This window comes from Streptomyces sp. NPDC055239, assembly GCF_053606205.1.
This window is the reverse complement of sequence record NZ_JBSGRD010000024.1, coordinates 1-54,363: the sequence shown is the minus strand read 5'-3', so window position 1 is coordinate 54,363 and position 54,363 is coordinate 1. Positions and strand designations below refer to the sequence as shown.

The 54,363-nt window shown below is 68.9% G+C and carries 59 protein-coding genes (1 of these 59 only partly in view); 40 read left to right on the top strand and 19 right to left on the bottom strand.

Features of this window, described 5'->3' with window-relative positions:
* On the top strand, positions 1–266 hold the 3' portion of the coding sequence (locus ACWFRJ_RS43035; RefSeq protein ID WP_389915838.1) for a DsrE family protein. It extends 97 nt beyond the left edge of the window; only the last 266 of its 363 coding nucleotides appear in the window; its start codon lies beyond the left edge, outside the window; its stop codon occupies positions 264–266.
* A 49-nt stretch (positions 267–315) separates the two neighbouring features.
* Positions 316–573 (top strand): DUF3099 domain-containing protein, encoded by a 258-nt coding sequence (locus tag ACWFRJ_RS43030; protein WP_453544272.1) that lies wholly within the window; start codon positions 316–318, stop codon positions 571–573.
* Between the two features lie 108 nt (positions 574–681).
* Here ACWFRJ_RS43030 and ACWFRJ_RS43025 read toward each other — a convergent pair whose 3' ends face one another.
* The 7 genes from ACWFRJ_RS43025 to ACWFRJ_RS42995 form a co-directional block, all read right to left on the bottom strand.
* Positions 682–969, bottom strand: coding sequence for a DUF1416 domain-containing protein (locus ACWFRJ_RS43025; protein ID WP_160505842.1), 288 nt, complete (start codon positions 967–969; stop codon positions 682–684).
* A gap of 52 nt (positions 970–1,021) precedes the next feature.
* The gene (locus ACWFRJ_RS43020; protein ID WP_453544270.1) at positions 1,022–1,867 is read right to left on the bottom strand and encodes a sulfurtransferase; all 846 of its coding nucleotides are present in this window, start codon (positions 1,865–1,867) and stop codon (positions 1,022–1,024) included.
* 155 nt (positions 1,868–2,022) lie between these two features.
* Positions 2,023–2,103, bottom strand: coding sequence for a putative leader peptide (locus ACWFRJ_RS43015; RefSeq protein ID WP_350893136.1), 81 nt, complete (start codon positions 2,101–2,103; stop codon positions 2,023–2,025).
* Positions 2,104–2,318: 215 nt separating this feature from the next.
* Complete coding sequence (locus tag ACWFRJ_RS43010) at positions 2,319–3,065, bottom strand: LmeA family phospholipid-binding protein (protein WP_453544362.1); 747 nt, start codon at positions 3,063–3,065, stop codon at positions 2,319–2,321.
* A gap of 130 nt (positions 3,066–3,195) precedes the next feature.
* A complete protein-coding gene (locus tag ACWFRJ_RS43005) occupies positions 3,196–4,356 on the bottom strand; it encodes a hypothetical protein (protein WP_453544269.1) in 1,161 nt (386 codons plus the stop codon).
* 8 nt (positions 4,357–4,364) lie between these two features.
* Positions 4,365–4,619 (bottom strand): MoaD/ThiS family protein, encoded by a 255-nt coding sequence (locus tag ACWFRJ_RS43000; RefSeq protein ID WP_160505846.1) that lies wholly within the window; start codon positions 4,617–4,619, stop codon positions 4,365–4,367.
* Positions 4,613–5,524 (bottom strand): alpha/beta hydrolase, encoded by a 912-nt coding sequence (locus tag ACWFRJ_RS42995; RefSeq protein WP_453544266.1) that lies wholly within the window; start codon positions 5,522–5,524, stop codon positions 4,613–4,615. The genes ACWFRJ_RS43000 and ACWFRJ_RS42995 overlap by 7 nt, the downstream gene beginning before the upstream one ends.
* A 242-nt stretch (positions 5,525–5,766) precedes the next feature.
* On the opposite strand from ACWFRJ_RS42995, the gene ACWFRJ_RS42990 reads away from it, so the two are divergent.
* The 6 genes from ACWFRJ_RS42990 (at position 5,767) to ACWFRJ_RS42965 (ending at position 11,273) form a co-directional block, all read left to right on the top strand.
* Positions 5,767–6,591, top strand: coding sequence for a response regulator transcription factor (locus ACWFRJ_RS42990; protein WP_453544264.1), 825 nt, complete (start codon positions 5,767–5,769; stop codon positions 6,589–6,591).
* A 23-nt stretch (positions 6,592–6,614) separates the two neighbouring features.
* Positions 6,615–7,637: a LacI family DNA-binding transcriptional regulator gene (locus tag ACWFRJ_RS42985; RefSeq protein ID WP_453544262.1), complete on the top strand. Its 1,023-nt coding sequence runs from the start codon at positions 6,615–6,617 to the stop codon at positions 7,635–7,637.
* A gap of 122 nt (positions 7,638–7,759) precedes the next feature.
* Positions 7,760–8,815 (top strand): S1C family serine protease, encoded by a 1,056-nt coding sequence (locus tag ACWFRJ_RS42980; protein ID WP_453544260.1) that lies wholly within the window; start codon positions 7,760–7,762, stop codon positions 8,813–8,815.
* Between the two features lie 26 nt (positions 8,816–8,841).
* Positions 8,842–9,066 carry a hypothetical protein gene (locus ACWFRJ_RS42975; RefSeq protein ID WP_453544258.1) on the top strand — a complete coding sequence of 75 codons (225 nt, stop codon included), beginning with the start codon at positions 8,842–8,844 and terminating at the stop codon, positions 9,064–9,066.
* Between the two features lie 66 nt (positions 9,067–9,132).
* On the top strand, positions 9,133–9,870 hold the full coding sequence (locus ACWFRJ_RS42970; RefSeq protein ID WP_453544256.1) for a response regulator transcription factor: 738 nt from the start codon (positions 9,133–9,135) through the stop codon (positions 9,868–9,870).
* Positions 9,867–11,273: a sensor histidine kinase gene (locus ACWFRJ_RS42965; RefSeq protein WP_453544254.1), complete on the top strand. Its 1,407-nt coding sequence runs from the start codon at positions 9,867–9,869 to the stop codon at positions 11,271–11,273. The genes ACWFRJ_RS42970 and ACWFRJ_RS42965 overlap by 4 nt, the downstream gene beginning before the upstream one ends.
* Positions 11,274–11,294: 21 nt before the next feature.
* Here ACWFRJ_RS42965 and ACWFRJ_RS42960 read toward each other — a convergent pair whose 3' ends face one another.
* The gene (locus tag ACWFRJ_RS42960) at positions 11,295–12,605 is read right to left on the bottom strand and encodes an LmeA family phospholipid-binding protein (RefSeq protein ID WP_453544252.1); all 1,311 of its coding nucleotides are present in this window, start codon (positions 12,603–12,605) and stop codon (positions 11,295–11,297) included.
* Between the two features lie 97 nt (positions 12,606–12,702).
* The gene (locus ACWFRJ_RS42955) at positions 12,703–14,550 is read right to left on the bottom strand and encodes a bifunctional metallophosphatase/5'-nucleotidase (protein WP_453544250.1); all 1,848 of its coding nucleotides are present in this window, start codon (positions 14,548–14,550) and stop codon (positions 12,703–12,705) included.
* A 301-nt stretch (positions 14,551–14,851) separates the two neighbouring features.
* Between ACWFRJ_RS42955 and mshD the strand changes: the two genes are divergently transcribed.
* Positions 14,852–15,775, top strand: a complete 924-nt coding sequence (mshD, locus tag ACWFRJ_RS42950) for a mycothiol synthase (RefSeq protein WP_453544248.1) — start codon at positions 14,852–14,854, stop codon at positions 15,773–15,775.
* 119 nt (positions 15,776–15,894) lie between these two features.
* Here mshD and ACWFRJ_RS42945 read toward each other — a convergent pair whose 3' ends face one another.
* The gene (locus tag ACWFRJ_RS42945) at positions 15,895–16,425 is read right to left on the bottom strand and encodes an LppU/SCO3897 family protein (RefSeq protein WP_453544246.1); all 531 of its coding nucleotides are present in this window, start codon (positions 16,423–16,425) and stop codon (positions 15,895–15,897) included.
* Positions 16,426–16,569: 144 nt separating this feature from the next.
* Here ACWFRJ_RS42945 and ACWFRJ_RS42940 point away from each other — a divergent pair, with 144 nt between their 5' ends.
* The 10 genes from ACWFRJ_RS42940 (at position 16,570) to pstB (ending at position 27,188) form a co-directional block, all read left to right on the top strand.
* Complete coding sequence (locus ACWFRJ_RS42940; protein ID WP_453544244.1) at positions 16,570–16,995, top strand: GntR family transcriptional regulator; 426 nt, start codon at positions 16,570–16,572, stop codon at positions 16,993–16,995.
* A complete protein-coding gene (locus ACWFRJ_RS42935; protein ID WP_453544242.1) occupies positions 16,992–17,891 on the top strand; it encodes an ABC transporter ATP-binding protein in 900 nt (299 codons plus the stop codon). The genes ACWFRJ_RS42940 and ACWFRJ_RS42935 overlap by 4 nt, the downstream gene beginning before the upstream one ends.
* On the top strand, positions 17,888–18,799 hold the full coding sequence (locus ACWFRJ_RS42930) for an ABC transporter permease (protein ID WP_453544240.1): 912 nt from the start codon (positions 17,888–17,890) through the stop codon (positions 18,797–18,799). Before ACWFRJ_RS42935 ends, ACWFRJ_RS42930 begins: the two co-directional genes overlap by 4 nt.
* A gap of 224 nt (positions 18,800–19,023) precedes the next feature.
* Complete coding sequence (locus ACWFRJ_RS42925) at positions 19,024–21,270, top strand: RNA degradosome polyphosphate kinase (RefSeq protein WP_453544238.1); 2,247 nt, start codon at positions 19,024–19,026, stop codon at positions 21,268–21,270.
* Positions 21,251–22,336 carry a CHAD domain-containing protein gene (locus ACWFRJ_RS42920; protein ID WP_453544236.1) on the top strand — a complete coding sequence of 362 codons (1,086 nt, stop codon included), beginning with the start codon at positions 21,251–21,253 and terminating at the stop codon, positions 22,334–22,336. Before ACWFRJ_RS42925 ends, ACWFRJ_RS42920 begins: the two co-directional genes overlap by 20 nt.
* Positions 22,333–22,791 carry an NUDIX hydrolase gene (locus tag ACWFRJ_RS42915; protein WP_453544234.1) on the top strand — a complete coding sequence of 153 codons (459 nt, stop codon included), beginning with the start codon at positions 22,333–22,335 and terminating at the stop codon, positions 22,789–22,791. The genes ACWFRJ_RS42920 and ACWFRJ_RS42915 overlap by 4 nt, the downstream gene beginning before the upstream one ends.
* Before the next feature lie 242 nt (positions 22,792–23,033).
* Entirely contained in the window at positions 23,034–24,164 is a 1,131-nt protein-coding gene (gene pstS, locus ACWFRJ_RS42910; protein ID WP_453544232.1) for a phosphate ABC transporter substrate-binding protein PstS, read from the top strand.
* 116 nt (positions 24,165–24,280) lie between these two features.
* Positions 24,281–25,309, top strand: coding sequence for a phosphate ABC transporter permease subunit PstC (pstC, locus tag ACWFRJ_RS42905; RefSeq protein ID WP_453544230.1), 1,029 nt, complete (start codon positions 24,281–24,283; stop codon positions 25,307–25,309).
* Positions 25,306–26,361: a phosphate ABC transporter permease PstA gene (gene pstA / locus ACWFRJ_RS42900; RefSeq protein WP_453544228.1), complete on the top strand. Its 1,056-nt coding sequence runs from the start codon at positions 25,306–25,308 to the stop codon at positions 26,359–26,361. The genes pstC and pstA overlap by 4 nt, the downstream gene beginning before the upstream one ends.
* A gap of 50 nt (positions 26,362–26,411) precedes the next feature.
* Entirely contained in the window at positions 26,412–27,188 is a 777-nt protein-coding gene (gene pstB / locus ACWFRJ_RS42895; protein ID WP_383282032.1) for a phosphate ABC transporter ATP-binding protein PstB, read from the top strand.
* Between the two features lie 161 nt (positions 27,189–27,349).
* Here pstB and ACWFRJ_RS42890 read toward each other — a convergent pair whose 3' ends face one another.
* Positions 27,350–28,348, bottom strand: coding sequence for an anion permease (locus ACWFRJ_RS42890; RefSeq protein WP_453544226.1), 999 nt, complete (start codon positions 28,346–28,348; stop codon positions 27,350–27,352).
* Positions 28,349–28,357: 9 nt separating this feature from the next.
* Positions 28,358–28,978, bottom strand: coding sequence for a DUF47 domain-containing protein (locus tag ACWFRJ_RS42885; RefSeq protein ID WP_389915768.1), 621 nt, complete (start codon positions 28,976–28,978; stop codon positions 28,358–28,360).
* A gap of 222 nt (positions 28,979–29,200) precedes the next feature.
* On the opposite strand from ACWFRJ_RS42885, the gene ACWFRJ_RS42880 reads away from it, so the two are divergent.
* Entirely contained in the window at positions 29,201–29,572 is a 372-nt protein-coding gene (locus ACWFRJ_RS42880) for a metal-sensitive transcriptional regulator (RefSeq protein WP_453544224.1), read from the top strand.
* A 77-nt stretch (positions 29,573–29,649) separates the two neighbouring features.
* On the opposite strand, the gene ACWFRJ_RS42875 is transcribed toward ACWFRJ_RS42880, so the two are convergent.
* Positions 29,650–29,835, bottom strand: a complete 186-nt coding sequence (locus ACWFRJ_RS42875) for a hypothetical protein (protein ID WP_453544222.1) — start codon at positions 29,833–29,835, stop codon at positions 29,650–29,652.
* A gap of 141 nt (positions 29,836–29,976) precedes the next feature.
* The gene (locus ACWFRJ_RS42870) at positions 29,977–30,795 is read right to left on the bottom strand and encodes a hypothetical protein (RefSeq protein ID WP_453544220.1); all 819 of its coding nucleotides are present in this window, start codon (positions 30,793–30,795) and stop codon (positions 29,977–29,979) included.
* Between the two features lie 119 nt (positions 30,796–30,914).
* On the opposite strand from ACWFRJ_RS42870, the gene ACWFRJ_RS42865 reads away from it, so the two are divergent.
* Both ACWFRJ_RS42865 and ACWFRJ_RS42860 read left to right on the top strand, forming a co-directional pair.
* A complete protein-coding gene (locus ACWFRJ_RS42865) occupies positions 30,915–31,070 on the top strand; it encodes a hypothetical protein (protein WP_453544218.1) in 156 nt (51 codons plus the stop codon).
* A 123-nt stretch (positions 31,071–31,193) separates the two neighbouring features.
* The gene (locus tag ACWFRJ_RS42860; protein ID WP_453544216.1) at positions 31,194–32,798 is read left to right on the top strand and encodes an FAD-binding oxidoreductase; all 1,605 of its coding nucleotides are present in this window, start codon (positions 31,194–31,196) and stop codon (positions 32,796–32,798) included.
* A gap of 444 nt (positions 32,799–33,242) precedes the next feature.
* Here ACWFRJ_RS42860 and ACWFRJ_RS42855 read toward each other — a convergent pair whose 3' ends face one another.
* The 3 genes from ACWFRJ_RS42855 to ACWFRJ_RS42845 form a co-directional block, all read right to left on the bottom strand.
* Positions 33,243–33,947, bottom strand: a complete 705-nt coding sequence (locus tag ACWFRJ_RS42855) for a phosphatase PAP2 family protein (protein WP_453544214.1) — start codon at positions 33,945–33,947, stop codon at positions 33,243–33,245.
* Positions 33,948–34,289: 342 nt separating this feature from the next.
* Positions 34,290–35,300, bottom strand: coding sequence for a bifunctional lytic transglycosylase/C40 family peptidase (locus ACWFRJ_RS42850; protein ID WP_453544212.1), 1,011 nt, complete (start codon positions 35,298–35,300; stop codon positions 34,290–34,292).
* Positions 35,301–35,338: 38 nt separating this feature from the next.
* The gene (locus ACWFRJ_RS42845; protein ID WP_453544210.1) at positions 35,339–35,794 is read right to left on the bottom strand and encodes an ATP-binding protein; all 456 of its coding nucleotides are present in this window, start codon (positions 35,792–35,794) and stop codon (positions 35,339–35,341) included.
* Positions 35,795–35,992: 198 nt separating this feature from the next.
* On the opposite strand from ACWFRJ_RS42845, the gene ACWFRJ_RS42840 reads away from it, so the two are divergent.
* The 6 genes from ACWFRJ_RS42840 to ACWFRJ_RS42815 all read left to right on the top strand — a co-directional run bounded on the left by ACWFRJ_RS42840 (position 35,993) and on the right by ACWFRJ_RS42815 (position 39,040).
* Positions 35,993–36,838, top strand: a complete 846-nt coding sequence (locus ACWFRJ_RS42840) for a helix-turn-helix domain-containing protein (RefSeq protein ID WP_453544208.1) — start codon at positions 35,993–35,995, stop codon at positions 36,836–36,838.
* Between the two features lie 11 nt (positions 36,839–36,849).
* Positions 36,850–37,038, top strand: a complete 189-nt coding sequence (locus tag ACWFRJ_RS42835) for a DUF397 domain-containing protein (protein ID WP_453544206.1) — start codon at positions 36,850–36,852, stop codon at positions 37,036–37,038.
* Positions 37,031–37,219 carry a DUF397 domain-containing protein gene (locus tag ACWFRJ_RS42830; protein ID WP_453544204.1) on the top strand — a complete coding sequence of 63 codons (189 nt, stop codon included), beginning with the start codon at positions 37,031–37,033 and terminating at the stop codon, positions 37,217–37,219. Before ACWFRJ_RS42835 ends, ACWFRJ_RS42830 begins: the two co-directional genes overlap by 8 nt.
* Entirely contained in the window at positions 37,212–37,673 is a 462-nt protein-coding gene (locus tag ACWFRJ_RS42825) for an adenylyltransferase/cytidyltransferase family protein (protein ID WP_453544202.1), read from the top strand. The genes ACWFRJ_RS42830 and ACWFRJ_RS42825 overlap by 8 nt, the downstream gene beginning before the upstream one ends.
* Before the next feature lie 234 nt (positions 37,674–37,907).
* Positions 37,908–38,159 (top strand): DUF397 domain-containing protein, encoded by a 252-nt coding sequence (locus tag ACWFRJ_RS42820; protein WP_453544200.1) that lies wholly within the window; start codon positions 37,908–37,910, stop codon positions 38,157–38,159.
* Between the two features lie 203 nt (positions 38,160–38,362).
* The gene (locus tag ACWFRJ_RS42815; RefSeq protein ID WP_453544198.1) at positions 38,363–39,040 is read left to right on the top strand and encodes a DUF4232 domain-containing protein; all 678 of its coding nucleotides are present in this window, start codon (positions 38,363–38,365) and stop codon (positions 39,038–39,040) included.
* 32 nt (positions 39,041–39,072) lie between these two features.
* Here the strand turns inward: ACWFRJ_RS42815 and ACWFRJ_RS42810 are convergent, their stop codons facing one another.
* Both ACWFRJ_RS42810 and ACWFRJ_RS42805 read right to left on the bottom strand, forming a co-directional pair.
* Complete coding sequence (locus tag ACWFRJ_RS42810; protein WP_453544196.1) at positions 39,073–39,714, bottom strand: NADPH-dependent F420 reductase; 642 nt, start codon at positions 39,712–39,714, stop codon at positions 39,073–39,075.
* A gap of 89 nt (positions 39,715–39,803) precedes the next feature.
* Complete coding sequence (locus ACWFRJ_RS42805) at positions 39,804–40,577, bottom strand: TetR/AcrR family transcriptional regulator (RefSeq protein ID WP_453544194.1); 774 nt, start codon at positions 40,575–40,577, stop codon at positions 39,804–39,806.
* 94 nt (positions 40,578–40,671) lie between these two features.
* Between ACWFRJ_RS42805 and ACWFRJ_RS42800 the strand changes: the two genes are divergently transcribed.
* The 12 genes from ACWFRJ_RS42800 to ACWFRJ_RS42745 all read left to right on the top strand — a co-directional run bounded on the left by ACWFRJ_RS42800 (position 40,672) and on the right by ACWFRJ_RS42745 (position 54,255).
* On the top strand, positions 40,672–40,893 hold the full coding sequence (locus ACWFRJ_RS42800; protein WP_453544192.1) for a hypothetical protein: 222 nt from the start codon (positions 40,672–40,674) through the stop codon (positions 40,891–40,893).
* A gap of 316 nt (positions 40,894–41,209) precedes the next feature.
* Positions 41,210–42,820, top strand: a complete 1,611-nt coding sequence (locus ACWFRJ_RS42795) for a hypothetical protein (protein ID WP_453544190.1) — start codon at positions 41,210–41,212, stop codon at positions 42,818–42,820.
* A gap of 306 nt (positions 42,821–43,126) precedes the next feature.
* Positions 43,127–43,435, top strand: coding sequence for a hypothetical protein (locus ACWFRJ_RS42790; RefSeq protein ID WP_190083671.1), 309 nt, complete (start codon positions 43,127–43,129; stop codon positions 43,433–43,435).
* 219 nt (positions 43,436–43,654) lie between these two features.
* On the top strand, positions 43,655–44,494 hold the full coding sequence (locus tag ACWFRJ_RS42785) for a hypothetical protein (protein WP_453544187.1): 840 nt from the start codon (positions 43,655–43,657) through the stop codon (positions 44,492–44,494).
* A complete protein-coding gene (locus ACWFRJ_RS42780) occupies positions 44,484–45,839 on the top strand; it encodes a hypothetical protein (protein ID WP_453544185.1) in 1,356 nt (451 codons plus the stop codon). The genes ACWFRJ_RS42785 and ACWFRJ_RS42780 overlap by 11 nt, the downstream gene beginning before the upstream one ends.
* Positions 45,836–47,395: an SCO6880 family protein gene (locus ACWFRJ_RS42775; RefSeq protein WP_453544183.1), complete on the top strand. Its 1,560-nt coding sequence runs from the start codon at positions 45,836–45,838 to the stop codon at positions 47,393–47,395. The genes ACWFRJ_RS42780 and ACWFRJ_RS42775 overlap by 4 nt, the downstream gene beginning before the upstream one ends.
* A gap of 18 nt (positions 47,396–47,413) precedes the next feature.
* Positions 47,414–48,847, top strand: coding sequence for an ATP-binding protein (locus tag ACWFRJ_RS42770; protein ID WP_453544181.1), 1,434 nt, complete (start codon positions 47,414–47,416; stop codon positions 48,845–48,847).
* Positions 48,848–48,850: 3 nt separating this feature from the next.
* Positions 48,851–50,425, top strand: coding sequence for a type VI secretion protein (locus tag ACWFRJ_RS42765; RefSeq protein WP_453544179.1), 1,575 nt, complete (start codon positions 48,851–48,853; stop codon positions 50,423–50,425).
* Between the two features lie 120 nt (positions 50,426–50,545).
* Positions 50,546–51,481 carry an ATP-binding cassette domain-containing protein gene (locus ACWFRJ_RS42760; RefSeq protein ID WP_453544177.1) on the top strand — a complete coding sequence of 312 codons (936 nt, stop codon included), beginning with the start codon at positions 50,546–50,548 and terminating at the stop codon, positions 51,479–51,481.
* Positions 51,478–52,272 (top strand): ABC transporter permease, encoded by a 795-nt coding sequence (locus tag ACWFRJ_RS42755; RefSeq protein WP_453544175.1) that lies wholly within the window; start codon positions 51,478–51,480, stop codon positions 52,270–52,272. The genes ACWFRJ_RS42760 and ACWFRJ_RS42755 overlap by 4 nt, the downstream gene beginning before the upstream one ends.
* A gap of 25 nt (positions 52,273–52,297) precedes the next feature.
* Positions 52,298–53,587 (top strand): sensor histidine kinase, encoded by a 1,290-nt coding sequence (locus ACWFRJ_RS42750; protein ID WP_453544173.1) that lies wholly within the window; start codon positions 52,298–52,300, stop codon positions 53,585–53,587.
* Positions 53,584–54,255 carry a response regulator gene (locus tag ACWFRJ_RS42745; protein ID WP_453544171.1) on the top strand — a complete coding sequence of 224 codons (672 nt, stop codon included), beginning with the start codon at positions 53,584–53,586 and terminating at the stop codon, positions 54,253–54,255. Before ACWFRJ_RS42750 ends, ACWFRJ_RS42745 begins: the two co-directional genes overlap by 4 nt.
* The last annotated feature ends 108 nt before the right edge of the window (positions 54,256–54,363 follow it).

Sequence of the window (54,363 nt, the reverse complement as noted above, 5' to 3'; positions counted from 1 at the left end):
GGGTGGAGGTCTCGCTCTGGCTGACGGGCGAGTCGGCGTGGTTCGCGCTGCCGGGGCGCGCGGCGGAGTTCGAGCTGCCGCACGCGGCGCCGCTGCCCGATCTGATCGACTCGATCGTGGCCGCGGGACAGATCACGCTCTGCACACAGTGCGCGGCGCGGCGCGAGATCACCGAGAAGGACGTGATCGACGGGGTACGGATCGCGGGCGCACAGGTGTTCGTACAGGAAGCCATGACGGACGGCACGCAGGCACTCGTCTACTGACGGCACGCAGGCACTCGTGCACTGAGCAACCCGGTCGTACGCTGGACTTATGTTCGCGCGACGACGCCATGCGTACTTCGCCATGATGGGCACGTGCATCGCCCTCTTCGTCCTGGCGTGGGGCGTCGTGCGGCTCTGGTCCATTCCCGTCGCCGTCGGGATGTGCGTGGTGGCGATGGTGATCCCGCCCCTGGCCGCCATCGTGGCCAACCGGCGCGGCCCCGAGGACCGCTGGTGGGACGACCCCTCGGGGGACTCGAAGTCCGACGAGTGGTGGGACGAACTGGACGGCAAGCACCGGCGCTGACGGCAGACAGGCACCGGCCCCGGCGACGAAAGCCGAAGGACCGCACCCCGTACCAGTGGCGTCCAACCCCTGGGGTGCGGCCCTCCAGCCGTCAGTGATCCGTTTTCGTCAGACCGCGATGGCGACCTCGGCGAGGCCGCCCGTCTGTGCCACGACCGTACGGTCGGCCGTGCCGCCCGGGATCAGGGCGCGCAGCGTCCACGTGCCCTCGGCCGCGTAGAAGCGGAACTGGCCGGTCGCCGAGGTCGGGACCTCGGCGGTGAACTCGCCGGTCGAGTCGAGCAGGCGCACGTAGCCGCTGACGGGTTCGCCGTCGCGGGTCACCTGGCCCTGGATGGTGGTCTCGCCGGGCTTGATCGTCGAGGCGTCGGGTCCGCCGGCCTTCGCTCCACACATATGCGTTCTTCCTTAACTGGTCACTGCGGGGGTTCGGGGAGGGTTACGCGGGCTACTTGTTGGCGCCGAGCTCGATCGGCACGCCGACGAGGGAGCCGTACTCGGTCCACGAGCCGTCGTAGTTCTTGACGTTCTCGACGCCGAGGAGCTCGTGGAGCACGAACCAGGTGAGCGCGGAGCGCTCACCGATGCGGCAGTACGCGATGGTGTCCTTGGCCAGGTCGACCTGCTCGTCCTCGTAGAGGGCCTTGAGCTCGTCGTCCGACTTGAAGGTGCCGTCGTCGTTGGCGTTCTTCGACCACGGGATGTTGCGCGCGGACGGGACGTGGCCCGGACGCTGCGACTGCTCCTGCGGAAGGTGCGCCGGGGCGAGCAGCTTGCCGCTGAACTCGTCGGGCGAGCGCACGTCGACCAGGTTCTGGGTGCCGATCGCGGCGACCGCGTCGTCACGGAAGGCACGGATCGAGGTGTCCTGCGGCTTGGCCTTGTACGAGGTGGCCGCGAGCTGCGGGACCTGGTCGCCGTCGACCAGGTCGCGGGAGTCGAGCTCCCACTTCTTGCGGCCGCCGTCGAGGAGCTTCACGTCCTGGTGGCCGTAGAGCTTGAAGTACCAGAAGGCGTAGGACGCGAACCAGTTGTTGTTGCCGCCGTAGAGCACGACGGTGGTGTCGTTCGCGATGCCCTTGGCCGAGAGGAGCTTCTCGAAGCCCTCCTGGTCCACGAAGTCGCGGCGGACCGGGTCCTGGAGGTCGTCGGTCCAGTCGATGCGGACCGCGTTCTTGATGTGGTTCTTGTCGTACGCGGAGGTGTCTTCGTCGACCTCGACGATGACGACCTTCGGGTCGTCGATGTGGGCCTCGACCCAGTCGGCGTCTACCAGGACGTCGCTGCGGCTCATACTTTGTCTCCTCCGGGGCAGTTACGGCGGGGCTTTGGTGCTGTGCGAGGGGGCGCCGGGTACGTGCTGTGATCGCTCGATGGCGCGGCGTACACGGCGCGGGGTGGCCCTGACGAGGTCAACGGGCCGGGGGATGCGGGAGACGGAGCTCCCGCTCAGAAGGTGCGACAGAGCATGGCGGCGACGCGGCACAGGTCCACTGCCCGCCGCTTCGTGAGGTCCGCCTGTCGGTGCATGCGTCCGATCGTAAGGACGCAAGGGCGGCCGTGTCACCGGCATGTCGAATGATGAGACGCGATCATCCACGATGTGGGATGGAACGACGAACAGAGCCGCCCGCGCGGGGGCGGGGGGAGGGCTTCACCCCTGCCGCATCCATGGCGCGGACGGCTCTGTCTCGTACTGCGGAACGCGCTGCGGAAGGTACCGCGGAACGTACTGCGGAAAGCAGTTAGCCCGCGAGCTTCACGTTCGTCCCCTTGACCGTGATGTCCACGCCGTCCTGCGCCGGCTCCACCTCGTCGATCTTGATGCCGCCCGGAAGGCCGCTGACCTTCTCCTCGAAGTCCGTCACATCGCGGACCATGCCCTCGGGAAGGGGAATCGATACGCCCATGACGTCGATCTTCTTGGGGATCTGGTCGGCGTCCACCTTGATCGTGTCGCCGTCGACCCGCACCGAGCTCATGACGTGCACCGGCTTGGGCAGCTTCGCGCCGCCCTTGCTCACCTCGACCTCGACCTTGATCTTGCCGTTGCCGCCGTCCGAGAGCCCGACGACCTTGCCGGTGGCGCCGAGCGGCAGCTCGACCGGCTCGCCCTGCGCCTCCTTGAGCAGCTCGTCGTACGAGATCCGGGCCGTGCCGGTGGCCTTCTCGGCGGTGGCGGAGCTGTAGTCCCCCGAGAACTCGACGCCCTGCATCCGGGCGTCCAGATCGGCGATGCGGATCTTGTCGGAGCCGGAGGTGGCCTCGTAGTTCTGCATGCCGATCTCGACGTCGTCGAGGGTGCCGCCCACGACCTGCGTCAGGAAGGGAAAGCCCTTGATGGAGACGTCGGGCGTCTCGCTGAGGCCCTCGCTCGTCCGCAGCTTCTTCGCCACCTCGTCCTCGGCGAAACCCACCGCCAGGCGGTCGGCGCCCACGAAAAGGCCCCCCAGGATCACGACGACGATCAGAAGTATTCGTACGGCGCGCATGCTCATGTCCGGTGTTCCCCCACCTTGATCCCCCGACTCAACTGACCTGTGCCGCGAGCCTAAAGGACAGGCCCCCGGCGGGAGAGCCCGGCCGGGGACCTGTCGATCAGCTGTGACGATCCTCTGTCGGTCAGCCGATGACCCTGCCCAGGAGATAGACGGCCGGGGCCGCCGCGGCGAGCGGCAGGGCGACGCCCGCCGTCATGTGCACGAAGCGGGACGGATAGTCGTAGCTGGCGACCCGGTGGCCGATCAGCGCGCAGACACCGGCGCCGAGGCCGAGCAGCGCGCCCTTGCTGCCGAAGTCCGTCGTACCGCCGACGGCGATGCCCGCTCCGGCCGCCGCGAGCAGCGCGACGACCACGGATGCGGGCGTCGGCAGGGGCAGCGCGCGGGCGATCACGGCGACCGCGACGGCGATGCCGCCCACCGTCATCGCGTCGTCCGACGCCGCGAGGTGCCCGGTCGCGATGATCGCGAGGGCGGAGGAGGCGACGGTCGCCATCAGACCGGCCATCCGCTCGTCGGCGGACGCGCGGCTGCGCAGCTGAAGGACGAGCACGAGAAGCACCCACACGCCCAGGGTGCCGATGATCGCGGCGGGCGCGTTCTCCTTGCCGGTGGCGAGCAGCACGATGTCGGCGACGACACCGCCCATGAAGGCCAGCGCGATGCCCTGCCGGGCGGGCCACATCCCGTTGAGCCGGAACCATCCGGCGGCGGTGACGGCCTGCAGCAGGATGAGCGGTACGAGGAGCGCGTACTGCCCGATGGCGGCCGTACCGGCGAGCAGCAGCCCGAGGACGGCGGTCAGGGCGGCGGGCTGGATCCCCGGCTCTATGATCGGCGACCGCCCCTCGGCACGGGCGCGCTGGGCGTCGGTGACACGGGGGTTGCCGGTGGTGGTGGCGCGGCCGTACGTGCCGGAGTCGGCCGCGGGCTGCGGCTCGGCAACAGGTGCGGGAGCAGGAGCGGGAGCGGGCTCCGGAGGCATCGGCTGCCCGAACCCCTGCGGGGGCAGATACGCCGTCTCCGTCACGTCCACCACGGGTGAGGGCTGGACCTGCGTGTCCCAGGTCTGCCCCTCCCATTGCTGGGTGTACGAGTCCTGGGCGTAAGGCTGCTGCTGCCCGTACGGCTGCTGAGGCTGAGGCTGCTGCGGATACGCCTGCTGGGCGTACTGCTGCTCAGAGGCATACGGCTGCTGCTGGGGGTACTGCTCCGGGGGATGGTCCTGGCGATACGGGTCGTAGTCCCCGTGCCCCGACCCCTCGTACCGTGGATCGCTCATAGCGCTGCTCACCCTCCTGCGAACGGCGGGAGCACCTCGACCGTGCCGCCCTCGGCCAGCCGTACCGTCTCATGCCCGCGGGTACCCACGGGATCGCCGTCGATGAGGAACGAGCATCGCCGCAGTACACGGACCAGCTCACCGGGGTGTCGCTCGCGTGCCGCGTCCAGCGCCTCGGCGAGCGTCGTCGCAGCGTACGGCTCCTCCGCGACGCCTGCGGCCGCTTTGGCCGCGGCCCAGTAACGAATGGTGCCGTTCACCACGGCAGCTCCTCTCCTTCGGCGGTTGCCGATCCCTCGGTCACTGCCGGTCCTTCGGCGTTTGCCGACGTCCATGATGCCGTGGCCCACTCGGCGATCCGACCGAGCAGCGCGTCGTCCGCCGCGTTCTCCGCGTGCCCCATCCCCGCCTCCATCCACAGCTCCGCCCCGCCCTCCGCGGCGGCGGCCAGCATCCGGGGGTGGTCCACGGGGAAGTACGGGTCCTGGTCCCCGTGCACGATCAGGAGCGGGGTCGGCGCGATCAGCGGGACCGATTCCACCGGGGACAGCGGGACGGGGTCCCACTCGTGCGGGTGGATTCGCGTGCGCAGGCCGACCCGGCCCACGACACGCCCCATGGGCCGCGTCACCAGCCAGTGCAGCCGCCTCATCGGCGCCGTTCCCCGGTAGAACCAACGGGCCGGGGCACTCACCGCGACCACCGCGTCAACCCGCGCTTCCGTGCGCCCCCCATGCGCGGCTCCTGCGAGCGCCGCGTGCCGGAGCACCACGGAACCGCCCATCGAGAAACCCACGGTCACCACCCGCGTATGGCCGAAGGACCGCGCCCACTCCACCGCCGCCGCCAGATCGAGCACCTCTCGGTCGCCGACCGTGGAGAGCCCGCCGGACGCCCCGTGCCCCCGGAAGGAGAACGTGATCACGGCCGCACGCTGGGCGAAAACGCCCGCCGCGCGGCGCACGTGCGGCCGGTCGACGCCGCCCGTGAAGCCGTGCGCGAGCACGATCGCGAGCTCCCCCGCCGGGTCGGGTCCGGGCTCGTACGCGGCCTCGATGGCGACTCCGTCCTGTGTACGGAGCGTTGCGCGCCGTTGAACGCGGGGCACAGTGCGAGTGATCGGCCGCACAGAAGATCCCGCCGCTTGGCCTGCCGAACCGGAAGTCATGTGGGCTATTCTCCTTGGCAGAGGATCCGGGCAGCGAAGCCCCCGGGTCCTTTCGTGCTTTCTGAACGTTCGTATACGAACGCGAAAGAACCGCACGTGGAGAGCCCCGGGCGCGGGCCCTCCGCCGCAGTAATCAGTACGAAGCAGTGCCGTAAACGTCCTCGCAGGGACCGAGGAGGAACCGACGTTATGGGCGAGCGAACCGTGCACAACCGTAGGACGACCCAGGCGGGTGAGCAGCGATGAGTTCTCTGCTGCTCCTTACCAATGCCCTTCAGCCGTCGACGGAGGTGCTTCCCGCTCTCGGCCTGCTGCTGCACAACGTGCGGGTCGCCCCCGCCGAAGGCCCGGCCCTCGTCGACACCCCAGGTGCCGACGTCATTCTGATCGACGGCCGCCGTGACCTCCCGCAGGTCCGCAGCCTCTGCCAGCTTCTCCGCTCCACGGGACCCGGCTGTCCGCTGGTCCTCGTCGTCACGGAGGGCGGCCTCGCGGCCGTCACCGCCGACTGGGGCATCGACGACGTACTCCTCGACACGGCAGGGCCTGCCGAGGTCGAGGCGCGTCTGCGGCTCGCGATGGGCCGCCAGCAGATCACCTCCGACGACTCCCCCATGGAGATCCGCAACGGCGATCTCTCCATCGACGAGGCGACGTACAGCGCGAAGCTCAAGGGCCGGGTCCTCGACCTGACCTTCAAGGAGTTCGAGCTGATCAAGTACCTGGCGCAGCACCCCGGGCGCGTCTTCACGCGGGCCCAGCTGCTCCAGGAGGTCTGGGGCTACGACTACTTCGGCGGCACGCGGACGGTCGACGTCCACGTACGGCGCCTGCGCGCAAAGCTCGGCGTCGAGCACGAGTCGCTCATCGGCACCGTCCGGAATGTCGGCTACCGCTTCGTGACGCCGGAGAAGGTCGAACGTGCGGCCGACCAAGCCAAGGCGAAGGCGGCGACGCCACCGGCCGAGGACGAGCACGGGCAGCAGCCGAAGCAGGAGGCGAAGCACGAGGCGGCACCCGCCGTGATCGTGCCGAAGGAAGCTGTCGTACGCCCTGCCCAGCGGTAGTTCCATCCGCGTAGACTCCGCGCGTGGCCAAGGTGACTCGGGATGACGTTGCACGACTTGCGGGTACTTCCACCGCCGTCGTCAGCTACGTCATCAACAACGGACCTAGGCCGGTTGCCCCGGCCACGCGCGAGCGTGTACTCGCCGCGATCAAAGAGCTGGGGTACCGGCCCGACCGGGTCGCCCAGGCCATGGCGTCGCGGCGGACCGACCTCATAGGCATGATCGTGCCCGACGCGCGCCAGCCGTTCTTCGCGGAGATGACGCACGCGGTGGAACAGGCGGCCTCCGAGCGCGGAAAAATGGTGCTCGTCGGCAACACGGACTACGTGGACGAGCGCGAGGCCCACTATCTGCGGGCCTTCCTCGGCATGCGGGTCTCCGGGCTCATCCTCGTCAGCCACGGTCTGACGGATTCGGCCGCCGCCGAGATCGACGCGTGGGACGCTCGGGTCGTACTCCTTCACGAGCGGCCCGAGGCGATCGACGACGTCGCCGTCGTCACGGACGACCTCGGCGGCGCACAGCTCGCCACCCGGCACCTCCTCGAACACGGCCATGAGTACGTGGCGTGCGTCGGCGGCACCGCGGAGACCCCGACCGTCGGCGACCCCGTCTCCGACCACGTCGAGGGGTGGCGGCGGGCCATGCAGGAGGCCGGACGCTCGGTCGAGGGGCGGCTCTTCGAGGCGCCGTACAACCGCTATGACGCGTATCAGATGGCGCTTGAGCTGCTCGCCAGGCCGGATCGGCCGACGGCGATCTTCTGCTCCACCGACGACCAGGCGATCGGCATCCTGCGTGCCGCGCGGGAGCTCCGGATCGACGTGCCGGAGCAGTTGGCCGTCGCCGGGTTCGACGACGTCAAGGAAGCGGGTCTGACGGACCCGCCGCTGACGACGGTGGCATCGGACAGGCCCGCCATGGCCCGCGCCGCGGTCGATCTCGTCCTGGACGACGGCCTCCGGGTCGCCGGGTCGCGCCGGGAGCGGCTGAAGCTGTTCCCGTCACGTCTTGTCGTCCGGCAGTCGTGCGGGTGCGCCTGAAGCTCAGGGGTTCGGCGCCGACGCCTTTATGCCGACGCCTTTATAACGGGCATACGCACTTCTATTGGCGTTCTCAGGGCGTACTCAGCCGTCTCTCATGAAGGCGGACCAGCCTGGAACCCATGACCGACAACTTCCGCCAGAGCGGCGAGTACCCCCAGCAGCACCAGTCGTCAGCGCCTGTGCACCATGGCGGTACGGAGGGCGCCTACCCGCCCCCGCCCGCTTTCGCACCGGAAGCGCCGACACAGCAACACGGACAGGGACCAGAAGCGCCCCCGAAGCCCCCGCGCAAGCGGGCCCGGGGCCCCCTCGCTCTCCTGGCCGCCGTAGCCATCGCGGCAGCGGCAGTCGGCGGCGGCACCGCCTACGCCTTCCAGGAGCTGACCGGCAACGACACCGCGTCGAGCAGCGCCACCAACACGAACGTCGTGCCCACCAGCCAGAAGGGCACCGTCTCCGGCGTCGCCGAGGCGGTCAGCCCCAGCATCGTGGAGATCAGCGCGAAGTCGAACGCGGGTGAGGCCACCGGATCCGGCGTGATCGTCACGTCCGGCGGCGAGATCATCACCAACAACCACGTGATCTCCGGTGCCTCGTCGGTCAAGGTGAAGACGAACGACGGCAAGTCGTACGACGCCAAGGTCGTCGGCACCGACAGCAAGAAGGACCTGGCGCTGATCAAGGTCCAGGGCGCGTCCGGCCTGAAGCCCGCGAGCCTCGGCAACTCCGACAACGTGAAGATCGGCGACGACGTCGTGGCGATCGGCTCCCCCGAGGGCCTGACCGGCACCGTCACCAGCGGAATCGTCTCCGCCCTCGACCGGGACGTCACCGTCTCGACGGACGAGGACCAGGGCCAGCAGCAGCAACAGCAGGGCGGCGGCAACTGGCCGTTCGAGTACGGCGGCGAGCAGTTCAACGGCGACACCGGGTCGTCGAAGACCACGTACAAGGCCCTGCAGACCGACGCCTCGCTCAACCCGGGCAACTCCGGCGGCGCCCTCATAGACATGAACGGCAACATCATCGGGATCAACTCCGCGATGTACTCGCCCAGTTCTTCGTCGCAGAGCGGCGACCAGTCGGGCTCCGGCAGCGTCGGCCTCGGCTTCGCCATCCCGGTCAACACGGTCAAGGCCGACCTCGACACCTTGCGGGCCGGCTCGACCAACTGACCCCGAACGCTCCTCTGGAGGCCGCCATGCCCACCACCCTGATCACCGTCAACCGCGCCCGGCACGCGCTCGCCACCACCATCGGTTGGGGACACCCCGACACCGACCCGGCGGGCCTCGGCCTCCCCCTCGCCGTGGCCGGGGAACTCCACGGCTCCTCCGCCGCCCGCGCCCCGGAAGTGGCCACGGCAGCCCAGACACCGTCCCGGCCCGCCGCACGCCGCAAGCCCCGCGCACGCGTGCGAGGCTGATACCGGCCCCGTCCGACCCGTACTCCGAACCGCACTCGGACCCGTACTCGAGGAAGTCACAAGCCGATGAGCCCCGCCGAAGGCGAGCAGCAGCAGCGCATCCTGATCGTCGACGACGAGCCCGCCGTACGGGAGGCGCTGCAGCGCAGCCTCGCCTTCGAGGGGTACGGCACGGAGGTCGCCGTCGACGGCGCCGACGCCCTCGAGAAGGCGGCGGCCTACCGCCCCGACCTCGTCGTGCTCGACATCCAGATGCCCCGCATGGACGGCCTCACCGCCGCGCGCCGACTCCGCGCGACCGGCTCCCTGACGCCCATCCTGATGCTCACCGCGCGTGACACGGTCGGCGACCGCGTCACCGGGCTCGACGCGGGCGCCGACGACTACCTGGTCAAGCCGTTCGAACTCGACGAGCTCTTCGCCCGGATCCGCGCACTGCTCCGACGCAGTTCGTACGCCGCCGGGGCGGGGCAGGCCGAGGAGGGCGACACGCTCGCCTTCGCCGACCTGCGGATGGACCTCGCGACCCGTGAGGTCACGCGGGGGGCGCGCACGGTGGAACTGACCCGCACGGAATTCACGTTGCTGGAGATGTTCCTCGCGCACCCGCGTCAGGTCCTCACCCGGGAACAGATCCTGAAGGCGGTCTGGGGCTTCGACTTCGAGCCGTCCTCCAACTCCCTCGACGTGTACGTCATGTACCTGCGCCGCAAGACGGAGGCGGGGGGCGAGCCCCGGCTTGTTCATACGGTGCGGGGTGTGGGGTATGTGTTGCGGCCGGGTTCCGGCGGGGGCGGCGAGTGAGCGGGTTCTTCCATCGGTACCGCACGATGCCGTTGCGCTCGCGGCTCGCGTTGCTGGTGGCGTGTGTGGTGGCCCTGGCCGTGGCTGCCGTCGCGGTGTCGTGCTGGCTCCTCACCCGCTCGCAACTGCGGGACCAGATGGACGACTCGCTGCGCAGCCTCAACGTCGGGGGCCCCTACCTCGCAGACACGGTAGCCCCCTGTCGCGACACGCACAGCTCCCCCAACGACGAGACGGCGCCCGGCACCACGACGGTCTTCGTGCAGGTCGTCCAGCCTGACGGCACGCGCTGCGTGGGACGCGGCTCCACACCCGTCGTGGTGGAAGGGGACGATCTGCAGGTGGCCCAGGGCATTCGGGAGCAGACCCTGCACGACGGCAAAACCGACGACGGCGAGTCAGTGCGCGTCCTGACACAGGTACAGGGCAACCTCACGGTGTCCCTGTCCCGCCCGCTCTCCGAGATCGACACTCCCCTGAACAAGCTCGCCCTGCTGCTCACCGCGGCAGCGGGCATCGGCGTACTAGGCGCAGGCGCAGCCGGCCTCTGGGTGGCCCGCACAGGGCTCCGCCCGGTCGACGAGCTCACGGCTGCCGTAGAGCACGTGGCCCGTACCGAGGACCTGAACCTCCGCATCCCCGCCGAGGGCGACGACGAGATCGCGCGCCTCTCGCGCTCCTTCAACTCCATGACCGCATCGCTCGCCTCCTCGCGCGACCTGCAACAGCAGCTCATCGCCGACGCGGGGCACGAGCTGCGCACCCCCCTCACCTCACTGCGTACGAACATCGAGCTGCTCGCCCGCAGCGAGGACACCGGGCGCGCCATCCCGCCCGACGACCGCAAGGCCCTGCTCGCCTCGGTCACGGCGCAGATGACGGAACTGGCCGCGCTGATCGGCGACTTGCAGGAGCTTTCGCGTACGGACAGCGGGCAGGGCGGGAAGGTGCAGGTGGTGGCCCTGCACGACATCGTGGAGACCGCCCTGGAACGGGCCAGGCTGCGTGGCCCCGAGCTGACGTTCGCCGCGGACCTCGCCCCCTGGTACGTACGCGCGGAGCCCGCGGCCCTGGAGCGGGCCATCGTGAACATCCTGGACAACGCGGTGAAGTTCGGGCCCCCGGGCTCCACCGTCGAGGTGGCCCTGAAGGGCGGCTCGCTGACCGTCCGCGATCACGGCCCCGGCATCCCCGCCGACGAACTCCCGCACGTCTTCGACCGGTTCTGGCGTTCCCCGTCGGCCCGCAGCCTCCCCGGCTCAGGACTCGGCCTGTCCATCGTGGCCCGCACCGTGCACCAGTCCGGCGGTGAGGTGGGGCTGTGGCCCGCCGACGACGAGGGCGGCGGGACGGTGGCGAGGGTCAGCCTGCCCGGCGCACCGACCCCGCCCCCCACGACGTGAGCCGGTCACGCCGACGACCCGCTACTTGCCGATGCTCAGCCCCGTACCCGTGAGCCGCACCCGGATCCCGTCCTTCTGCACGTTCACGTCCTTCAGCCACACGTGCCCGTCCCCGGGCAGCTTCGGCAGCTGGAAGGCGAGCGTCAGACGGTCGGCGAGCACGGGCCGGGTGAGCTGGGCGAGGCCCTTCAGGAGCGCCGGGTCCAGGCCGAGCTTCTTCAGGAGCTCGGGGTGGCCCATCGCCACGTCGATGAGGTTGAGGCCCATCACGTCGTTGATGAAGCGCGGCGATCCGACGAGGTCGTGCAGCTTGGTGTCGCTCTTGAGGGCGCCGCTGACCACCGAGTCCGAGACGCCGAGCCGCTGGACGATCGACGGCACGGAGAGCAGCGCCTTCGCCTTGGCGGTCTCCTCGGCGAGCCGGTCAGCGGTCTTCTTGCTGAGGTGCAGGCCCTCGGAGTCGCGGGTGCCGGGCCGGTAGGTCGCCAGGTCGCCGATCTGCAGGCTCATCCTGCCGATGTCGGTGGAGATGCCGCGGTCGCCGTTGCGCTCGATGCGGGCGTCGGCGCGCAGCTTCAGGTCGTGGCCCGCGACGGGCAGCGTGCCGCGCGCGAGCACCTGGTTACGGCCGTGGCCGCTGAAGGTGACCTGCGACGCTCCCAGTTCGCGGTTCAGGTCATCGAAGGAGAGCATCACCTCGCCGTTCATCTCCTGGATGAGGGCGCCCTTGATGTCGGTGGGGCCGTCGCCGGTGATCTTCACGTCCGTCCCGGTGGCGGAGACCTGGGCGAGCGAGATCCGGTCGGCCGCGACGTCAGGGACGGTGACCTTGACCTTGTCCACGCGCTTGTCGAGGACCTGGGTCAGGAAGGGGAAGCCCTCGATGTCGACCTCGGGCGCCGCGCTCAGGTGCATCGATTCCTTGAGCTTGTCCGCGGCCTCGTGCTCGGCGTAGAGCAGGGCCCAGCGGTCGCCGAGCGCGAGGAAGGCGGAGAGTACGACGAGGGCGACGACGGCCTTCGCGGCGAGCGGTAGCCCGGCGAACCGGGTGCGGCGACGGCCACGTCCGCGGCTGCCGCGGCGGTGGTTCGGAGGCTGCCACGGCGCATCCGACTTGTCGGCTTCATCCTCATCGTCCGCCTCGTGGAGGAACTGCTCCAGCGGGTTCGGGGTCGCGAGGGCGCCGAGCTCGTCGTACGGATTGAGCGGAGCGGTGGTCTCTACCGGCTCGGGGGGTGCGTCTGGGGAAACCGATTCGGCGTGCCAACCATCAGACGAATAAGCCTGGTCGTGATCGGGCGGAAGCGTGGCTATGCGGTGGGGGGAACGCATCAGCTGAGTTCACCATACGTTCACACCCCACCCCAAGCCTCACGCCCAGTAACAACCAATTTCAGCCACTTACTGAGTTCGACTGTTAACGCGTCATTCACTTCACGACGGTGATCCTGTCCGCCTTGGGCGGGGCGATCGGCTTGTCCGCCGAGGAGTTGGCCGTCAGGTAGTCGTTGAACGCCTTCAGGTCATCGCTGCCGACCAGCGGCTTCGTGCCCTTGCCGAGCTCGGCGAAGCCGTCGCCGCCGCCCGCGAGGAAGGAGTTCATCGCCACACGATAGGTGGTGGCTGGATCTATCGCCTTGCCGCCCAGCTTGATCGAGTCCGTCACGACGCGGTCGGCGCCGGACTTCGTCATGTCGAGCGTGTACGTCAGGCCGTCCGAGATCTGCAGAATCTTCGGGGACGCCTCGTTCGACCCGCTCACCTGCTGCTTGAGCCCAGTGATCAGCTGTGCGCCGGTCAGGTCGACGAGATTGACCGTGTTGCTGAACGGCTGCACGGTGAAGCCCTCGCCGTACGTCACGACGCCGTCGCCCTCGTTCCCGCTCGCCTTGTGCACGAGGTCGGAGCGGATGCCGCCCGGGTTCATCAGCGCCAGATCCGTCTCAGGGTCGAGCGACTTGCCGTGCGCGAGCTGCGCGTCCGCGATCAGGTCGCCGAGCGGCGCCTCCTGCGTGGTGGCGCCGCGGCCCGGGATGTCGCCGGAGATGAAGCCGACGGGCTGGTTGGCCACCGGGGCCGCCAGCTTGTCCCAGCGGGAGATGAGCGAGGTCATGTCGGGCGCCTTCGCCTGCTCACGGCTGACGACGTGGTTCGCCGACTTCGCCGACTTCGCGGACTTCACGCTCGTACGGACGATGTCCTTCGTCTTACGGTCGTACGTGAGCGTCGTGTCCGTGTAGAGCTTCCCGAAGGAGGAGGCGGACGTGACCATGCGGGGCTTGCCCGCCGGGTCGGGGATCGAGCAGACGTACGCGTTGTGCGTGTGCCCGGTGACCAGGGCGTCGACCTTGGGCGTGATGCCCTTGGCGATGGTGGTGATCGGGCCCGAGATGCCGTCGCCCGCGCCCGGTGAGTCACAGTTGTAGTTGTAGGTCTGCGACGCGGGGACGCCGCCCTCGTGGATGAGCGTGACGATCGACTTCACGCCCTGCTTGTCGAGGATCTTGGCGTACTTGTTGACCGTCTCGATCTCGTCGTGGAACTTGAGCCCCTTGACGCCGTCGGCGGAGACGATGTCGGGCGTGCCCTCCAGCGTGACGCCGATGAAGCCGACCTTGACGCCCTTGTGCTTCCACACCCAGTACGGCTTGAGGATGGGCTTGCCCGACTTCTCGTCGGTCACGTTCGCCGCGAGGTAGGGGTAGTCGGCCCCCTTGAACTTCTTGCCCTTCTCGAAGCAGCCGTCCTTGGGGTGACAGCCGCCCTTCTGCATGCGGGCCAGCTCCTTGGCCCCCTCGTCGAACTCGTGGTTGCCGACGCTGGTGACGTCGAGGTCGAGCTTGTTCATCGCCTCGACGGTCGGCTCGTCGTGGAAGAGACCCGACAGGAGCGGGCTCGCGCCGATGAGGTCGCCCGCCGCCGCCGTGACGCTGTAGGGGTGGCCCTTGCGGGCCGTACGAAGAGACGTGGCGAGGTACTCGGCACCGCCCGCGTCGATCTTCTTCTCGGTCCCGTCCGCCTGCTTCTCCGTCACCTGGCCCGACGACCCCGCCGGCGGCTGCAGATTGCCGTGGAAGTCGTTGAAGGACAGCAGCTGCACGTCGACGGTGCGCTTCTTGCCCGCCGCGTCCGCCGCGCCTGACCTGCCTGCGTGGTCCTGTCCGGCGCTCGCGGGCAGTGCGGCGGCCAGCGCACCGAGCGTGGCGAGACCGGCCGCGGCGGCGAGCACGCGGGCGGCGCGGCGTCTGGGCCGACGTGGCTGAGGAGTGGCTGGCACGTGTCCCCCTGGGAGGGTATAGAGCGGCTGAGGGTGTGAAACTCCCGCGCAGCCTAGAGTCAACGCGCGTAGCGCGACAGGGGGTTGCGGGTTACGAGGTGGTTGCCATCGCGGGCACTTCGGACACTTGGGGCAAGAGTGTCGACGTACGAAGGGCACGAGTGACGGCGTACGGGGGCGGGGGCGGCCGAGGGTGGCCGGGCGCGGTGGCAGCGGCGCGTACGCCGTCGTGCACTCCCCGCAGGCCGGGAGTACGTCCGCGATCTGCTCCCCGACCGGCCGCCGCCGTACCCTCGACTCCATGACTGACGAGCAGCAGCCTCCCGCCACCCTGCGGCAGATCGACACGGTCGCCGCCCTCACCTCCGACCAGGCCGACGCCGTGCTCGGCCTCATCGCGGAAGCGGCCGCCACGGACGGCCAGCAGGCCGTGTCCGAGCAGGGGCGGCTGCAGCTGCGGGGAGGCGCGCGGGCGGGGGTGCGGCATCTGCTGCTCGGCGTCGGCGACGACCTCGTCGGGTACGCGCAGCTGGAGGACACCGACCCCATCGAGGCCCCGGCCGCCGAGCTCGTCGTGCACCCCTCGCACCGCGGGCGCGGACACGGCCGTGCCCTTGGCACCGCGCTGCTCGCCGAGTCGGGCCGACGGCTGCGGATCTGGGCGCACGGCGGTCACTCGGCGGCGCGGCACCTGGCGCAGGTGCTCGGGCTCACCCTCTTCCGCGAACTGCGGCAGATGCGGCGGCCGCTGGCGGGCCTCGACCTGCCCGATCCTGTGCTTCCCGCGGGCGTCTCCGTACGCGCCTTCGTGCCCGGCCAGGACGACGCGGCCTGGCTCGCGGTGAACGCGGACGCCTTCGCGCACCACCCCGAGCAGGGCTCCCTCACCCAGCGCGACCTGGAGGACCGTGAGGCCGAGCCGTGGTTCGACCCTGCGGGCTTCTTCCTGGCCGAGAAGGACGGCGAACTCGTCGGCTTCCACTGGACCAAGGTCCACGCGGACGAGGGCCTCGGCGAGGTGTACGTCCTCGGGGTGCGGTCCGGCGCGCAGGGCGGCGGCCTCGGCAAGGCGCTGACGACCATCGGCCTGAACCACCTGGCGCAGGCGGGTCTGCCGACGGCGATGCTGTACGTGGACGCGGACAACAAGGCGGCGGTGAGCGTCTACGAACGGCTCGGGTTCGTCACGCACGAGACGGATCTGATGTACCGGACCGAGTCCTGAGGTTCTGAGGTTCTGAGGTTCTGAGGGACGCAAGAGATACGCGAAGGGCGCGGTGTTCCCCGGGGGAACACCGCGCCCTTCGCGCGTCTTCGGCCGCTCGCCTGCTTCGACTACTTCGCCTACTTCGGCTCGACCGGCTTCAGGCACATGCTGTACTGCACCCGGCCGCGCCGGGTCTGCTCATAGCGGGACTCGCCCGGCTCGCACTCGGTTTCGAACTTGCTCGCCACCTTGTACTCCGCCGTCGCGCCGGAGCAGTCGACGACCTCCATGTCCGGGCTGCCGCCTGATCCCTTGTTCTGTACGCAGTCGCCGACCTCGGCGGCCGTGGGCGCCTTGGCGGTCTCGCTGCCGGGGCCCGTGGTGTTGCCCCGGCTCGAATACCACCAGACGCCCGCGATGACACCGGCGACGAGCAGGACCACCACCTTCATCAGGGGTGACTGCCGGTTGAACGAACCGCCGCCACCGCCGCGCGGGCGCTGGGGCTGCTGGGGCGGGTGGGGCTGCTGGGGCGGATACGGCTGCTGCCCGTAGGGCTGCTGAGGCTGATAGGGCTGCTGCCCCTGATACGGCTGCTGACCGTACGGCTGCTGCCCCTGATAAGGCTGCTGAGGCTGCTGGTAGCCGCCCTGAGGCGGTGGTGGCATGGACAAGGCAAGTCCCCCGACTTTCCATACGTGTTCACGTCAATGCTGAGCGGCAGACGTTACAAGATCCCTCACCCCTTGACGGAACGGGCCCCCTTGCACCACCCTTTCACTACTCAATTAGTGAAAGGGTGGTGCAAGAGCATGGTCGAGTTCCGTATCGACCGGCGCAGCGGCGTCGCCACCTACCTCCAGATCGTCCAGCAGACCCAACAGGCCCTGCGCCTGGGCCTGCTGGAGCCGGGCGACAAGCTGCCCACGGCCCGTGAGGTGGTCGAGGCGACGGCCATCAACCCGAACACGGTCCTGAAGGCCTACCGCGAGCTGGAACGCGAAGGCCTGGTAGAGGCCCGCCGGGGACTCGGCACCTTCGTGCGGAAGTCGCTGGGCTCCACGCCCACCGACTCCCCGCTGCGGGGCGAGCTGAGCCAGTGGGCCGCACGCGCCCGTGCCAGTGGTCTGGAGAGGGACGACGTAGCGGCGCTGTTCAGCGCCGTACTCGAAGAGCAGTTCACGCAGCCAGCACTCACACAGTCAGAGCAGCACGTGACCAAGGGGGACCCCGCATGACCGACACCGCCATCGAGGCGGCCGCGCTTGCCAAGAGTTACGGGCGGCGGGGCCATGCCCTGCGCGACTGCTCCTTCCGGCTGCCCGCCGGACGGATCTGCGCGGTAGTGGGACCCAACGGCGCGGGCAAGTCGACGCTGCTCGCCCTCGCGGCCGGGCTGCTCAGGCCCACCGAGGGCACGCTCTCCGTACTCGGCACCGACCCGGCCACCGCGCGTGAGCACATCGCGTACGTCGCCCAGGACAAGCCGCTCTACCCGCAGCTCAGCATCGCCGACACGCTGCGGCTCGGCGCCGAGCTGAACCACGGGCGCTGGGACGCCGAGCTCGCCGAACGTGTCGTACGCGAAGGGGACTTGGACCCGAGCCTGCGTGTGCGCACGCTCTCCGGCGGTCAGCGCACCCGTGTCGCGCTCGCCCTCGCGCTCGGCAAGCGGGCCGCACTCCTGCTCCTCGACGAGCCGATGGCCGACCTCGACCCGCTCGCCCGGCATCAGCTGATGGGGACGCTGATGGCGGAGGCCGCCGAGCACGGCACCACCGTGGTGATGTCCTCGCACATCGTGAGCGAACTGGCCGACGCCTGCGACCACTTGCTCCTCGTCTCCGGTGGCCGGGTGCGGCTCGGCGGCGGCATCGACGACCTCGTCGGCGCGCACGCGCTGGTCACCGGGCGCCGCCCCGTCGAGGACCTCGCCCCGCACACCGTCGTCGAATCCCGCGCGACCGGACGCGGCCTGACCGCGCTGATCCGGCCCGGCGGGCCGCTCGGCGAAGGCTGGGACGTCGAAGAACCGTCCCTGGAGGAACTGTTGCTGGCCCATCTGCGCTCCCCCGAGGCACCCGCACTCCTGACGCCGAGCACGGCACCCGCCGATCGCGAGGTGACGGTATGAGTTCTCCTCTCCTTCGCGGTCCGCGCTGGGCCGACGTCCGGGTACACCGCGCCGCGCTGCGGACAGGCCTCGGCCTCGTCGTGCTCGCCGCCGTGGTGACGGGCTTTCTCCGCTGGGCGAACTACGCCTACCCCGAGCCCACCGGCGCCTGCACCTCCAGCGGCTCCTGCGACACGTTCCTCGGCTTCGCCAGCGCCCGAACGCTGCTGTACGAGTTCGTGAAGAACTACTCCCTGGCGATGCTCCTCATCCCCGTCCTGATCGGCGCCTTCGTCGCGGGCCCGGTCATCGCCCGCGAGATGGAGTCGGGGACCCACAAGCTCGCCTGGACGCAGTCGGTGTCGCCCGCGCGCTGGCTGATGTCGAAGCTGACGGTGTTCGCCGTGACGAGCGTGGCCGGCGGGCTCGCCCTGATGGCGGTCTTCTGGCTCGGCCGGTCCGGTGTCGAGAGCATGTGGAACCTGAGCTGGGCCGACCGCGGCGTCTACGAGTCCATCGGCCCGGTCTTCGTCGCGTACTGCCTTCTCGGCGTCATGGTCGGCGCACTCGTCGGACTCCTTGTGCGCCGCACCCTGGTGGCCCTTGCCGCAAGCGGCCTTGTCACCGGCGTCGTGCTGCTGATCATGGGAAGCGTGCGCTGGCACCTGTTCCCGGCGACCACGGTCTCCGGGCCCGCATCGGGCACGAGCACGAGCTACACGATGCATGAAACCCCCATGGACTCCATCATCGTGAACATGGGGGTCCGCAACGCCGCCGGTGACACCAAAGTCACCAGCTGGTACGCCGACATCCACCCCCATTCCCACTTCTGGTACGTCCAGTTCATCGAGACCGGCATCGTCCTCGTCCTCACCGCCGCAGCCGCGTACGCCGCGTTCCGCGTGCTCAAGCGCCGTACGGCCTGAAGACCGGGCCCGGAAAGAACAGTCCCCCGGACGTGTAGACGTCCGGGGGACTCCGGTACATGTCCCGCACGTCATGTCGCCGTAACCAGTGATTCAGACTGGCTTGCGACCCTCACTCAATGCAGCCCGCCGTGCCCGACCCTCCCCCGAAGAACGGGAAGCTCTTCCTCACCCCGGCACTCTCCGACGCGCCCATCGGAGTCCCCGCGCGGAAGAATGGGGCCATGAGCCAGCCCAGCACGCAAGGTCAGGTCCAGCACGCCCAGCCCTCCGTAGGCTCCATCGCCGCTCACCGCCCGCACACGCTGTCGGCCGCGGTGTCCGACCTCGACCCCGACATCGACGCGGATCTCGACGCGTACGACGAGGACGGCCAGGTGGGACACGACGGCCAGGAGCTTCCGCAGGGCCGGTTCCTGGACCGGGAGCGCAGCTGGCTGGCCTTCAACGAGCGCGTTCTCGAGCTCGCCGAGGACCCGAACACCCCGCTACTCGAACGGGCTAATTTCCTGGCGATCTTCGCCTCGAACCTGGACGAGTTCTTCATGGTCCGGGTGGCAGGCCTCAAGCGGCGCATCGCGACCGGCGTCGCCACCCGTTCGGCCTCAGGTCTGCAGCCCCGTGAGGTCCTGGAGCTGATCTGGAACCGCTCCCGCGAACTCATGGCCCGGCACGCCGCCTGCTACCAGGAGGACGTCGCCCCCGGCCTCGCCGACGAGGGCATCCACCTGGTCCGCTGGAACGAGCTGACCGAGAAGGAGCAGTCCCGCCTCTTCACGCTCTTCCGGCAGCAGATCTTCCCCGTCCTGACCCCCCTGGCGGTCGACCCCGCGCACCCCTTCCCGTACATCTCGGGGCTCTCGCTCAACCTCGCCGTGGTCGTGCGCAACCCGGTCTCAGGGCACACCCACTTCGCTCGTGTGAAGGTTCCGCCCCTCCTCTCCCGCTTCCTTGAGGCCTCCCCCCAGCGGTACGTCCCCATCGAGGACGTCATAGCCGCCCCCGCGCACCTCGCGGAGCTGTTCCCCGGCATGGAGATCCAGGAGCACCACATGTTCCGGCTCACCCGGAACGAGGACCTGGAGGTCGAGGAGGACGACGCCGAGAACCTCCTCCAGGCCCTGGAGAAGGAGCTCATGCGGCGCCGTTTCGGGCCGCCCGTCCGCCTTGAGGTCGAGGAGTCCATCGACCGGAACGTCCTCGACCTGCTCGTGCGCGAGCTGAAGATCAGCGAGGCCGAGGTCTATCCGCTGCCGGGCCCGCTCGACCTGACCGGGCTCTTCGGCATCGCGGCCCTCGACCGGCCCGAGCTGAAGTACCCGAAGTTCATCGCGGGCACGCACCGCGACCTCGCCGAGGTGGAGTCGGCGTCCGCGCCCGACATCTTCGCCGCCCTTCGCGAACGCGACGTACTCCTGCACCACCCGTACGACTCGTTCTCCACGTCCGTGCAGGCCTTCCTGGAGCAGGCGGCCGCCGACCCGAACGTCCTGGCGATCAAGCAGACGCTGTACCGGACGTCGGGCGACTCCCCGATAGTCGACGCGCTGATCGACGCCGCCGAGTCGGGCAAGCAGGTGCTCGTCCTCGTCGAGATCAAGGCGCGCTTCGACGAGCAGGCGAACATCAAGTGGGCGCGCAAGCTGGAGGAGGCGGGCTGCCATGTCGTCTACGGCCTCGTCGGCCTGAAGACGCACTGCAAGCTGTCGCTCGTCGTCCGCCAGGAGGGCGACACCCTGGTCCGCTACTCGCACGTGGGTACGGGCAACTACCACCCCAAGACGGCCAGGCTCTACGAGGACCTGGGGCTGCTCACCGCCAAGCAGGAGGTGGGCGCCGACCTGTCCGACCTCTTCAACCGGCTCTCGGGATACTCGCGCCGCGAGACCTACCGCCGCCTTCTCGTCGCCCCCAAGTCCCTGCGTGACGGCCTCATTTCACGCATCGACAAGGAAATCCAGCACCACCGCGCCGGCCGCCCCTCCTACGTGCGCATCAAGTGCAACTCGATGGTCGACGAGGCCATCGTGGACGCGCTCTACCGCGCCTCGCAGGCGGGTGTGCCGATCGACGTGTGGGTGCGCGGGATCTGCGCGGTGCGGCCTGGTGTCGCGGGGCTCTCGGAGACGATCCGGGTCCGTTCCGTGCTCGGCCGCTTCCTCGAGCACTCCCGCGTCTTCGCCTTCGGCAACGCGGGCGAGCCCGAGGTGTGGATCGGCAGCGCCGACATGATGCACCGCAACCTCGACCGACGAATCGAGGCGCTGGTCAGGGTCACCGACCCGGCACACCGGGCGACGCTGAACCGGCTCCTGGAGACCGGCATGTCGGACAACACCGCCTCCTGGCACCTGGGCGCTGACGGCAACTGGACCCGACACGCCCTTGATCCGGAGGGCCAGCCCCTGCGGAACGTACAGGAGACGCTCATTGACGCCCGGAGGCGCCGGCGTGGCACAGCTAAACCATGAGACGACGACAGGCGACGTCCTGTCGGCCTATCTGCAGGGCCAGGCCACGGAGTTCCTGCGCTCGCTGCGGCTGCACCGCGAGTCGACGACGGACGCGCAGGGCGCCGAGGAGTCCCTGGAGGCGGCCCGCGCCCTGCGCCGCGCCGCCCGCCGCATCGGCGGCACCCTGCACACGTTCCGTCCGCTCCTCGACCAGGAGTGGGCGTCCGGGCTGCGACCCGAACTGGGCTGGCTCTCCGGCACCCTGGCCCAAGAACACGCGTACGCGGCCCGCTTGGAACGCCTCCTTGACGCACTGCACCGCTTGTCGGGCACGCCGACGGTCCCGGCGCCCACGGATCGCGTCGATGTCGCCCCCACTGTGGGCAGGCGTTCCGCAAGGCGGAACGGGTGGGCACAGCCCACAGCGCAGGGCGCAGGTGAACAGGGCCCCGCTCCAAGAGGCCTGACGGTGGGTGCGGCCAAAGCAGCGGCGTTGCTGGAGCGCCAGCTGACCCTCGCCCGCACGCGGGCCCACTCAGCCGCCCTCCAGGCCTTCGGCTCCTCCCGCTTCCACGCGGTGGCGGACAACGTGGCCGTACTGGCCAGCGAGGTCCCGCTGACCAGTACGGCAGACGACCTGAAGCCGCTCGCGGCGAAGGCGGAGGACGACCTCGCGGAGGCGATCGCCGCGCTCCCCCTGGGTCAGGCGGGCCACCCGTACAACGCGGAAGCGCTGACCTACGGCCTCGCCGCCGAGGCCGACGCCGCTCCCGAGGCCCAGGACGCCCCCTGGCTGAAGACCCGCGCCCTCCTGCGCCTGCACAGGTACGCCCAGGAGGTCCTCACCGGCAGCCCCGGCGACGACCTCCGCCTCTCGGACGCGGGCCACGCCCTGGACCGCCACCGAGAGGCCGCGGACGCCGCGTCGGCGGCGGCGTCGGCCGCCCGCACCCCCCGCATCGCCCCTGCGACGGCGTACGCACTCGGCGTCCTGCACGCCGACCAGCGTCATGAGGTGGAAGCGGCCCGTTTCGCGTTCCACCAGGCCTGGCTCCGCGAGACGGAAACGGTGAGCACCCCATGACGTACGACGGCACGCACGACGCGGCGCACGACACGACGAGCGGCGACGGAGCGGTCGTACGGGCCGCGGGCTGCGTCCTGTGGCGCCACTCCCCCTACGACGGTGAGCTGGAGATCTGCCTGGTCCACAGGCCGAAGTACGACGACTGGTCGCACCCCAAAGGCAAGCTGAAGCGAGCCGAGACGCCTCTCGACGGCGCCCTGCGCGAGGTCGAGGAGGAGACGGGCCACCGCTGCACCCCCGGCGCCCGGCTCCCCACGGTCCGCTATGTCGCCCAGGGTCGCCCCAAAGAGGTCAGCTACTGGGCGGCGGAGGTGGCCGACGGGCACTTCTCGCCCAACAACGAGGTCGACCGCATCCTCTGGCTCTCGCCGACGGCGGCCCGCAACCGCCTCACGCAACGCCGTGACCAGCAACTTGTCGATGCCCTGCTCGGGGTACTCAACCCGGCGTAAACGATCGGCTACTTTCCGTAGCAGATCGCCTAACCAGGCCGACCGCCGAGGTTCACCCTCCGTTCACTCGTGCCCATCGGTCGCTTCACCTGCCCTGCCTAATTTCGGCCTTACAACACAACGTAAGACCGCAGAACCTCAGAACAGCAGAAACGCAGCACCGCACGACGGCACGACCGCACGACGAAGACCTCGCACGCCGCCAGCAAAGGGCCGGCGGCTCCCGGAAGGAAGACCCGACAGTGAAGCTTCAGCGCAAGAACCGGCTCCGCGCCCTCTCCCTCGGCGCCATCGCCGTCTCCGGCGCCCTGGCCCTCACGGCGTGCGGCTCCGACGACACCAGCGGCGGCAGCAGCAGCACCGGCGAGAAGACGAGCGCCAACGCCAACATCAAGTGTGATGACGCCAAGGGCCAGCTCGCCGCCTCCGGTTCGTCCGCGCAGAAGAACGCGATCGACGCCTGGCGGAAGGTCTACTCGACCACCTGCAAGGACGTTCAGCTGAACTACAACCCGACGGGTTCGGGCGCCGGCATCACCGCGTTCATGCAGGGCCAGACCGCCTTCGCGGGCTCCGACTCGGCGCTGAAGCCCGAGGAGATCGCGGCGTCGAAGAAGGTCTGCAAGAACAGCCAGGCCATCGACCTGCCGATGGTCGGCGGCCCGATCGCCGTCGGCTACAACGTGCCCGGTGTGGACAACCTCGTCCTGGACGCCGCGACCCTCGCCGAGATCTTCGACGGCAAGATCAAGACCTGGGACGACAAGGCGATCGAGAAGCTGAACCCCGACGCCAAGCTGCCCAGCACCAAGATCCAGGCGTTCCACCGCTCGGACGAGTCCGGCACCACGGACAACTTCACCAAGTACCTCAAGGGCGCGGCCCCCTCCGCCTGGGCGCACGAGCCCGGCAAGTCCTGGGTGGCCAAGGGCGGCCAGTCCGCCAACGGCTCCTCCGGTGTCGCGGGCCAGGTCAAGCAGACCGAGGGCGCCATCTCCTACTTCGAGCTCTCCTACGCCTCCGACGGCATCAACACGGTCGACCTGAAGACCGACGCCAAGGAGCCGGTGAAGGCCAACGTCGACAACGCCTCCAAGGCGATCTCCGAGGCCAAGGTCGTCGGCAAGGGCAACGACCTCGCCCTGGAGCTGAACTACAAGCCCACCGCCGAGGGCGCCTACCCGATCACCCTGGTGACGTACGAGGTCCTCTGCGAGAAGGGCAACAAGGCCGAGTCCCTGGCCGCGACCAAGTCCTTCCTGACCTACATCGCCAGCGAAGACGGCCAGAACGTCCTCAAGGACAACGACTACGCGCCGATCCCGGCCGAGATCATCGCCAAGGTCCGCAAGACCGTCGCGAGCCTGAGCTAGCTGAACCGAGTGCGGCCGGCCCGGTGAGTCAGGGCCGGCCGCACCGTCCGGTGCACCGCCGCCAGGAGCAACGCCGCTGAAGAAGCGGTGATCGGCTCCGCAGACCGGAGAATCTTATGGATATACCAAGCAGTACGACCGCACCCCCACCGCCCCGACGCAACGACGTACAGCCGTCGGGCATCACACCCAAGCGTCCGCGACGCAGCGCCACCCGCCCCGGTGACCGGATCTTCCTCGGTCTCTCGCGCGGCTCCGGCATCGCGCTGCTCGTGATCATGGCCGCCATCGCGGCCTTCCTGACCTACCGCGCGACCCTCGCCCTCTCGGAGAACACGGGCAACTTCCTCACCACCTTCGAGTGGGACCCGGCCGGCAGCACCACCGGCGGCAAGCCGTACTTCGGCATCGCGGTCCTGGTCTTCGGCACCGTGGTGAGCTCGGTGATCGCCCTGGTGATCGCCGTCCCCGTGGCCATGGGCATCGCGCTCTTCATCTCGCACTACGCGCCGCGCAAGCTGGCGACCCCCATCGCCTTCGTGATCGACCTCCTGGCCGCCGTGCCGTCGATCGTCTACGGCCTCTGGGGCGCCCTCGTGGTCGCACCCAATCTGACCGGCCTCTACAGCTGGCTCGACGACTACTTCGGCTGGACCGGCGTCCTCGAATACAACGGCGGCGCCCCGCGCTCCCTGATGACGGTGGGCATCCTGCTCGCCATCATGATCCTGCCGATCATCACGAACGTCAGCCGCGAGGTCTTCCTCCAGGTCCCGAAGATGCACGAGGAGGCCGCGCTCGCGCTCGGCGCCACGCGCTGGGAGACCATCCGCATATCGGTGCTCCCCTTCGCCCGCTCGGGCGTCATCTCCGCCTCGATGCTGGGCCTCGGCCGCGCGCTCGGCGAGACCATCGCCGTCGCCACCGTGCTCTCCCCGAGCTTCGTGATCAACGCATCCGTGCTCGACTTCGGCGGCGGCACCTTCGCGCAGAACATCGCGAGCAAGTTCAACGAGGCGACCGAGTACGGCCGTGACGCGCTCATCGCATCCGGCCTGGTCCTCTTCATCATCACGCTGCTGGTCAACGGCGCGGCCCGCTTGATCATCGCGCGCCGCAAGGAGTACTCGGGGGCCAACGCATGAGCGCCACCACCACCGTCGCCAAGCCCACGAGCCTGCAAGGTGCCCGCCTCCCGCGCTGGACGCCTGCCGTCGTCGCGCTGGGCTCCGCCGCCGTCGCCATCGGCATCGGATTGGGGGCAGGCCTTGACAGCCGTATCCAGTGGGGCCTGATCGCGGCCATCCTCTACGTCGGCGCCTCGTACGCCCTCGCGGTAGCCGTCGAGGGCACACGCCAGGCCAAGGACCGCCTCGCCACCTCGATGGTGTGGGTCATGTTCCTGCTCGCCGTCGTCCCGCTGGCCTCGCTGATCTACGAGACCGTGCAGCGCGGCTCGAACGTCTTCAACGGCTACTTCCTGACCCACTCCATGGGCGTGGTCGCGGACGACGAGCCCGGCGGCGGCATCTACCACGCGATCATCGGCACCCTGGAGCAGGTGCTCCTGGCCTCCGTCATCGCCGTGCCGATCGGCCTGCTCACCGCGATCTACCTCGTCGAGTACGGACGCGGGAAGCTCGCCAAGGTCGTCACGTTCTTCGTGGACGTCATGACCGGCATCCCGTCGATCGTCGCGGGCCTGTTCGTCCTCAGCTTCTGGATCCTGATCCTGGGCTTCGACTTCTCCGGCTGGGCCGGCGCCATGGCGCTCGCCATCCTGATGATGCCGGTGATCGTGCGCTCCACCGAGGAGATGCTCAAGCTCGTCCCGAACGAGCTGCGGGAGGCGTCACTCGCCCTCGGCATCCCGAAGTGGCGGACCATCCTCAAGGTGGTCCTGCCCACCGCGATCGGCGGCATCACGACCGGCGTCATGCTCGCGGTCGCCCGTATCGCGGGCGAGACCGCACCGGTCCTGCTCCTGGTCTGGGTCAACCCCATGATCAACACGAACCCGTTCGAAGGCTCGCAGGCCTCGCTGCCGCTGTACATCTACCAGCAGTACGCGGCGGGCAACCAGGCCGGTTACGACCGCGCCTGGGCGGCGGCCCTCGCCCTCATCGGCTTCATCATGATCCTCAACCTGGCGGCCCGCGGCGTAGCCCGCTGGAAGGCCCCCAAGACGGGCCGCTGACGCGGCCACATCAGCGACCTTCTCGTACCCCCTCGAAAGCAGTGATCCCCATGGCCAAGCGAATCGACGTATCGGGCCTGACCGCTTACTACAGTGCCCACAAGGCCATCGAGGACATCTCGATGACCGTGGAGCCCCGCTCCGTGACGGCCTTCATCGGCCCCTCCGGCTGCGGCAAGTCCACCTTCCTGCGCACCCTCAACCGCATGCACGAGGTCACCACGGGTGGCCGCGTCGAGGGCAAGGTGCTCCTGGACGACGAGGACCTCTACGGTCCCGGCGTCGACCCGGTCGCCGTGCGCCGCACGATCGGCATGGTGTTCCAGCGCCCCAACCCGTTCCCGACGATGTCGATCTTCGACAACGTGGCTGCGGGTCTGCGCCTCAACGGCTCTTACAAGAAGAGCGAGCTGAACGCGATCGTCGAGAAGTCCCTCAAGGGCGCCAACCTCTGGAACGAGGTCAAGGACCGCCTGAACAAGCCCGGCTCCGGCCTCTCCGGCGGTCAGCAGCAGCGTCTGTGCATCGCGCGGGCGATCGCGGTCGAGCCCCAGGTGCTCCTGATGGACGAGCCCTGCTCGGCCCTCGACCCGATCTCCACGCTCGCGATCGAGGACCTGATCGGCGAGCTGAAGGAGCGCTTCACGATCGTCATCGTGACGCACAACATGCAGCAGGCCGCACGCGTCTCGGACCGTACGGCATTCTTCAACCTCTCGGCGGTCGGCCAGCCCGGCAAGCTCGTCGAGATCGACGACACGGAGCGGATCTTCTCCAACCCGTCCGTGCAGGCGACCGAGGACTACATCTCGGGCCGCTTCGGCTAGACCGAGGCAGGCCGCACTCCGGCTTCCCCGACTCCTTGCGGTGCTGCATGGCGGTGCCACCGCAGGGGCAACAAAGAAAGGCCCGCCCCCTGGCTCCCGGGGGGCGGGCCTTTCCGTCTGCTTTTACCGCTACTGCTATCTGCTTCTACCGCGGGCTGCTGCTAGAGGAACACGAAGTTCACGATGTAGAAACTCACCGCGGCCACGATGGCAGCGGCCGGCATCGTGATGAACCAGCCGAGGATGATGTTCTTGGCGACGCCCCAGCGCACGGCGTTCACCCGCTTCGTGGCGCCCACACCCATGATCGCGGAAGTGATCACGTGCGTGGTCGAGATCGGCGCGTGGAACATGAACGCGGTGGTGAACATGATGCCCGCGCCGGTGGTCTCGGCGGCGAATCCCTGCGGCGGGTCCAGCTCGATGATCTTGCGGCCGAGCGTACGCATGATGCGCCAGCCACCCGCGTAGGTACCGAGCGAGAGCATCAGGGCGCAGGAGATCTTGACCCAGATCGGAATCGGCGCGTCAGCGCTCTGCACATCGGAGATGACCAGGGCCATCACCACGATGCCCATGGTCTTCTGCGCGTCCTGCAGACCGTGCCCGAGCGCCATACCGGCAGCCGACACCGTCTGCGCGATACGGAATCCGCGCTTGGCCTTGTGCGGGTTGGACTTCCGGAACATCCACATGATCGCGCACATCACCAGATAACCGGCGATCAGGCCGACGACGGGCGAAAGGAACATCGGAATGACGACCTTGTCGAGAACTCCCGACCAGATCACCCCGATTCCACCCGCGAGCGCGGCCCCGACCATTCCACCGAAAAGGGCGTGGGAGGAGGAAGAGGGAAGCCCGAAGTACCAGGTGACGAGGTTCCAGACAATGGCGCCCACCAGGGCGGCAAAGAGGATCCACATTCCCTTGTTGCCTTCGGGCGTCTCGATCAGACCCTTACTGACCGTCTTGGCGACCCCACTGCCCATGAAGGCGCCCGCGAGGTTCATGACTGCGGCCATCGCGAGTGCCGCACGGGGCGTCAGCGCACGGGTGGAGACGGAAGTGGCGATGGCATTCGCAGAGTCGTGAAAGCCATTCGTGTACGTAAATCCGAGCGCGACGCCAATGGTCACGATCAAAGCAAAGGTGTCCATGGAGAGGCCTCAGGACTCCTTGACCGCGATGGTCTCCACCGTGTTGGCGACGTGCTCGAACGCGTCGGCCGCCTCTTCAAGCACGTCGACGATCTGCTTGAGCTTCAGCACCTCTATGGCGTCGTACTTGCCGTTGAAGAGCTGGGCGAGGAGCTTGCGGTGAATCTGGTCGGCCTGGTTCTCCAGACGGTTGACCTCGATCCAGAACTCGGTGAGGTTGTCCATCGTCCGCAGATTCGGCATGGCCTCCGCCGTGAGCTCGGCGGCTCGCGACAGGACCTCGATCTGCTGCTCGACTCCCTTGGGGAGTTCCTCGACCTGGTAAAGAACGACCAGGTCGACGGCCTCCTCCATGAAGTCCATGATGTCGTCCAGGCACGACGCCAGCTTGTAGATGTCCTCGCGGTCGAAAGGCGTGATGAAGGAGGAGTTCAGCTGGTGGAAGATCGCGTGTGTCGCGTCATCTCCAGCGTGCTCCGCGGCCCGCATACGCTCTGCGATCTCGGCTCGGGCGGAGGCGTCAGCCCCGAGCAGTTCCATCAGGAGCTTCGAGCCCGTGACAATGTTGTCCGCAGAAGCGGCGAACATGTCGTAGAAGCTCGTCTCCCTGGGGGTCAGACGAAAGCGCACGTGGGGTCCTCGGGGTGCTTTGGATTCGGTCAGGCTGATGCTAGGCGCATCATCCGGCCACGGCTAACCGGCCAGACCCCAGTGTCGCCCATCAGGCACAGTGATCAGCACGCCCCCCGAGCAATCGAGTATTCTATACCCACTAGGGGTATAGGAAGCCAGTTCAGCCAGTGGCTTTTCTATGACTGCCCAGCAGAGTGACTGTCCAAGCAGGAGGACGCGATGACGACCACCGATGCGGCCGGTGTGGCCATGAACACCGAGGCGCCCTCCGAGTCCGGCGGCCACGAGCAGGGCGGCCACGAGCAGGGCGTCCATGGCTACCACAAGCAGAAGGACGAGCACCTCAAACGGCTGCGGCGCATCGAGGGACAGGTCCGTGGCCTGCAGCGCATGGTCGAGGAAGACGTCTACTGCATCGACATACTCACGCAGGTCTCGGCGGGCACGAAGGCCCTGCAGTCCTTCGCCCTCCAGCTCCTCGAGGAGCACCTGCGCCACTGCGTGGCGGACGCGGCGGTCAAGGGCGGCGACGAGATCGACGCGAAGGTCGAGGAAGCGACGAAGGCGATCGCGCGCATGATGCGCACCTGAGCCTGAAGTCCTGAAGTGAGGGACACGGCAGGGCCCGGGCCGCTCCCTACCCCGGTGGACCGGGGCTTGCTCCGGGACTAGTCCCGGTTATCGCCCAGCTGCCCCACATCGGTGGAGACTTTCAGGACCTCGTCAATGCGGTCGGCACTCAGCCGATCCTCACCGGCGGCGGACGCCGCGATGATGAGTTCACCGCACAGCTCGATCTCGGCAAGGGCAACGTGGTCCTGAACGGTAGTACCGCGCACCAGAGCCACGTTCATCACCTCTTCCTGACCTTGCTTCCTGCCGGTACCGACTTCCTAGAGTAGGGAGCGGCCTACGCACCGCGCATGGCACGGACGGACCATTTCCGCCACCGAGCGCGACTATCCGGGCCCCTCATACCCCTCCCCCTCCTCCCCCTACTTCTCGGCGATCTTCCCCGCGAAGATGTCCTCGCTCGCGGGCAGCCGCACGTCCACCCGCACCCCGAAGTCGAAGAGCAGCGTGGTCGACGCCACCGCCGCGTTCGCGACACTGAACTGCTGCCTCAGCTTTCGCAGGCGCCCCTCCTCGTCGACGTACGCGTCGAACGGCACACGGCCCTTGCTGAACCCTTTCGCCGCCGCCCTCAGGGCCGACCGCTGCCCCTCGGAAGCGGACCTCGCGGCGCTCGGCAGGTCAGCGACCCCGCGGTAGTGCCGCACCTGCACGCCCGCCACCGTCGTCTCCCCGACGTACGACGCCTTATGCACTCCCCGCAGCAGCTCCGCGGCGGCGAGCGGATCGGTGGCCCCGCCCGTGACCAGGTTGCCGTCCGAGAGCGTCGCCGTGTCGATCCGCACCCACTTGTCCGCGGGCACCCCGGCGCCGCGGTTCTTCATGTAGAGCGCGCCGCTCGCCATCAGCTCGGTGATGGGGCGGTGCTCCTCGTCCCCGGCGGGATCTTTCGGAAGAACGACCATGAACCGCCCGACCTGCCGCCTGAAGTCGTACGTTCCCTGCCCACGGATGGTCACGCGGGTACCGCCGCTGGCCATCTCCATGGACGTACGCGCCTTGGAAGTCCCCGCGCGGACAAGGGCGTCGGCGGATTCCCGCACCACGTCGAGGGCGTCGGCGGAGGCGCGCCCGTCGTCGGCGACGGCGCCGCCCCCCGAGCATCCCGTGGCGACGGCCATGAGACTCACCGCCGCGGCCGTGAGGACCGCTCCGCCTGTGCGCCTGTGCTGCTGACCCATCGCCCGACTGCCCCCAAGCTTGCCCGCGAGGTCTGTAGCCCCCTGTCGTTCCGTGTAACGACCGGTACGTTGACCCGTCACGCGCAAGGGCGTTCACCCGGCGTGGGTACGGTGGAGACGTGGCCGAGGAGCAACAGGACGAACCGCACCGCACGACGACGGTCGAGCAGGGCCGATTCTGCGCAGCCAGGTGCAGCTGCGGCTGGCGTGGCCCGGCCCGCAGAGCACGCAGCAAGGCCCGGACGGACGCGGAGTCCCACCTGTCGGCCAAGTAGCCTCCCCAGTCGCCCCCCCGGTCGCCTCCCCGCCGCCTCCCGCCAACTCCCCTCCCTGCTCACCGGAACCCATGGGCCCCGTACGCCGTCTCGTACTCCATGGGAAGCAACGGGAGGCGGGTCATGGAACGACGTACGTTCATCGGCAGCACGGCGGCGGCGACGGCGGCTACGGCCTTCGCGGCGGCGGGTTGCAGCAGCTCCGGCGGGGGCAGCGGCGCTGCGGGCGCTGGGGGCGCTGGGGGCGCCACCTCCCGCAGCGCGGGCGGCTCGCGCTCCGGCACTCCCCTGCGCACGACGAGCGCCGCCGCGTCCGCCGCGTCGAACCTCACCGCCCTCGCCAAGGACCTGGACGGCACCCTGGTCAAGCCGGGCGAGGCACAGTGGGCAGCGGCCCGGCAGCTCTACAACACCCGCTACGACAACCTGAAGCCGACGGCGGTCGCGTACGTCGCGAACCCCGACGACATCCGTACGACCCTGGCCTACGCCCGCGCGCACGACGTCAAGGTCTCCATACGCAACGGCGGCCACTCCTACGGGGGTTGGTCGTCCGGCACGGGCCGCCTGATAGTCGACGTGTCGAAGCTGAACAGAACGCGCGCCAGTGGTTCGACGGCCACGGTCGGCGCGGGCGCGAAGCTGATCGACGTGTACCGCGCGCTTGCCGCGAAGGGCGTGACGATCCCGGCGGGCTCCTGCCCGACGGTAGGCATCTCCGGCCTGACGCTGGGCGGCGGTCACGGGGTGGTGTCACGGGCATACGGCCTGACCTGCGACAGCCTCACCTCGGCAACGCTCATCACGGCAGACGGCAAGCAGCTGACGGCGAGCAAGAGCGAGAACAAGGACCTCTTCTGGGCGCTGCGGGGCGCGGGGAGCGGGAACTTCGGCGTGGTGACGGAGCTGAACTTCCGCACGCACGCGGCCCCGCAGGGCGTCTCGGCGTACATGACCTGGCCCTGGTCGAAGGCTGCGGCGGTCATCAAGGCGTGGCAGGCGTGGGGCCCGGACCAGCCGGACGAGATCTGGTCGTCCGCGCACCTGGCGAACACGCCTGGCGGCACGCCCACGGTGTCCATCGCCTGCTTCTCCCTCGGCACGTACGGCGAACTCCAGAACGCGGTGGACCGCCTCGCCGACAAGATCGGCGCCCCGGCGCGCAGCGTCTCCCTCAAGCGGCGCTCGTACGAGGAGTCGATGGAGGTCTACGCGGGCTGCTCGTCCTTCTCGTCGGACGCCCAGTGCCACCTGCCGGGGTCGACGCCGGGGCGGAACACGCAGGGTGCGCTGAACCGCGAGACGTACGCGGCAAGTTCGGACTTCTTCGACCGCTCGTTGTCGGCAGCGGGCATCCGCACGCTCCTCTCCCAGGTGGAGAACGTGACGGGCGCGAGCGGGGGCAGCATCGCGCTCACCGCGCTCGGCGGCGCGATTAACCGGGTCGACCCGACGGCCACGGCCTTCGTCCACCGCCGCTCGCGGATGCTGGCGCAGTACATCGCCTCTTGGCGCCCCGGCACCTCCGGCAAGCCGGCCCAGGCCTGGCTCAAAACCGCCCACGGGGCGATGGCCCGATACGCGTCGGGCGCGGCGTACCAGAACTACGCGGACCCGACCCTGAGCAACTGGCGCGAGGCCTATTACGGTTCGGCGGCGACGCGACTGAAGAAGCTCAAGACGCAGTACGACCCGAACCGCTTCTTCGACTTCCCCCAGGCGCTGTGAGGGGGTTCAGCCCGTCCGGCGTTTGAGGACGAACTCGGCGAAGCCGGTGATGACGGCACGCACAAGGCACCAGGTCCCCGCGCCGAGCGGGTTCTCGGGGAGGGGCGGGGTTGGGGAAAAGAAGGTTCGTAGCCCGTACGGCCGCCCCCGCAACCCGAACAGCGCACCCGACACGCCCTCAGGTGGCCCCTTGCGCAGGACCCGGCTGCTCTGGGGGTATGAGCCCGAGCCCACGAATAGCCAAGGCCGCAGCAGCCACCGCCGCCACCCTCGCCCTTGCCACCCCAACGGCCCACGCCGCCAACGAAGCCGACCACCCGGCCGCAGGCCCCCTCACGGCGGCCTCCGCAGGAGTGACCGCAGCGGCGGCCGGCGCAGGCTGGTGGCTACTGAAGCGCCGCCGAGCGGAAACGAACGCGGACACGGACGCGAACCGGGACGGCGCTACGCCGCAAGATCCCGCTCATCCGGGCCGGAGGCCGACGCGGAGGGCTGAGGAAACTCCGCCACAGCCTCACCCCGAGGCTTCGCCCACACCAGCCACCCACCCCGCCCGGTCCGCCCAACAGCCTTCGCCACAGGCGTGAGCAGAGCCATGGCCAGCGGCGAGAGGAGCAACGCGACAGCCGTTCCGAGCGCGAATCCTCCGACGACGTCCGTCGGATAGTGCACGCCCATAAAGACCCGGCAGAAGCCTTCGAGCAGGGCGAGAGCTATGCCGACAAGGCCGAACTTCCGGTTGGCCACGAAAAGCCCGACGCCAAGAGCCATCGCGAGCGTCGCGTGATCGCTCACGAAGGAGAAGTCGGTCTTTCCGTGCACCAGGAGCTCGAGGCCGTCATGGTCCTTGAAAGGACGACGTCTCTCGACAAAGCCGCGGATCGGCACATTCACCAGGATGGCGATCCCGGCCGCCAACGGCGCCCAGACAACAGCGGCGACAGAGGAGGCGGCGTCATCGAGCGACCCGCGCTTTCTCTGCCCCCACCAACACCAGACGACCATCAGAACAAGCGCGAGCAACAGCCCGTACTCACCGACGAATGCCACCGACTTTGCCAGCCAGTCCGGCGAATCCCCAGCCAGGCCGTTGATGTCGTAGAGCAGGCTGACGTCGGGGTTCGACCCGGTTGTATCGAGTCCAGCCATGGTGCTGCGGCCCCTTGTCTCCTCGCCTCGGACGCACCTTGCCGTGCGCCCTTCCATCAACCCCCGTGGTCAGTGCTGCTTGCCGCGTGATCAATGCCGCTCGCTACTACTGGGTGGTCGCGCCCCTACACAGTCAAGGAAACGCGTGGTCCCCCGCACTACGTTCCACTCTCTACCGAATGATCACGCAGACGTTATCGAAGAGAGACACATCGCCGCAGCTCAGAGAAGTGTACTGACAGAGAGTTCAAGCCACATCACGCCCTGCACACACCCCCACGAGGCCCCCATTTCGGAACCCCTCAGGGCCTCGCAGGGTCTCGTAGGCCCCCTCAGCGCACCTCAGGCAGCCGACGGCTTATCGGGCACGGCATTCGCCCCGTCCTCGGTGACACGGGTCGCGCCAAAGTAATCCGGAGTGTCGATCGGGTCGAAGCGGATCACCGCACCGGCCCGCGGGGCGTTAATCATGTAGCCGCCGCCGACGTAGATCCCGACGTGCCGGATGGCGCGGGAATTGGTGAGGTCGTCCGAGAAGAACACCAGGTCACCCGGGAGCAGTTCGTCCCGTTTGGGATGTGGTCCGACGTTGTACTGGTCGTTCGCGACGCGCGGCAGATCGATATCCACGCTGCGATAGGCGGCGAGCGTAAGGCCGGAACAGTCGAACCGTCCGCCTTGCTCGGCGGTTCCATTGCCGCCCCACAGATACAGCGTGCCGAGCTTCTTCTGCGCGTAGTAGATGGCTCCCGCCGCCTGCTGCGACGGCTGCACCCTGCTGGTGGGCCGGGCGAAGCTCTTCTCCAGGTCCGTGATGGTCTTCACGTAATTCTGGGTCTCGCTGTAAGGCGGTACGCCGCCGTACTTGATGACGGCGTACGCCCCCGCGTTGTACGCGGCGAGCATGTTCTTCGTCGGGCTTCCCGGGGCGTCCTTCACATAGCTGGCGAGTTTGCAGTCGTACGAAGCGGCGGACGGGATGGCGTCCTCCGGGTCCCAGACGTTGCGATCACCGTCGCCGTTGCCGTCGACCCCGTGCGTGGCCCAGGTCCCCGGGATGAATTGCGCTATCCCCTGGGCCTTGGCCGGGCTCTTGGCGTTCGGGTTGAACCCGCTCTCCTGGTACAGCTGCGCGGCGAGCAGGGCGGGATTGATGGCTTTGCACAGGTTGCCCCACTTCTGCACGAGGGGCTGATAGCTGCTGGGCACAGCACCCTTGGCGAGCGACACACTCCCGCCCCCGCCGCCGCCCTCCATGCCCCCGGCGGCCATGTACGTCCCCACGACGAGCAGGGCGATGAAGCTCATCGCCCCACTGGCGCCGACGGCCGCGACCAGCCACGTCTTACGCACCGTCAACCACCCCTCACCCCACGGGAGTCCACCGCGCCTCAGTGTAGAGGTGGGACCTGTGCCTTAGGGGGATCACCGCCGACCTCGGCCCAGAGCAGTTTCCCGTCCCGGGCGGCACGGAGGGGATAAGCGCCCCAGGAGTCGGCGCAGGCCCGCACAAGATGCAGCCCACGCCCGCTCTCGGCGTCCGCCGACGGGACTGCCGGGCAGCCGGGTTGCCCGAATCCGGGCGGGATCTGGGGATTGGAATCCCATACGGCGACGCGGATCCCCTTCGGGGAGGAGTGACGGAGCCGGAGGGCGTAGGGGCCTTCGGTATGACAGTGGGCGTTGTTGAGCATCTCGGCGGCGAGAAGCTCCGCGGTGGGCGCAAGCTCGGAGAGCCCGTAGGTGGCAAGCACGGCACGGAGGGTGGCGCGGGCGATGCCGGGGGCGCGGGGGTCGTGCGGGAGTTGGAGGGTGTAGGTCCAGGGCGGGGATACGGTGGGCTTCACGGAAGTCTCCGTTCAGAGCGGGGAGTTGCGGGTCTGCCCAGTGACGATTGCCGCTCCGTCGAGCGGGGTGCTTCCGGGCGGGTGGCCTGGCACTCAAAGTAGCGTGAAGGAATAAGGTCTTAGTCCTAGTTAGCTGAAGGGCTGACTTAACCACCCGTGTGAGTGACATGGCGGCGTCTAGGGAGAACGGCAGTGCCCATGAGGAGCACCCCAACGGGGCGCCAACTCCGGTTGGGAAGCGAGCTGCGCAAGCTGCGCGAGCGCTCAGGTCTCTCGTCGACTGACGCTGCACAGCTGCTTGGGATCAAGCAGAACCAGGTCAGCAACATGGAATCCGGCCGCCTCGGCGTCAGTTCGGACCGCGTGCGCATGCTGGCCTGCCACTACGACTGCCCGGACAAGGTCCTCGTCGAGGCCCTCACGCGTATGACGAACGACCGCAAGCGTGGCTGGTGGGAGGAGTACCGCGAACTACTGCCCAGCTTGTTGCTCGACTTGGCCGAGCTGGAGCATCACGCCCAGTCAGTGCGTGACGCCACCACGGCACGCATCCCAGGTCTGCTCCAGACACGTGACTACGCCCGTGAGATCTTCCGCCAGGCCGTCACCGAACTGTCGCCGCCAGACATGGAGCACCGCATCTCGTTCCGCATCAAGCGACAGTCAGTCCTGTACCGCGACAACCCCACGCCGTACCAGGCCGTAGTCCACGAAGCGGCCCTCCGCATGAAGGTCGGCGGCCCGGCGACCGCCCGTGATCAGCTGCAGCACCTGCTCGACATGAGCGAGCGGGACCACATCACCCTGCGTGCAATCAGCTTCGACGCCGGGGCCTACCCAGGCTCGGGGCAGTCGATCTATTACGCACACGGCCCTGTACCGCAGTTGGACACCGTGCACCTCGACCAGTCCCACGGCATCGCATTCCTCGACGCTGAGGCGCAACTGCACAAGTACCGAACGCTTTTCGACCGGCTCGACGCGGTCTCCCTCGCCCCCGCAAAAACTCGGGACCTGATCCACAACGTCATGCAAGGCCTGTGAAGGAGCGCCTGATGAACCAGCACTGGCAGAAGTCGTCCTACTGCTCGGAGGGCAACTCCTGCGTACACGTCGCCGCACCCCCAGCCGGAACGGCGATCCATCTAACGGAGAGCGCCGACCCCACCGGAGCGATACTCACCGCACAACCCACAGCCTTCGCAGCACTGATCCGCACCACGAAGAGGCGCCGCCATGCCTGACCCGTGGCAGAAGTCGTCCTACTGCCAGGAAGGCGACGCTTGCGTACACGTCGCCGCACTCCCAGCCGGAACGGCGATCCATCTAACGGAGAGCGCCGACCCCACCAAAGCGACACTCACCGCACAACCCACAGCCTTCGCAGCACTGATCCGCACCACGAAGAGGACCCGCCGTGCCTGACGGCGAAGGCGACTCCTGCGCGCACGTCACCCCGACCCGGGCGAATGTCTACGTCGACATGGTGGGAGACCTCTTCCACCCGGGACACGTAGCGCTGCTCAAGGCCGCGCGCGCCTGCGGAGAGCGGCTGCTCGTCGGCGTGTTCTCCGACGAGGTCGTGACCAAGTACAAGCGAAGACCCATCATGACCCTGGCCGAGCGGGTCACGGTGATCGAGGCATGCCGGTACGTCGACGCGGTGATACCGAACGCTCCGGAACGCGTGACGACCGAGTTCCTGGAAGATCACGACATCGCGATGGTCGTGCACGGAGACGACATTTCGCCGGATGCCATCGAAGATGTCTTCGGCCCGGTGGCCGCCGCGGGGAAGTTGCAGCTGGTGCCGTACACGGCGGGTGTCTCTACTACTGACCTCATTCGAAGATGCCTGGCGCGTGACGTCTCCTTGTGATCGGCATCGTCAGTTGAATCTCAGCAACCGAGTCCGTGGCCCCCACCGGGGCAGTACTCGCCTGAGGACCGGGGCCTGGGGCGGAGCCGCCAGGTAGCTGCAGCCGACCGGCACGCTCACTGGGATTTCTCTGCAATCCGCACCCCAACCCTCACCCCAAATGCGGACGAACCACCACACAACCGCAGTCGCCATCCCACCCATCCCAAAAAAGTCCCACGAAGGACCCTCCTCATGACCGACACCCCCGCCTCCACCCCCACCCCCGGCATCCCGTCGAACCTCGAATGGATCCGCGCCGCCCCCGAGGGGGAGGAAGGACCGGGCCCCTGGATCGAGATCGCGCACGGCCCGGGGGACGCCGTGTACCTCCGGGAGACCAGCGACCCCGAGAACGTCGTGACCACGACGGAGAAGAAGTGGGAAGCCTTCGTACTCGGCGTCCAGGCGGGCGAGTTCGACCACTTCGTGGAGGGCGTCGAGTAACGGCCCTACGTCGGACCATCCCGCATCACCATCCCAAGAAGGGCGCATTTCCGCAGGTCAAACCAGCATTGCCATCCCATCGTCCCGTAAGGGCCAGCGCTCCTTGCCCCCGCCAAGCCCCTCCCCCTTAGCTGTGATCGCCAACGAACGGCACCGAACGGCACCGAACGGCACCAAGAGACAGCGCTACTCCGGGGGAACTCATGAAGCACACCCGTAAGGCCGTCGCGGCGGTCATCGGCCTCGTCGCCGCCCTCTCGCTCACCGCGTGCAACGGCGACGACAACGCGGCGGAGAACACGACCACCTCACCCACCGCGTCAGCGGACAAGGGCGACGGCAACGACGGCTCCGACGCCGGCCCAGGCGCTGGAGAGCCCTCCGGCGGCGGCGAAAGCAACCAGGGCACAGCCGCCGGGACCGACGACAACCAGGGCGACAACGAGGGCGGCAAGGTCGGCATCTGCCGTACGGACGAGCTCGAAGTGAACGCCGCCGACAACACCACCGACAAGAAGGAAGGCGTTGTCACCGTCTCCTTCAAGAACGGCGGCGGCCGCGACTGCGCCATCAACGGCTACGCGGGAGTCGACCTGACGGCGTCCACGGGCGACACCCTCTCCGTCGACCGCAACGGGGAGTCCCCGGCCCGGGACATCCTGAAGGACGGCGAGACCGCCGCCTTCAACATCACGTTCGCGTACAACAACTCGGGCGGCTCCGGCGTCCGCATCACAAGCCTCGTCGTCACGCCCCCGAACGAGACCAAGCACGTCACCCTCGACTGGCCCGCGGGCACGCTCCCGGTCACCGACGGCGAGAGCGCGGTCAAGCTGGAGATCGGCCCGGTCGCCAAAGTCAGTGATTCCCCGGCCGGCTGACGGCCCCACCACCAGCGGCCCCCGTCACCTGCTCAAACGGTACGGGCACGCGGACGCACCACCTTGATGCCGAACCCGTACGACCCGATCGCCTCCGCCACCCCCATGAACAGCAGCGCGAAGTGTTCCTGACCGCGCGCGGTCCCGATGCCTCCCAGGTCGAGCTGGGAGGCATCCGGCCATCCCAGGTCACCGAGCAGCTGCCGCGTCGTCCGCTTGGCAGCGGCATCGTCACCGGAGAGGAAGATCGTGCCCGTCTCCTCCAGACTCCCCGGGTCTTTCATCACGACCGAATCGACGGTGGCGAGCGTCTTGACCACCGGCGTCTCGGGAAATGCCGCCTGAATCTCCTCACTGAGGCTGTAGTTGGGATGAGAGAGCTCCATACCCTCCGTAAAGCCGACACCGATGTCGACCAGCAACTTCCCCGCCAGGGCGCCCGCGCCGATTTCGTTCAGCACGTCCATCGAAGCCGTGCCGGGAGTGGCGTTGACCAACACCTCTCCGTGTTCGGCGGCCTCGGCAAGACCGACGACGGCGAACTCGCCAAGCGCCTCCGCCCCTCCCCGCTCTTTCGGGTGGCGCGACCCCAGCACGACGTCATGCCCCGCCGCCTGCCAGCCGGTCGCCAGTGCGCGAGCGACATTTCCAGTTCCGAGCAATCCGATTCTCATGAGCAGGACGCTAACTAGCCCCGCAGCAAAGAAGATCGGGCCCGAGCCCTATGTCGCATCGGCCCGTCGACGTACCCCGGGAGACCGAGCTACGACCGAACCGGACCGGTCGGGGTCGGGCTGAAGAGCTTGGTCAGGTGGTAGTCGAGGGTGCCGCGTACGTCGTCCAGGGTGCGGCGCTCGTGCAGTACATCCCCGCCGAGCCCGACCGCCGCGGCCACCAGCAGGTCCGCCTCTCGCCGGGCGTCCAGGCCGGGGGCCGTCTGCCCGTCCGCCTGGGCCGTGGCGATGAAACCGGCGACGAGCTCCTCCAGGGGGTGCTCGCCGCTCAGGAAGACCGCCGCGATCGCGGGGTCGGTGAGGCTGCGGGCGTAGTACGCGGAGAGCACCCGCAGCGCCATGGCCCGTTGGGCGTCCAGCGGCAGGAACTCGTCCAGCAGCGCGCTCAGTACGCCGCGCAGGTTCGCGGGGTCGAAGCGGACGCGGGTCCTGGCGAGGCGTTCGTTCTCGCGGTGGAGCAGGTGCAGGGCGGCGACGAGGAGCTCGTGCTTGTCGGCGAAGTGGTACTGCACCACCCGTAGCGACACCCCCGCCTCGGCCGCGATCTCCCGCATGCTCGCCGCGTCCAAGCCCCGCTCGGCCGCGATGCGCCACACCGCCTCGGCGATCTGGCGGCGCCTGCGCGACCGGGCGTCGGACGATGACGTGGGGCGCTCGGGCGCCGGGACGGGGGGCCGTTTCCGCTGTCGGTAGGCCCTCGCCTGACAGCTGCGGGAGCAGTAGAGAGCGGGGCGGCCACGCTTGCCCGCGGCGTTCATTCCGGCACGGCAGACCGTGCAGCGGGTTCTTGTTTCGTCACGCACGCCTTCCAGTATAGGACCTGAAATGTGTGACGTATTAGAGAGAAGGCACCTTGCAGGGGAGGAAATTGAGAAACTCCGCTGATACGTTCGTAACGTGAAATACGACATCCTGCAAGTACTCGGCGCACTCCTGATGTGCTTCTCCGCGCAAGGCCTCATCCGGCTGCTCATCGACCACGACTACACCGGCCTCCTCGGCTGGCTCCCCGGCGGCTTCGCAGTCCTCCTGGTCGCCTACACCGCGGTGCTCGCCGCCGGAGTACTCCTGACCGGGCGGTCCTACACCCGCGCGAAGGCGCTCGGACGCCGCAGCTAAGGGGTGCTGGGGCTGTTGACGGGTGTCCAACTTTCCCCGATCGTATGGGAATTGGGCGCAAATCAACGCGCCGCGTTGTAACGGCTGGGGGGAGCCGAACATGCAGCCTGGGGACGAGAACACCACGCCTGGCGACGGGCCCAGAGACGCCATTCCTGGCGGGGGCGGGGACAGGGACGGGGATAGAGATGGGGGCGGGGACAGAAGTGGGGACGGCGAAAGCCAGAGACCCACGCCCGAGGCGGCACCCCTAGCCCCTGCAGCCCCTGCAGCCCCCCAAGCCCCCCACGGCGTCCAGTTCGGGCCGCCTCCCCCGATGGCACCGCCACCACCCCCCTCCGCACCACCCGCACCACCCGCTCCCTTCGCCCCACCTCCATACGCCCCACCCGCACCCCAACCCGCCCCCGACGCCCTCCGCGCCCTCTCCGCCGGGATCCTCAACCTCACCGGCCTCGGACTCGGCTACGTACTCCTGAAGCAGTGGTTCCTTGCCGCCCTCTGCTGGGCCGCGACCGCCACGCTCCTCTTCCTCGCGCTCCCCGCCGAGGTCGACGGCGTCCCCGGCGGCGTACTCATCGGGTTCGTGGCCTTCCTGCTCCTCGCCGCGGCCGACGGGGCCCGCCGCGCCCTCCGTACCTCCCAGAACTGGCCGCTGCGCACGCCGCTCGTCTTCGGGATCGGGCTCGTCCTGCTCGCCGTTCCCGCCGGCGGCGTCATCGCGTACGACGCCGCGCGTGACGAAGCCGTCGAGGAGATGCTGCTCGACCGGCTCGACAAGGCCGACAAGATCGTCACGGCCGCCGACGGCACCGCCTTCGCCTCGGCCGAGGACGACTACCGCGCCGCCCTCGCCATCTACCGCGACCTCGGCGACGACCACCCCGGCTCGAAGGCCGCCAAGCGCGTCCCGGACAGCCTCACCGCGTACTACAAGTCCGTCGCCGCCCCCTATGACGCGCGCAAGTACTGCGAAGCGCTGAAGCCCCTTCAGTACCTCCGCACCCTCCCCGGCTCCCTCGGCAAGGACCGCCTCGGCACGCTCGCCACCTGGCCCGACGACCGCCTGGCCACCTCCCTCTACGAGTGCGGCAACCAAGGACTCGGCACCAGCTCCACAGCCGGCACAGCGGGCGGCACAGCGGGCGGCGACGAATTCGGCCAGCTCCTGCGTACGTTCCCCGACTCCGACCAGGCAGGAAAGGTCGAGCCCGCCATCCGCGAGGCCATCACCTCTCGCTCGTCGGACCTGAAGGGCTCCGACCCCTGCAAGGCCACCGAGGAGCTGCGCAGCATCGGCACCACCGCCGAGGCCCTCCCCGACAGTGCGGGCGACGGACTCTCCGGTGACGCCGCGAGCGCGGTGGAGTCGGGGGCGTACGCGTGCGGCGTGGACGAGTTCAAGGACGGGAAGTTCACGGAAGCGGCGAAGACGCTCAACGACTTCGCCGGGACCTACAAGAGCAACGGCAAGCGCGACCGTGCCAAGGACATCGCCATCGCCGCCGAGATCGCCGAATCCCGCCCGGCAGCGGGCCGCAGCCTGCCACCGGCCAAGTCGCCGGGCGGCGCGCGGCTCACGTACGTCGTCGAGAACGGCGGCCCGGGCCCGCTCGAAGTCCTCTACACCGGTCCGACCACCGGCACCCTCAAGCTCTCGGCGTGCAGCGGCTGCAAGACGTACACGAACCGGGCCCAGGGCAAGAAGTCCTGCCTGGCGGGCAAGGGGTATCCGAACAAGACGCTCCACCTGCCCCCGGGTGACTACCACTTCCTCTACAAGCGCGACGCGAGCGCCGTGGGCGGCGTCCGCAACAACACCGAGGGCAGCAAGGTTCAGCCCGGCTACCGCTACACCGACTGCTCGTACGTCGTGACGGGCGGCGGCCTCGGTGGCCTTGACGGCCTGGATGGCCTGGACGGCTAGGACGGCTGGGACGGTCTCAGTGGCTGGGACAGTCTGGATGGCCTCGACGGGCCTCCATGACCCATGATGTGAGTGTCCATCATGGGGTCAGGTCAGAATGAGACCTGGTCAGAGGGCTCGCCGGGCCGTCATTGCCCGGCGTCACTCACCGTGATACACAGAGTGACCATACGTTTCAGCCAACGAATGACGCCAAGTCGACATGCACTGGCCCATTTGTCGGCGAGAATCGGCGAGAATGAGCTGTCCTCTGCGCTGCGGTAGGCAGAGGTGACGGAACAACCCACTAGGGGCGGTGAGTTACACATGCTTTTGGCAGCCGAAAAAGGCGACATCACCACCATCATCGGCGGGATCGCCCCCGACTGGGGCCCCTTCGGAAGTCTGGGCAACGAGGCACGGGTGATGATCGAGGTCGTGATGGCGATCGCCATCCTCCTCTGTCTCGGCATTGCGATCTGGGGCGCGGCGAAGCAGCGCATCGGCGCGACGGCGCTGCGCGACACCTTCAGCGCGGAGCAGGGCAAGGGCCTGATCATCGCGGGCCTGACCGGCGTCTTCATCATCGGATCGCTCGGCACGGTCTTCACCATCGTGTACGGCATGGCGGTCTAGCCCCTCGCCGCTCCCTCCCCCGCTCCCTCACGTCCCGCCTCTCCCCGCCTGCTCCCCCGTCCCCTCACTCTGTCCCCCTCCGACCCACCCGTCCGTCGCGCCCACCGGCTGAGGTTGCAACTCCCTGATGTCGAGTCACCACACCGCGCCCGCGCGGGAATCAGCACGGCTACCGTCGTACGTGGCGGTTCACCGAGAGGTTGAGGGGGCGTACGCGGCATGAGTCTCGACGACGAGCGGAACGACAGCCTCTACGGCGGCTCGGGCGAGACCCGGACGCGGCTCCCCGAGGGCGAGGGGGGCGGTCAGGATGTCTACGGGGGAGGGCGCAGATCCAGCCGTTCTTCGTCACGGAGCCTCGTGACGGTGGTCGGTGTGGTGGTCGTGCTCATCGCGGCTATCGCGTTCGCGAATCGTGGTGACGGCGGGGGCGGCGAGGAGGCCGCCGGGGACGGCAAGAAGGCGGGGGCGGACCCGACGGCCGCGTCCGGGGCGCGGCCTGTCGACGGGAAGACGTCGGGGATTCCGTCCGGGTACGCGAAGAGTGAGCAGGGTGCGCAGTCCGCCGCGTCCAACTACGCGGTGGCGCTCGTCTCGTCCGACATCCTCAAGCCTGCCCGCAGGGCCGAGATCGTGCGTCAGATCTTCGTGCCCGACAAGGTGAGCGAGCTTGAGCAGCAGTTCGGCAAGACGTACTCAAAGGACTTCCTGGACAAGGTCGGCCTGGACGCGAACGGCAACGCCAAGCCCGGCCAGACCTACGTCTCCCGCACCCTGCCCGTCGGCACCAAAGCAACGGCGTACGCGAACAGCTCGGCGACCGTGCAGGTGTGGTGCACCGGCGCATTCGGGACAGCCGGGCAGGACACGACGAACCCCGTGAGCAACGACTGGTTCACCATGACGTTCAAGATGCGGTGGTCCGGCGGGGACTGGAAGGTCGAGCGGTACTTGTCGAAGGACGGCCCGGCTCCCGTGAACGGCGACAACAAGGTCTCCACGGCCGACGAGATCGCCAAGGCAGTCAAGGAGTACGGAGGGTTCACGTATGCCCGGTAGCCGACGTGCCCTGAAGCTCACGGCCGCGGCTGCGGCCGTGCAGTCCGCGGCGGTCCTGCTGGCTTCGCGTGCCTACGCGGCGCCGGACGACGAAAAGTGTGACCTCATCGTCGGCCCCGCCAAAAAGTACTGCGAAAAAGGCAGCGGCGGCAGCAGCGACGGTGGCGGCAAGTACCCCACCGACGCCCCCATCGACTCCACCGCCGACCCCCTCTCCTCCCTGGCGAAGGGCTGCGCGGAAGCCGCGTCCTGGACCGTCGACAAGCTGTCCGAGGCCGTCAAGAAGACCGCCGCCGTCGACTTCACCAACCCCAGCTTCCTGAAGCAGTACGCGGTCGTCTTCGCCGCGTCCACCATCCTGACCCTGCTCCTCTGGCTCCTGGCCGTCGCCAAGCGCGCGGTGCGAGGCGTCCCCCTCACCACCGCGCTCTCCGAAGCCATCGGGTTCCTGTGGCTGACGGTCCTCGCCTCCGCCTTCACGCCGCTGATCCTCTACACGGTCGTCTCGGCGGCCGACGGCGTGAGTGACGTCATCGCGAAAGCGACCGGCGGTCAGACCGACACGTTCTTCGGGACGTTCTCGGAAGCACTGAAGAAGGGCGACGACATCGGCGGCGGGCCGATCATGCTGATCGTCGTCTCGCTCGTGTCGATCCTCGCGGCCGGTGTCCTCTGGCTCGAGCTCGTCATCCGGGCCGCGCTGCTCTACGTGGGCGCGCTGCTCGGCACCGTCGTGTACGCGGGTCTCGTCGACAAGAACCTGTGGACGCACGTCCGCCGCTGGGCGGGGATCATGATCGCGGTGATCCTGGTGAAACCGATCATCGTCATCGTGCTCGGCCTGGCCGGCGCGCTCTCCGCCGGTGACGGGCCCGACTCCTTCTCGGCGGTCGTCTCCGGGCTCTCGATCATCCTGCTCGCCATCTTCGCGAGCGCCATGATCTACCGCTTCGTCCCCGGCTTCGGCGACGAGATCGCCAACTCCCGCAACAACCGCATCTCCCAGGGCGCGGAGAACCGCGCCGCGGCCGTCATCTCGTCCCCCGCGTCCCTCGTCTCCCAGGGCATCAAGACCCACAGCTCCCGCGGAAACGGCGGAGACGGAGGCGGCAACAGCCAGCCGCGTCCCGCCAACCCCGTGAGCGGCGGCGTCGCAGCCCACAGCTCCCGCGGCGGCGGGGGCGGCGGAGGCGGCTCATCCAGCGGCGGCGGATCTGTCCCCTCCGCCGCGCCCCCGCCCAGGGGCAGCGCGACCAGCACACCGCACGCGCGCAACCGCGGCTCGGGCGGCTCAGGAAACGGTTCCACTGGCAGTACCAAACGCACGGGAGGTGAAGGGCGTTGACGACTCAGTCCCACGTGTCGCAACCGATCGCGCCCCGCCGCACATATCTGATCGGCCGCGCGCGGCCGAACGCGATCGTCGGCAAGAACCGGGAGACCGGCGAGATCGCGATGATCATCGCGGGCGCCTTCCTGGGGATGATGTGCGGGCTCCTCGTCCCGGTCCTCTCCCTGCGCATCGTGCTGCTCATGGGCTTCCCCATGCTCGCGATCGCCGCGGTCTACGTCCCCTACAAGGGCCGCACGTTCTACAAGTGGTTCGAGATCAACCGCAGCTACAAGCGCTCCCTCAAGCGCGGCACCGCCTACCGCTCCGCCACCCCCGAGGCGGGCATCCGCTTCGACGGCAGGGAGGTCGAGGTCGGCCCGCCGCCCGGGATCGGCCGCATCAACTGGCTGGCCGCGCCCTTCGGTCCTGATGAGATCGCGGTGCTGCTGCACGCCGACCGGCGTACGGTCACCGCCGCCATCGAGATCGAGGGCCCCGGCGTCGGCCTCCGCGACTCCGAGGACCAGGAGGCGCTCGTCGACCGGTTCGGGACGCTGCTCAAGCACGTCGCGAACGGCGACGGCTTCGTGACCCGGCTCCAGATGCTCGCGCGCACCCTGCCCGCCGACCCGGACGCCCACGCCAAGGACGTCAGCATCCGCGGCGACGACCGGGCACTGCCCTGGCTGCAGCAGTCGTACGAGCAGCTCCAGTCGATGGTCTCCACCAGCAGCGAGCAGCACCGCGCGTATCTCGTGGCCTGCATGCACTACTCGCGCGATCTGGCCGCCGAGGCCCAGGCGATGGCCCGCGCCAGCCGTCCGCACGGCGGCCGGAAGCTCGACAAGGACGCAGGACTCGCGGTCGTCATGGCGCGCGAGCTGACCGACATCTGCTCGCGGCTCCAGGAAGCGGACATCCGCGTACGGCAGCCGCTCGGGCAGGGGCGGCTCTCCTCGCTCGTGCACTCCATGTACGACCCGGACCACCCCATCGACCACATCCAGGCGATGACGAAGCGCAACGCCTGGCCCGCCGAGCTCGACGCCATGGAGCCCACCTACCTCCAGGCCAAGACCCGCGAGTCCTCCACCCGCGCCCCCTGGTGCCACGCCACGGCCTGGGTGAAGGAGTGGCCGATGACGCCCGTCGGCGTCAACTTCCTCGCCCCGCTGCTCGTCCACACCCCGGACGTCATCCGCACGGTCGCCGTGACCATGGACCTCGAACCCACCGAGGTCGCCATCGAGCGCATGCTGACGGAGAAGACGAACGACGAGGCCGAGGCCAGCCGCCAGGCCAAGCTGAACCGCACGGTCGACCCCCGTGACATCGCATCGAACTCACGTCTGGACCAGCGCGGCGAGGACCTGGCGAGCGGCGCGGCCGGGGTCAATCTCGTCGGCTACATCACCGTCTCGTCCCGTTCCCCCGAGGCCCTCGCCCGCGACAAGCGCACCATCCGGGCCTCGGCGGGAAAGTCGTACCTGAAGCTGGAGTGGTGCGACCGCGAGCACCACAGGTCCTTCGTCAACACGCTGCCGTTCGCGACCGGCATCCGACGCTAGAGGCGAGGGCTGTCAACCATGCGGGATCCGCTGACCATCCTCACGGACGCCTTCACGGCCTTCCTGTTCGGGAAGGTGGAGACGACCAGACTCCCGGTCCGTACGTCGACGGGGCAGGCCCAGGCGGTCTACCTGCCGACGGCCGCACCCGGCCTCGGCGACTCCGGCGTCATCATCGGGCGCGAGGTGTACTCCGGCAAGGGGTACATCTACGACCCCTTCCAGCTGTACGGACAGCAGCTCCCGGCCCCGCACTGGCTGGTGCTCGGAGAGTCGGGCAACGGCAAGTCGGCCCTTGAGAAGACGTACGTTCTACGGCAGTTGAGGTTCAAGGACCGGCAGGTCGTCGTCCTGGACGCACAGGGCGAGGACGGCGTGGGCGAATGGAACCTCATCGCCCAGGAGCTCGGCCTGACCCCCATCCGGCTCGACCCGACGGCCGCGCTCGACATGGGGATCCGCCTCAACCCGCTGGACCCGGCGATCACCACGACCGGTCAGCTGGCCCTGCTCCGCACGATCATCGAGGTCGCGATGGGGCACGGGCTCGACGAGCGCTCGGGCTTCGCGCTCAAGGTCGCCCACGCGTACGTGAACGAGACGATCGTGGAGCGCCAGCCCGTCCTCACGGACATCGTGGAGCAACTGCGCCACCCGGAGCCCGAGTCGGCGGAAGCGATGAACGTCGCCATAGACGACGTACGGGCATGGGGTCTGGACGTCGCGCTCGTCCTCGACCGCCTCGTCGACGGTGACCTGCGGGGCATGTTCGACGGCCCGACGACGGTCGGCATCGACCTGGACTCCCCGCTCATCGTCTTCGACCTCTCGCACATCGACCGGAACTCCATCGCGATGCCGATCCTGATGGCGATCGTGGGCGTCTGGCTCGAACACACCTGGATCCGCCCGGACCGCAAGAAGCGCATCTTCCTGGTGGAGGAGGCGTGGCACATCATCAACTCCCCCTTCGTCGCGCAGCTCTTCCAGCGGCTGCTGAAGTTCGGACGACGGCTCGGGCTTTCGTTCGTGGCGGTGGTCCACCACCTGAGCGACGTGGTCGACGGAGCGGCGGCCAAGGAAGCCGCCGCGATCCTCAAGATGGCGTCGACAAGGACGATCTACGCCCAGAAGGCGGACGAGGCGAGAGCGACAGGACGGGTGCTCGGCCTGCCGCGCTGGGCGGTGGAGATCATCCCGACCCTCACGCCCGGTATCGCCGTATGGGACGTGAACGGCAACGTCCAGGTGGTCAAACACCTGATCACGGAGACCGAACGCCCCCTGGTCTTCACCGACCGCGCCATGACGGAGTCGTCGGCGGACCAACTCCTCGCCGACGACGCGCTGCGGGCGGCCGAGGCGGAGGCGGAGGAGCGAGCGGCGTACATGGAACAGCAGATGAACGATCCGTCAGCAGGGTCATCGTCGTCGAGATACGGGGTGGCGTGAGGGATGGGCTACCGGGAGGCTGAGCCCGATCACCGCGACCAGGGCGGGCGCCGCGCGTCACGGGAGCGGGGCATCCCCGACGGTGTGCTGGTCGGCGGCCTCGCCTTCGTCCTCGGTCTTACGGTCCTCGTCTGGTCGGCGACGGGCCTCGCGGGCACGTTCTCGCACGGCTCCTGGCCCAAGAACGTCACCTTCGGCAACACGCCGGTGGCGATGCGGCACCTGGTCCAGCAGCCGCACGACATCACGGGCGCGTGGCCGGCGACCCCGGCGACCCAACTCACGGGCTACGGCCTGTTCTGGGGCCTGCTGATCGGCCAGCTGATGGTGCTCGTCGTCCTCACGATCTTCATCATGGGGACGGTTACGCGGTGGCGGGCGGTACGGAGATCGAGACGCTTTCCGGTGGCGCCGACGATGGACAAACGTTCCACCCCGGCTCCGGCGGGGGAGCCGGTCGAGCACGCGGCTCAGGAAGCTGTCCCTGTCGAGGCCGCCCCCGCCGCCCCCGCTGTGGGCAGGCGTTCCGCAGGGCGGAACGGGTGGGCACAGCCAACAGCGCCGGGTGCGGATGAAAGAAGCCCCAGCCCCGAAGAGGGGCCCAGCACCGAAACCCCGAGCACAGAGAAACTGACGGTCCCCACTCCCCGTACCCCCTTGGTACTGGGCCCCCAGGAAACCCGCAGACCCCTAGCAGCAGAAGCAATCAGAGACGCAGAGGGCGCAGCCCTCGTCCTCACCTCGGACCCCACCCTGTGGGAGGAGACCAAGGACGCCAGAGCGAAGCTCGGCCCCGTCCTGGTCTACGACCCCTCACACCTCTGCGACACCCCGGCAAGAATGCACTGGTCCCCCACCTCGGGCTGCGAGGACAAGGCAACGGCGACCGAACGAGCCACCGCCCTGCTGGCCGCCATAAGGCCAAGCGCGAAACTGGACAGCACCGTCGCCGACACCGCCGAAACCCTCCTCCGCAGCTTCCTCCACGCGGCGGCGGTGGACGGCCGCCCCGTCAAGCACGTACACCGCTGGGCCCAGGGAACGGGCGTACAGGACGCGGTCCGCATCCTCCGCACCCACCAGAAGGCGGCATCGGGATCAGCGGGAGAGCTGGAGGCGGCGCTCACCGCGTACCCCGAACGTCGTGACATGGCTCAGGAGTTGACGGCACGCGCTCTGTCCGCCCTTTTCACTCTGAACGTACGAGAATCCTGCACCCCCAACAGAACCGATGCCCTCACTCTGGATTCCTTCATCGATGAAGGGGGCACGCTTTTTGTGGTGGGTGAAGCCATCGAGGATCCCAAATCGCCCAAGGGGCCGGGCGCGATGCCCCTCCTCACGGCACTCGCCTCAAGCGTGGTCGAGCACGGCCGGCGCATGGCCGAACGGTCATCCTCCGGTCGGCTCGACCCACCAATGACGCTGGTCCTCGACGATGTGGCCGCCGTGGCCCCGCTCCCCCAGCTCCCGGAGCTCCTCTCCACAGGCGCCGACCGAGGCCTGCCCACCCTGGCCCTCCTCCGCTCCCGCGAACAGGCCCGCACCCGCTGGCCCCACGCGGAACTACCCGGCTAGGACCAGCCGCACCCGGCCCGCCCCTCAGGGTCATCGTCCTACCGCGGTACTACTCGCCGCCGCCCACGTCCCGCCCCTGGTCCGACGCCACGCGCCCCCGCGGGCGCCAGCATCAGAAGCATGATTCGGGCATACGAACTCACCAAGCGCTACGGCGACAAGACCGTGGTGGAAGACCTGAGCTTCACCGTCCACCCCGGGACGGTCACCGGCTTCCTCGGACCCAACGGCGCGGGCAAGTCCACCACCATGCGGATGCTGCTCGGCCTCGACGCCCCGACCCGCGGCCGATCGACGGTCGGCGGCCGGACGTACGCGACGCACACCGCACCCCTGCACGAGGTGGGCGCGCTCCTCGAGGCGCGGTCCATCCATCCGGGCCGCACCGCCTTCCACCACCTCATGGCGCTCGCCCACACCCACGGCATCCCACGCCGCCGCGTCGATGCGGTCCTGGACCTCGTGGGCATCCACGAGGTCGCCCGCAAGCGCGTGAAGGGCTTCTCACTCGGCATGGGCCAGCGCCTCGGCATCGCGGCAGCACTCCTCGGCGACCCGGCCGCGATCATCCTCGACGAGCCGGTCAACGGCCTCGACCCCGAGGGCGTCCTGTGGATCCGCAACCTCCTCAAATCCCTTGCTGCAGAAGGCCGTACGGTCCTTGTCTCCTCGCACCTCATGAGCGAGATGGCACTGACCGCCGAGCACCTGATCATCATCGGCCGCGGCAAACTCCTCGCGGACACGACGGTCGAGACGTTCGTACGCGAGTCGGGCACCGGATCGGTCAAGGTCGTCACCCCCGAGGCGGGCCTGCTCGGCGAGCTGCTCGCCGCATCCGGCGTACAGATCACGAGTGACGCGCCGGGCGTCCTCGACGTACGTGGCACGGACGGCGAACACATCGGCCGCACGGCGGCGCTCCACGGCATCCCCGTCTTCGAACTCACCCCGCAGACGGCCTCCTTGGAGCAGGCGTTCATGGACCTGACGCGCGACTCGGTCGAGTACGCGGCATCGGTGTCCCCCGGCGTACCGGAAGGAGCAGCGGCATGAGCACCGCGACCACCACCACACTCACGTCCCCCTACCGCCTGACCTCCCGCGGAATCCTCCGCTCCGAGTGGCACAAGCTGTGGACGCTCCGCTCCACCTGGATCATGCTCGGTGTGGCGAGCGTCTTCACCATCGCCCTGGGCATGATCGTCGCCGCCACCTACACGCCCAGCCCCGGTGACAACATCGACCCGGTCACGTACGCCCTGCTCGGCACCCAGATCGGCCAGGTCGCGATCGCGGTCCTGGGCATCCTCATCACCGCGGGCGAGTACTCGACGGGCATGGTGCGGGCCACGATGGCCGCGGTGCCGCGCCGTCTTCCGGTGCTCTGGGCGAAGACCGCCGTGTTCGGCACGGTCGCGCTCGGGACGCTCCTGATCACCGACTTCCTCACGTTCCCGCTGGCCCAGCTGTTCCTCGGCGGCACCGACCTGGAGGCGTCACTCGGCGACCCCGGCATCGCACGCGCCATTGCGGGCTCGGCCGCCGGAACCGTCCTCATCGGCGTCATCGTGCTCGGCCTCGGCTCGGCCCTGCGCAGCATCCCGGGCGCGATCGGCGCGTACGTCGGCGGCCTGATCCTCCTGCCGCAGCTCGCCCTGATGATCCCGAACGACACGGTCCACGACGTCCTCGGCTACTTCCCGCTGCCCGCCTCCGAGTCCCTGGCGGCCGTGCACACCGCGTCCGGCGACCTCTCACCGGGCGCGGGCCTCCTTACGCTGTGCGCGTGGGCGGTGGCATCCCTGGCAGCGGCGGCATATCTGCTGAAGCGACAGGACGTATGAGCAACTCTCGTACGAGGATGAAGCCGTGACCGGCGACGGCGACTACAACGGGGACAGGGGCGGGGACGGCAACAGCAGTGGCCAGGACACCCAGCCGCTGACCCAGTACGTCGAGCGCGGCGTCCAGTGGGTGCGCTCCTTCGACCGGCGCCGCCCACTGGTCTGGGACGCCCTCCTGACCGGCTTCTTCATGTGCGCCGGGCTGGTCGACCTGGTGGGCGACGGCTGGCGGAACATCGCCCACAACACAGACATCTCCGCCTGGCTCTTGTACGTGATCACGGTGGCCGTCACAGTGCCGCTCCTGTGGCGCCGCAGCCATCCGCTCGCGGTGTACGCGGCCATGTTCCTGGCGGGGCTCGCCAACAACTGGACGGGGGCCGTCCTACAGGGCTCGCTCACCCTGCTCATCGTGGTCTTCAACATCGCGGTACGGCTTCCGCTGCGCACGCTGGCCTGGGCGTACGGCCTCACCGTCGTGCCGCTCCTCGTCAGCCGCATCCGCTATCCGCAGGGCAGTTGGGACCAGCAGGTCATCCCGACGATGATGAGCTTCGCCATCGTCGCCCTCCTCGGCATCGCGGTCCGCACCCGCCAGGAGTACATGGCATCCCTTGTGCAGCGCGCCAAGCAGCTCGAAGTCGAACGCGACCAGCAGGCGCAGCTCGCCACCAACGCCGAACGCACGCGCATAGCCCGCGAGATGCACGACATCATCGGCCACAATCTCTCCGTCATCACGACCTTGGCGGACGGCGGTTCGTACGCCGCCGCCAAGTCTCCCGAACGCGCCGCCCAGGCCCTCACCGCCATCGGCACCACAAGCCGCCAGGCCCTGACGGAGCTGCGCCGGCTCCTGGACGTACTGCGGGAGGAGGCTCCGGAGGCAGCCGCAGCCCTCGCTCCCCAGCCCGCCCTCACCGACCTGGACCAACTCATCGACGGGGTACGGGCCGCGGGCCTTCCGGTACGCAGCACGGTGCGCGGCCGACCCGACTCCCTCCCGGCGGGCCGCCAGCTCACGGTCTACCGCGTGGTCCAGGAGGCCCTCACGAACACCCTCAAGCACGGGGGCCCGGAGGCGACGGCTTACGTGGAGGTCGTGTACGGCGACGACGGGGTGCGGGTGGCGGTGACGGACACGGGTGCCGGGGGCAGTGCCGGGGGCAGCCTCTCTGGAACGTCCGGTCGCGGTCTCACCGGAATGCGCGAGCGAACGGCGCTCTACGACGGGACACTTGAGGCAGGCCCGCTGCGGCATCCGCCGGGCGGCTGGCAGGTAGAACTCCATCTCCCCAAGGAATCCGCTCAGTGACGACCGTGCTCATCGTCGACGACCAGCCCATGCAACGCTTCGGCTTCCGCATGCTCCTGGAGAGCCAGGACGACATGAGGGTGGTGGGCGAGGCCGGCAACGGCAGCGAGGCGGTCCGTATGACGGCCGAACTCCACCCCGACGTCGCCTTGATGGACATCCGCATGCCGGGCCTGGACGGCATCGAGGCCACGCGCCGCATCGTGGCGGCGGGCGACCGCACACGGGTCCTGATCCTCACCACGTTCGACCTGGACGAGTACGCGTACGCGGGCCTGCGAGCGGGCGCCTCGGGTTTCCTCATCAAGGACGCCCTGCCGGAGGAGCTCCTCTCCGGCATCCGGGCGGTCGCCACGGGGGACGCGGTCGTGGCTCCGAGTCTGACCCGCCGCCTCCTGGACGCGTTCGCCGATCACTTGCCGACGCGCACCGGCGAGGACGCCGCCCCTTCCCGGGACCCGCGCCTCTCCTCACTGACGGACCGGGAGCTCGAAATCCTGACGGTCATCGGGCAGGGCTGGACGAATGCGGAGATCGCGGGGCGCCTGCACCTCGCGGAGTCGACGGTGAAGACGCATGTGGGGCGCATTCTCGCGAAGACGGGGGCGAGGGACCGGGTGCAGGCGGTAATTCTGGCGTACGACACGAAATTGACGCGGCCGGCGTGACGCGTGAATTTACCCTGGAACGCAGAAAACCCCCGCACCCAGAGGGTGCGGGGGTTTCCCGTTAATAATAGTTCGGCGGCGTCCTACTCTCCCACAGGGTCCCCCCTG

What these genes read in the sequence shown, in the direction of transcription:
- ACWFRJ_RS43005 (WP_453544269.1), bottom strand. Translation starts at nt 4,356, where the DNA reads ATGAGCGATCCACGGTACGAGGGGTCGGGGCACGGGGACTACGACCCG.
- ACWFRJ_RS42835 (WP_453544206.1), top strand. Translation starts at nt 36,850, where the DNA reads ATGAACCAGCACTGGCAGAAGTCGTCCTACTGCTCGGAGGGCAACTCC.
- ACWFRJ_RS43020 (WP_453544270.1), bottom strand. Translation starts at nt 1,867, where the DNA reads ATGAGCCGCAGCGACGTCCTGGTAGACGCCGACTGGGTCGAGGCCCAC.
- ACWFRJ_RS42940 (WP_453544244.1), top strand. Translation starts at nt 16,570, where the DNA reads ATGGTCGAGTTCCGTATCGACCGGCGCAGCGGCGTCGCCACCTACCTC.
- ACWFRJ_RS42960 (WP_453544252.1), bottom strand. Translation starts at nt 12,605, where the DNA reads ATGCGTTCCCCCCACCGCATAGCCACGCTTCCGCCCGATCACGACCAG.
- ACWFRJ_RS42935 (WP_453544242.1), top strand. Translation starts at nt 16,992, where the DNA reads ATGACCGACACCGCCATCGAGGCGGCCGCGCTTGCCAAGAGTTACGGG.
- pstA (WP_453544228.1), top strand. Translation starts at nt 25,306, where the DNA reads ATGAGCGCCACCACCACCGTCGCCAAGCCCACGAGCCTGCAAGGTGCC.
- ACWFRJ_RS42830 (WP_453544204.1), top strand. Translation starts at nt 37,031, where the DNA reads ATGCCTGACCCGTGGCAGAAGTCGTCCTACTGCCAGGAAGGCGACGCT.
- ACWFRJ_RS42945 (WP_453544246.1), bottom strand. Translation starts at nt 16,425, where the DNA reads ATGCCACCACCGCCTCAGGGCGGCTACCAGCAGCCTCAGCAGCCTTAT.
- ACWFRJ_RS43030 (WP_453544272.1), top strand. Translation starts at nt 316, where the DNA reads ATGTTCGCGCGACGACGCCATGCGTACTTCGCCATGATGGGCACGTGC.
- ACWFRJ_RS43015 (WP_350893136.1), bottom strand. Translation starts at nt 2,103, where the DNA reads ATGCACCGACAGGCGGACCTCACGAAGCGGCGGGCAGTGGACCTGTGC.
- ACWFRJ_RS42780 (WP_453544185.1), top strand. Translation starts at nt 44,484, where the DNA reads ATGCCCGGTAGCCGACGTGCCCTGAAGCTCACGGCCGCGGCTGCGGCC.
- ACWFRJ_RS42980 (WP_453544260.1), top strand. Translation starts at nt 7,760, where the DNA reads ATGACCGACAACTTCCGCCAGAGCGGCGAGTACCCCCAGCAGCACCAG.
- ACWFRJ_RS42815 (WP_453544198.1), top strand. Translation starts at nt 38,363, where the DNA reads ATGAAGCACACCCGTAAGGCCGTCGCGGCGGTCATCGGCCTCGTCGCC.
- pstC (WP_453544230.1), top strand. Translation starts at nt 24,281, where the DNA reads ATGGATATACCAAGCAGTACGACCGCACCCCCACCGCCCCGACGCAAC.
- ACWFRJ_RS43025 (WP_160505842.1), bottom strand. Translation starts at nt 969, where the DNA reads ATGTGTGGAGCGAAGGCCGGCGGACCCGACGCCTCGACGATCAAGCCC.
- ACWFRJ_RS42995 (WP_453544266.1), bottom strand. Translation starts at nt 5,524, where the DNA reads ATGACTTCCGGTTCGGCAGGCCAAGCGGCGGGATCTTCTGTGCGGCCG.
- ACWFRJ_RS42875 (WP_453544222.1), bottom strand. Translation starts at nt 29,835, where the DNA reads ATGAACGTGGCTCTGGTGCGCGGTACTACCGTTCAGGACCACGTTGCC.
- ACWFRJ_RS42840 (WP_453544208.1), top strand. Translation starts at nt 35,993, where the DNA reads ATGAGGAGCACCCCAACGGGGCGCCAACTCCGGTTGGGAAGCGAGCTG.
- ACWFRJ_RS42820 (WP_453544200.1), top strand. Translation starts at nt 37,908, where the DNA reads ATGACCGACACCCCCGCCTCCACCCCCACCCCCGGCATCCCGTCGAAC.
- ACWFRJ_RS42790 (WP_190083671.1), top strand. Translation starts at nt 43,127, where the DNA reads ATGCTTTTGGCAGCCGAAAAAGGCGACATCACCACCATCATCGGCGGG.
- ACWFRJ_RS42755 (WP_453544175.1), top strand. Translation starts at nt 51,478, where the DNA reads ATGAGCACCGCGACCACCACCACACTCACGTCCCCCTACCGCCTGACC.
- ACWFRJ_RS42990 (WP_453544264.1), top strand. Translation starts at nt 5,767, where the DNA reads ATGAGTTCTCTGCTGCTCCTTACCAATGCCCTTCAGCCGTCGACGGAG.
- ACWFRJ_RS42880 (WP_453544224.1), top strand. Translation starts at nt 29,201, where the DNA reads ATGACGACCACCGATGCGGCCGGTGTGGCCATGAACACCGAGGCGCCC.
- mshD (WP_453544248.1), top strand. Translation starts at nt 14,852, where the DNA reads ATGACTGACGAGCAGCAGCCTCCCGCCACCCTGCGGCAGATCGACACG.
- ACWFRJ_RS42930 (WP_453544240.1), top strand. Translation starts at nt 17,888, where the DNA reads ATGAGTTCTCCTCTCCTTCGCGGTCCGCGCTGGGCCGACGTCCGGGTA.
- ACWFRJ_RS43010 (WP_453544362.1), bottom strand. Translation starts at nt 3,065, where the DNA reads ATGCGCGCCGTACGAATACTTCTGATCGTCGTCGTGATCCTGGGGGGC.
- ACWFRJ_RS42975 (WP_453544258.1), top strand. Translation starts at nt 8,842, where the DNA reads ATGCCCACCACCCTGATCACCGTCAACCGCGCCCGGCACGCGCTCGCC.
- ACWFRJ_RS42925 (WP_453544238.1), top strand. Translation starts at nt 19,024, where the DNA reads ATGAGCCAGCCCAGCACGCAAGGTCAGGTCCAGCACGCCCAGCCCTCC.
- ACWFRJ_RS42810 (WP_453544196.1), bottom strand. Translation starts at nt 39,714, where the DNA reads ATGAGAATCGGATTGCTCGGAACTGGAAATGTCGCTCGCGCACTGGCG.
- ACWFRJ_RS42795 (WP_453544190.1), top strand. Translation starts at nt 41,210, where the DNA reads ATGGCACCGCCACCACCCCCCTCCGCACCACCCGCACCACCCGCTCCC.
- ACWFRJ_RS42915 (WP_453544234.1), top strand. Translation starts at nt 22,333, where the DNA reads ATGACGTACGACGGCACGCACGACGCGGCGCACGACACGACGAGCGGC.
- ACWFRJ_RS42760 (WP_453544177.1), top strand. Translation starts at nt 50,546, where the DNA reads ATGATTCGGGCATACGAACTCACCAAGCGCTACGGCGACAAGACCGTG.
- ACWFRJ_RS42970 (WP_453544256.1), top strand. Translation starts at nt 9,133, where the DNA reads ATGAGCCCCGCCGAAGGCGAGCAGCAGCAGCGCATCCTGATCGTCGAC.
- ACWFRJ_RS42890 (WP_453544226.1), bottom strand. Translation starts at nt 28,348, where the DNA reads ATGGACACCTTTGCTTTGATCGTGACCATTGGCGTCGCGCTCGGATTT.
- pstB (WP_383282032.1), top strand. Translation starts at nt 26,412, where the DNA reads ATGGCCAAGCGAATCGACGTATCGGGCCTGACCGCTTACTACAGTGCC.
- ACWFRJ_RS42765 (WP_453544179.1), top strand. Translation starts at nt 48,851, where the DNA reads ATGGGCTACCGGGAGGCTGAGCCCGATCACCGCGACCAGGGCGGGCGC.
- ACWFRJ_RS42785 (WP_453544187.1), top strand. Translation starts at nt 43,655, where the DNA reads ATGAGTCTCGACGACGAGCGGAACGACAGCCTCTACGGCGGCTCGGGC.
- ACWFRJ_RS42860 (WP_453544216.1), top strand. Translation starts at nt 31,194, where the DNA reads ATGGAACGACGTACGTTCATCGGCAGCACGGCGGCGGCGACGGCGGCT.
- ACWFRJ_RS42855 (WP_453544214.1), bottom strand. Translation starts at nt 33,947, where the DNA reads ATGGCTGGACTCGATACAACCGGGTCGAACCCCGACGTCAGCCTGCTC.
- ACWFRJ_RS42870 (WP_453544220.1), bottom strand. Translation starts at nt 30,795, where the DNA reads ATGGGTCAGCAGCACAGGCGCACAGGCGGAGCGGTCCTCACGGCCGCG.
- ACWFRJ_RS42770 (WP_453544181.1), top strand. Translation starts at nt 47,414, where the DNA reads ATGCGGGATCCGCTGACCATCCTCACGGACGCCTTCACGGCCTTCCTG.